Raw genomic sequence first — 55,200 nt, forward strand, 5'->3', positions numbered from 1 at the left:
GGACCCGGCCGGTGCTCGGCACGACGAAGCCCGCGAGGGCCTTCAGGGCCGTCGACTTGCCGGAGCCGGACGGCCCGAGCATCGCCAGCGTCTCCCCTCTCGCCACGGTGAGGTCCAGTGGCGAGAGGGCGGTCGTCCGGCCGAAACGGACGGACACGCCGCGGAATTCGACCGCCGGGGTCATCGGCCCACGGCCTTCTTGTACGCGGCGAGGTCGGCGTCGAGCTTCGCGAGGACGGCGTCCCAATCCGGCTGCCAGATCTCGACTCCGGCGAGGGCGGCCTTCACCTTGTCCGCGCGCGGGCCGGACGGTGTGACGTCGGTCCGCGACGGGGCACCGAAGGCGTCGACGGCCTTGCCCTGCACCTCGGGCGAGAGCAGGAAGTCCAGGAACTTCTTGGCGTTCTCGGCGTGCGGCGCGTTGTTCACCAGACCGGCGTAGTACGGGAGGGCGAAGGTGGAGCGCTTGCCCTGCGCGTCGGCCGGGAAGAAGACCTCGAAACCGCCGCTCTTCTCGATCTCGGCGAGGTTCATCTGGACGTCGCCGTTGGCCACCAGGATCTCGGCCTTGGCCACCTTCGGCTGGAGCTTGCCGGTGGAGGACGACGGGCCGACGTTGTTGGCTTCGAGCTTGGCGAGGTAGTCGAGCGCGCCCTGATCACCGAGGACGTGCTGCAGCTGCAGCAGGACAGCGGTGCCGTCACCCGCTTCGCCGGGGGTCGAGTACTGGAGCTTGCCCTTGAGTGACGGGGCCAGGAGGTCGTCCCAGGTCTTGGGCGAGGCCTGCGGGTTGCGGATGAAGCTGAGGTAGTTGTTCATGAGGGCGAAGTAGCGGCCCTGGCCGTCCTTCTGCCCGGCGGGGACCTGGTCGATCCCGGCGGGCGCCGTGGCGGCGAGCAGGCCCTGCGACGCGGCCCGCTGGATGAACGGCGGCAGCGTGACCAGGATGTCGGCCTGGGTGTTGACCTTCTCCTTCTCCACCCGCGAGGCGACCTCGCCGGATCCGGCGGTGACCGCCTGGACGGTGATCCCGGTCTTGGCCTTGAACTCCTCGATGCGCTGGGCGTACCAGTCCTCCAGACCGTCCACTGTGTACAGCGTGACGGTCTGGTCGCCGGACGCGCCACCGGCGGTCCCGCCGCAGGCACCCAGGGTGAGGGCGAGCAGCCCGGCGAGGGCGGTGGCCGCGAGTTTCTTCATGTCGTCAAAGCTCCTTTTAGGACAGCAGGGTGGGGAGGTCGCGGACGGATTCGAGGACGTGGGTGGCGCCGGCGGCTTCGAGTTCCGGCTTCTTCGCCGATCCGGTGAGCACACCGGCGACGAGCGAGGCGCCGGACCGCAGCCCGGTCTGGACGTCCGACGGGGTGTCACCGGCGACGGCGATCCGGCGGACATCGGTGACTTCGAGCCGCAGCGCGGCGGCGAGAACGAGATCGGGGAACGGGCGGCCGCGTACTCCGTCGCCCGGCGCCAGCACGGCGTCGGCGAGGCCGTGCCAGCCCAGCGCGTCGAGGATCGCGTTCTGCGTGTCCGGCGCGAAGCCGGTGGTGAGCGCGACCTTCACGCCGTGGGCACGCAGTTCCTGGATCGTCTGCTCGGCGCCGGGGATCGGCTCGCAGTGGCCGTCGGCGACGAGTTTCCCGTAGGCGTCCTGGAAGGCGGTGTTCGCGCGCTGGGCGAGTTCTTCGTCCCCGTCGAGCAGGGCGCGGAAGACGACGATCTTGGACTGTCCCATCGTTTCGACGACGTAGTCGAGCATGCCGGGGAAGAGGCTGTCCTCTTCGGACACTCCGGCGGCGGCGATCGCGGCGGTGAAGGCGCGGATCACCAGGCCGTCGTCGGCGACGGTGGTGCCCGCCATGTCCAGGACGACGAGTTCGGTGTTCACCAGGACAGCTCCTCTGCGGTGTCTTCGGCGATGGCGGGGGAACAGGTCATGCCGCGGCCGCCCGGCCCGGTGACGAGCCACGCGTTGTCCGCGACGCGGGCGCGGTGCACGATCCGGGCGGTGTCGGTGGTCTGGGCGTAGACCCCGGCCCAGCGGCGGGTGATCCGCGGCAGCGGCCGGCCGAGCAGCGCCCCGGCGACCTCGGCGAGATGGTCGTACGGCGCTTCAGTGGTGTCGAAGGAGAACGGTTCGTCGTACTCGTGGGTGTCGCCGATGGTCAGCGAGCCGTCGAGGCGCTGGACCATGAGCAGCTGCATCTTGGCGGCCGCGGCGATCTCGCCCTGCGGCTGGCCCGCGTTGAGGCCGTCGAGCGCCTCGCCGCGGTACGCCGGGTAGTAGCGGAAGCTGTCCGCGTCGGCGACCGTGGTGGTGAGGGTTTCCCCGAGCGGCTCGGTCTGGGCCATCTGCAGCCGCACGCGGCGGACCGGCGTCGTCCCGGCGAGCTCCTTGACCAGGCCGCCGGTCCAGGCGCCGGTGCACAGCACCACGACGTCGCCCTCGTGGGTCTCGCCCGTGTCGTCGACGACGCCGCGATCGGTCAGGTCGCGGATCTCGCGGCCGGGCACCCAGGTGTAGCGGCCGCTCTTCGCGAGCTCGGCGCGGAGGGCGGGCTGGGCGACGCGCGGTTCGACGGCGGCGTCGCGGTCGCACCAGAGCGCGCCGAGGAATTCGCCGCGCAGGGCCGGGTTCAGTTCGCGGGTCTCGGCGGCGTCGAGCAGTTTGAAGCCGCGGTCTTCGACTGTGTCGGCGGCCGCCCGCGCGACGGCGAGTTCGGCCTCGGTGCGGACGACGGTGAGCGAGCCGTTCGGCCGGAAGCCGATCCCTTCGACGCGTTCCCCGATGCGCTCCCACAGCACCCGCGCCCTGGCGGCCGTCTCCAGTTCGGGACCGCCGGCGCGGCCGCCGACCCAGACCAGGCCGAAGTTGCGCACGGACGCGCCCCTGGCCTCGGGTTCCCGTTCGATCTGGACGACGTCGTGGCCGCGTTCGACGGCCTGCCAGGCGTGCTGGGTGCCGAGCACTCCGCCGCCGATGATGAGGATTCGCACACCGCAGACGCTCGCCTGCGCGCACCAACGCTCCGTGACCCCCGTCCTAACCCCAGGTGAAGTACCTCCGAAATGTGGACCAGACCTGTTATATTTGCGTTACTTTACCCCGCGTTTCGTCCTCTGGATGCGGTCGTTGAATCCGCAAATATCGCGTTCAGAGGACTGAATGCGGCGGGTGGCTACTCCACGCGGCCCAGTCGGGTCTCGAAGGAGAGCCGGTCGCCGCGGAACAGCGAACGGACACGTTCGAACGGGATCCCGTCGGTGCCCCACGAGGTCCGGTGCATCAACAGCATCGGCAGCGCCGGGTTCGTCCCGATCAGCAGCGCCTCCCGCGGCGTGGCGAGCACGGTCTCGACCCGCTCCTCCGCGCCGTCGAAGACCACCCCCAGCCGTTCCCGCAAACAGGCGTAGAGCGACTGTGTGGGATCGAACACATCCATCAGCGTCGGGAATCGCGCGGCGGTGAGATAGGTCGATTCCAGCCCGACCCGCTCGTCGTCGGCGAGCAGTACCCGTTCGATGTGGATGACGTCGTCTTCGGGATCGATTTCCAGTTCCGAAGCCAGCGACGGACCCGCCTCGCGGCGTTCCAAAGAGATCAAATTCCGGCCCGGCTGAATGCCCTGCCTCCTGAGTCCTTCCGTGTAACTCACCAAGGCGAGCGGCTGGACGAGCTTGGGGCCCGCGACGTACGTGCCGCTCCCCTGACGCCTGCTCAGCCGCCCTTCCAGGACGAGTTCGCCGACGGCCTGGCGGACCGTCGCACGGGAAACCTCGAACCTTTCGGACAGTTCCCTTTCGGTGGGAAGTACCGCTCCTTGGCCTAATTCGGAGATCACGTCGAGCAGATCGACTTTGACCGCGTAATAGCGGGGAATGCGGCCGTGCTCGGGAATTCCGTCCCGGACCGGGCCGTCGGCGGGGGGATGCAGTCTAGGCGAACGCGCTTTCACGATCCAGATCCTAGGCCCGATTCCCCATGCCTGTACTGACCCGAACGAAGTGTTCATGCCACGCTCACACTCGTGGCCGAAAGGGCACCTCTCCGAGGTCGTTCAGCCTTCCGGCGGTTCCGGCGATCGCCGGCCTGGGAGTAGAGGCGTTGGGCGCTCCGGCCTACGCCATTCGTCGGCGACCAGGACCGGACGTCCGTTAATCACCACCATCGGCCGAAAGATCCGAAGAAAGTTGGTTGTCCCCGTGTGTGCCCACCTGCTGTAGTCAGTTGGCCGCAGTCAGTCTCCCTGCCTCCACTGTGGACAGCCGGAAGGAATGAACCCTTGAACATCAAGCGTCGGTTCAGCCTGCTCAAAAAGACCCTGATCGCCGTCGCGGCGGCCGGAACCCTGGCGGGCCTCGCCACGGCTCCGCAAGCCGCCGCCGCGCAGCCGCCGTCCACCGACGTGGTCGGTGGGACCCGGGCCGCTCAGGGCGAATTCCCTTGGATGGTCAGGCTTTCCATGGGTTGCGGCGGTGCGCTCTACACCCCGCAGATCGTGCTGACGGCCGCACACTGTGTGTCGCGGACCGGGGCCAACACGGGTATCACCGCCACCCTCGGCGTGGTGGACCTGCAGAGCACGGCGGCCAAGAAGGTCAAGTCGACCTACGTGTACCGGTCGCCGACCTACCCCACCTCCACCGGTGGTGACTGGGCGCTGATCAAGCTCGCCAGCCCGGTCAGCGGCATCCCGACGCTGCCGATCACCACCACGACCGCCTACAACAGCGGCACCTTCACCGTCGCCGGCTGGGGTGCCGCGACCGAGGGTGGCGCGCAGCAGCGGTACCTGCTCAAGGCCACCGTCCCGTTCGTCTCCGACTCGACCTGCAAGGCGCAGGGCGGCAGCTACGCCGACCTGATCGACAGCGCCGAGATCTGCGCGGGCAACATCAACTCGGGCGGCGTCGACACCTGCCAGGGTGACTCGGGCGGCCCGATGTTCCGTCGCGACAGCGCCGGGGCCTGGATCCAGGTCGGCATCGTCAGCTGGGGCGAAGGCTGCGCGCGGGCGCACGCTCCCGGCGTCTACACCGAGGTGAGCACCTTCGCGACCGCGATCAAGAACGCGGCCGCCGGGTTGTAGTTCCACCGCACGGCATGCCATGAACGGTCCGTTACTTGCGAATTCCGCAAGTAACGGACCTTTCATCGCGTTCTGAGGGGATCTCAGCGGGTCTTGTCCAAACGCGACAGTGTTTCTTCGTACCCCGAAACGAGTTCCGCGATCACGTCGGCGACCGGGCGCACCCGGTCCATCCGCCCGACGATCTGCCCCACCGGCATCGAGACCACACTCGGATCCGCCGCGTGGTGGATCCGGTTGTGCGCGTGGGAGACCAACAGGTTCTGCAACGGCATCGGCAACGGCTCGGGCGCGTCGGGCGCGGCCCACGCCTCGGTCCACCGGGTCTTGAGCAGCCGCGCCGGTTTGCCGGTGTAGATCCGCGTGCGGACGGTGTCGGACGACCCCGCCGCGACCAGTGCCCGCTGCATCGCCTCGGACTCCCCCATGGTCTGGAGGTATTCCTCGGTGGCGAGCCAGAAGGAGCCCATCCAGACCCCGGACGCGCCCAGCGCGAGCGCGGCCGCGACCTGCCTGCCCGAGCCGATCCCGCCCGCGGCGAGCACCGGGACCCGGTCGCCGACGGCGTCGACCACCTCGGGCAGCAGGACCATCGACGCGATCTCGCCGGTATGCCCGCCCGCCTCATAGCCTTGTGCCACAACGATGTCGACGCCGTTGTCGACGTGCCGGACAGCGTGCTCGGCCTTGCCCGCCAACGCCGCGACCGGCACGCCCTTCGCGTGACACTGCTCGATGACGTCCACCGGCGGTGAGCCCAAGGCGTTGGCGATCAACCGGATCGGGTGTTTCAGCGCGACCTCGACATGGGACCGGGCGACCGAATGCAGCCAGCCCAGCACACCGGCGCGTTCGTCGGTGTCGTCCGGAAGCGGCGGCACCGCGAGGTCGCGCAGCGTCCGCTCCACGAAGTCGCGGTGCTCCTGCGGGATGTGCTTCGCGAGATCGATCGACGTCCCTTCGGCCGGGATCTTCGCCGGCATCACGATGTCGACGCCGTACGGCTTCCCGCCGGTGTTCTCGTCCATCCAGGACAGGACGGCGTCGAGTTCGGCCGCGTCGTTGAACCGCACGCAGCCCAGCACGCCGAGCCCGCCCGCCCGGCTGATCGCCGCGGCCACATGCTCGGACGGGGTGAACCCGACGATCGGCAGGTCGATCCCGAGCCGGTCGCACAGAGACGTCCGCATGAAACTCCTTACGCCGGTTGGATGGTGACGGGCTCGTGCTCGGAGGCGTAGCGCTGGGCCCAGGGATAGTCCGGCTTCCCGCTGGGCGAACGCCCGATCTCCTCCGCGAGCCAGAGACTGCGCGGCACCTTGTACCCGGCGATCTCGGTCCGTACGTGCGCTTCGAGCGCGGCGACGTCGAGTTCCTTGCCGGAGCGCGGCTGGACCACCGCGGCCACCCGCTGGCCGAGCCGGTCGTCGGGGATACCGATGACGAGTGCGTCGAAAACGTCCGGATGCGATTTGAGCGCACCCTCGACCTCTTCCGGGTACACCTTCTCGCCGCCGGTGTTCACGCATTGCGACCCCCGGCCGAGCAGGGTCACCGTCAGGTCTTCCTCGTAGCGCGCGTAGTCACCCGGGACGACGTACCGCTTGCCGTCGATCTCGACGAAGATCTTCTCGGTCTTCGCGGGATCCTTGTAGTACCCGAGCGGGACGTGCCCGCGCCGGGCGATCAGGCCGATCGCGCCCGGTTTCGGCTCGACCAGCGCGCCGTCGTCGTCCACGAGGATCGCGTCCTTGCCGAAGTTGACCCGGGGCCCGGCGGAATGATCGCTGTCCTTGCTGACCATGCCGATACCGGTGAACCCGCTTTCGGACGAGCCGATCGCGTCGGTGATCACCACATGCGGGAGCAGCGACAGGAATTCCTGCTTCACCGACTGGGAGAACAGGGCGGCGTGACTCGACACCGCCACGATCGACGACGCGTCGTAGTCACCCTCGCGATAGGCGTCGATCAACGGCCGCGCCATCGCGTCGCCGACGATGGTGAGCACCTGGACCTTGTTGTCCTGCACGGCTTTCCAGACGTCGTGCGCGTCGAACCGCGGGACGAACACGACCGGGCTGCCGGTGAACAGCGCGCCGAACGCGGCCCATTGCGCGGCGCCGTGGATCAGCGGCGCGGCCGGGAGCCGGACCAGGCTGCCCGACTTGCCCTGTTCGGCGAGCGTCCACTCGTCCGGGACGTACTCGCCGGTGACGAAGTTGATGCCGCCGCCCAGCGCCCGCCAGATGTCCTCGTGACGCCACAGGACGCCCTTGGGATAGCCGGTGGTGCCGCCGGTGTAGAGGATGTAGATGTCGTCGGCGCTGCGTTCGGCGAAGTCCCGCTCGGGCGAACCTTCGGCGAGAGCGGCTTCGTAGTCCACGCCGCCGTAGGACGAGTAGTCGCCGTCGCTTCCGTCGTCGACGACGACAACGTGTTTCAGTTTCGGCGTTTCCGGCAGGACGGCGGCCACCTTGTCCGAATACCCGCGTTCGTGGACCAGCGCCACGAGGTCGGCGTTGTCGAACAGGTACCGCAGTTCGCCGTGGACGTAACGGTAGTTGACGTTGACCGCGATCGCGCGCAGCTTGTACGCGGCGATCATCGATTCCAGGGCCTCGATCGAGTTCCGGGAATAGACACCGATGTGGGATCCGGGTCCCACGCCGTGTGCGGCGAGGTGGTGCGCCAGCCGGTTGGCGCGCTCTTCCAATTCGGCGAAGGTGACCCGCCGATCGCCGCAGACGACCGCGATGCGCTCCGGCACGGCGTCGACGGCGTGCTCGAGTAGATCCGCGATGTTGAGTGCCACTTCTTCAAAGTAGAACATGTTATCGTTCTGGGCAATGGCCGCTCTTCGGGAGGCTGAAACTTTGAAAAATGTGGTGAACGAACCTCACGCGCTGGTGGAAAAGATCGGACACACCCTCGTGGTCACGATGAACCGACCGGAGGCCCGCAACGCGCTCAGCGGCGAGATGCTCGGGATCATGGTCGAGGCGTGGAACCGGGTCGACGAAGACGACGACGTCCGGTGTTGCGTGCTCACCGGAGCGGGTGGCGCGTTCTGCGCGGGCGCGGATCTGAAGTCGATGTCGAAGAACTCGCCGTCCGATTCGTTCGAGAAGGGCACTTTCGACCCCAGCAAGATCGAGGGACTGCTGAAGGGGCGGCGGCTGACGAAGCCGTTGATCGCGGCCGTCGAAGGACCGGCGATCGCGGGCGGGACCGAGATCCTTCAAGGCACCGACATCCGCGTCGCGGGCGAGAGCGCGAAGTTCGGCGTGTCCGAGGCGCGGTGGAGCCTGTTCCCGATGGGCGGTTCGGCCGTGCGGCTCCCCCGCCAGATCCCGTACACCGTCGCCGCCGACCTGCTGCTGACCGGACGCCACATCACCGCGGCCGAGGCGCTGGAGATCGGCCTGATCGGCCACGTCGTTCCGGACGGCAGGGCATTGGACAAGGCGCTCGAACTCGCCGGCCTCATCTCCGCGAACGGCCCCTTGGCGGTCCGCGCGATCCTCAAGACCATGCGCGACACCGAGGGCATGCACGAAGAAGAGGCCTTCAAACTCGACGCCCAGTACGGCATCGAGGTCTTCGCGAGCGAAGACGCGAAGGAAGGCCCCCGCGCCTTCGCCGAGAAGCGCAAGCCCGTCTTCCGGGGCCGCTGACCCCCGCGTTTCGTCCTCTGGATGCGGTAGTTCGCCGGTGAACTACCGCATCCAGAGGACTAAATGCGTCAGGGGGCGCGGTGGCCCTCCCAGTACGGGTCGCGGAGCTTGCGCTTGTAGAGCTTCCCGTTCGGGTCGCGCGGGAGTTCGGGCAAGTAGTCGACGGAACGCGGGAGCTTGAACTTCGCCAGCCGCGACGCCGCGTACTCGAGGATCTCCGCGGTCAGCTCCTCGGACGGTTCGACCCCGTCCGCGGGCTCGACGACGGCCTTGATCGCCTCGCCCCAGTCCTCGTGCGGGACGCCGAACACCGCGACGTCGGCGATCTTCGGATGCATCACCAGCTCGCCCTCGACCTCCGCCGGGTAGATGTTGACCCCGCCCGAGATGATCAGATCCGCCTTGCGGTCGTGCAGGAAGAGGTAGCCGTCCTCGTCGAGATGCCCGACGTCGCCGAGGGTGAACAGGTCCCCGACCCGCGCCTTGTCCGTCTTGGCCCGATCCTTGTGGTACTCGAACTTCGAGTCGCCCATCTTCATGTACACCGTGCCGGTCTCGCCGGCGGGCAGTTCCGCGCCCTCGTCGTCGAGGATCTTGATCGTCGAACCCGGCCACGGCAGCCCGACCGACCCCGGTTTCTTCAGCCATTCCTCACCGGAGATCGCCGTTCCGCCACCTTCGGTGGCCGCGTAGTACTCGGTGACGACCGGGCCCCACCAGTCGAGCATCCGGCGTTTGACCTCCAGCGGACACGGCGCCGCGCCGTGGATCATCACGCGCAGCGAACTCAGGTCGTAGGCCGCGCGGACGTCGTCCGGCAGGGCGAGCAGGCGGCGGAACTGCGTCGGGACCATGTGGCTGTGCGTGACGCGGTGCCGCTCGATCAGCCGCAGCATGTCCTCGGCGTCCCAGCGGTCCATCAGCACCGCGGTATGGCCCAGCTGCAGGGAAATCGCGACGAAGTTGAGCACGGCCGTGTGATAGAGCGGCGATCCGCACAGATGCACGTGGTCGTCGTGCGGCGCCAGCCCGAAGATCCCGAAGAACCACGTCGACGCGGCAGGCACGGAGTCGGGGTCGGCGCCGGTCAGCGGCCGCCGGACACCCTTGGGCCGCCCCGTGGTCCCCGACGTGTAGAGCATCGGCGAGCCCGCCGTGCGCCGCTCCGGACGGCCGTCGCCCTCGCCGGAACCGAGTTCCTCGATCCGGCGGAAGCCGTCGACGTCGCCGACGGCGAACCGGCCGCGTTCCGGGATCCCGGCCTCGTCGGCGGCGGCGATCGCGACGTCGGCGAACCGTTCGTGCGCGAGGAAGGCCTTGGCACCGCTGTCGGACAGGATGTAGGCGACCTCCGGCGCGACGAGATGCCAGTTGACCACCACGATGTACAGACCGGATTGGATGGCGGCGAAGTACGCCGCCACGAGTTCGTCGCCGTTGGGCTGCAGGACGACGACCACGTCCCCGGCCTCCAGCCCGAGGGCCTGCAGGCCCCGGGCGTACGCGTTCGCTTTCGCGGCGAGGTCCCCGTAGCCGATGGAGCGGCCGTCCGGATCGACGAGCGCGACCCGTTCCGGCTCCTGTGCGGCGATGTTCCAGACCCCAAGTGTCCCGGTGGCAGTCGACATACCCGCGAATCTAGAACGCGTTCCACTCAAGGGCAACCGTCAGCCGAGCCCAGATGGCCGATCTTGCCGAGAAATCGAGAACATGTTTCACTCAGGATGTGAGCGCACCTGAACTCCCGCTGTCGGCCCCGCTCAACGTGGGCTTCGACTACACGCGTTCGGTCGGCCCGGTACTCGGCCGGTTCGTCGACGCCCTGCGCGAACGCCGCGTCGAAGGCGTCCGGGGCAGCGACGGCCGCGTCCACGTACCCCCCTTGGAGTACGACCCCGTGACCGCCGAAGCCCTGTCCGAGTTCGTCCCGGTGGCCTCCGAGGGAGAGATCGTCTCCTGGTCCTGGATCGCCGAACCCGTCGACGGCCAGCCGTTGTCGCGGCCGTTCGCGTGGGCGCTGATCCGGCTCGACGGCGCCGACACCTCGATCCTGCACGCCGTCGACGCGGGCACGCCTTCGAATGTCCACACCGGACAGCGCGTGCGGATCCGCTGGGCCGAGGAGACCGTCGGCCACATCCGGGACATCGCCTACTTCGTCCCCGCCGACGGGCCCGACACCGAACCCACCGAGGCGCCTCCCCCGGTCGCGAAACGCGAAGAGGGCGCGCCGGTCAGCGTGGTGATCACGCCGATCCACCTGCGCTACGAGCATTCCGCGTCGCCCGAGGAAAGCCGGTACCTGCGCGGGCTCGCGGAGGGGAAGCTGATCGGCCAGCGCTGCCCGTCGTGCGAGAAGGTCTACATCCCGCCGCGCGGCGCGTGCCCGACCGACGGCGTGCCGACCACCGACGAGGTCGAACTGCCCGACACCGGCATCGTCACCACGTTCTGCATCGTGAACGTGCCGTTCCTCGGCCAGAAGATCAAACCGCCGTACGTGGCCGCGTACATCCTGCTCGACGGCGCGGACATCGCGTTCCTGCACCTCGTCCTCGGCTGCGACGCCGCCGACGTCCGGATGGGCATGCGGGTGCGCGCCTCCTGGAAACCGCGGGACGAATGGTGGACGTCGCTGGAGAACATCGGCCATTTCGAACCGACCGGCGAACCCGACGCGCCGTACGAATCCTTCGCCCACCATCTGTGAGGACCACCGTGCCAGATGTAGCAGTCGTGGGCTTCGCGCAGGCCCCCAACGTCCGCAGCACCCCGGGCACCACCAACGGCGTGGAAATGCTGGTGCCGATCTTCGCCGAGGTCTTCGAGCGCACCGGTCTGTCCAAAGAGGACATCGGGTTCTGGTGCTCGGGTTCCTCGGACTACCTCGCCGGCCGCGCGTTCTCGTTCATCGCCGCGGTCGACGCCATCGGTGCCTTCCCGCCGATCCACGAGTCGCATGTCGAGATGGACGCCGCGTGGGCGTTGTACGAGGCGTGGCTGAAGATCCGGATGGGCAAGGTCGACACCGCTCTGGTCTACGGCTTCGGCAAGTCGTCCGCCGGACAGTTGCGGCGGGTGCTCGCCCTGCAGATGGATCCCTACGTCGTCGCGCCGTTGTGGCCGGATTCAGTGAGCATCGCCGGGATCCAGGCGCGGCTGGGACTGGAATCCGGGCTGTGGTCGGAAAAGGATCTCGCCGAGGTCGCCGCGCGCAGCCGCGCCGACGCCGCCGGCAATCCCGCCGCGCAGCTCTCCGGAACGGTCGAAGTCGCGGAGCTGCTCGACGCCCCGTACTTCGCGGATCCGTTGCGGGCCCACGACATCGCGCCCATCACCGACGGTGCCGCCGTGCTCGTGCTCGCGTCGGCCGAGCGGGCGGCGGACCTCGTCGACAGCCCGGCGGTGATCACCGGGATCGAGCACCGGGTCGACTCCCCCGCGCTCGGCGTCCGGGACCTCACCAAGTCGCCGTCGACGGCGGCCGCCGGGCGGGCCCTCGACCTCGACGGCGTCGAAGTGGCCGAACTGCACGCGCCGTTCACCCATCAGGAGTTGATCCTGCGTGAGGCACTCGGCCTCGGCGACCAGGTGCGGATCAATCCCTCCGGCGGTGTCCTGACCGGTAATCCGATGTTCTCGGCGGGGCTGGCGCGGATCGGCGAGGCGGCGAACCGCGTCCTCGACGGCAGCGCGCGCAAGACCCTCGCCCACGCGACCAGCGGCCCCGTCCTCCAGCAGAACCTGGTCGCGACCTTGGAGGTCCTCTCGTGAAGCACCTCGCGGCCGTACTGGGAACCGGCCAGACCCACCACAAGGCCAAACGCACCGACGTGTCCATGCCGGGCCTGCTCCGGGAGGCCATCGACCGCGCGATGCTCGACGCGGGGACCGGCTGGGACGACATCGACGCCGTCGTCCTCGGCAAGGCGCCGGATCTGTTCGAGGGCGTGATGATGCCCGAACTGTTCCTCGCCGACTCGCTCGGCGCGACGGGGAAACCGTTGCTGCGCGTGCACACCGCGGGTTCGGTCGGCGGGTCGACCGCGCTCGTGGCGGCGTCGCTGGTGCAGGCGGGCGTGCACCAGCGGGTACTGACCGTGGCGTTCGAGAAGCAGTCCGAATCGAACGCCATGTGGGGTCTGTCGATCCTGCCGCCGTTCCAGATGCCGGTGGGCGCCGGGGCGGGCGGGTACTTCGCGCCGCACGTGCGGTCCTACATCCGGCGATCCGGCGCGCCCGACCATGTCGGGGCGATCGTCGCGGCCAAGGACCGCCGCAACGGCGCGCTGAATCCGTACGCGCATCTGCGGCAGGCCGACATCACCGTGGAGTCGGTGCAGGCGTCGCAGATGCTGTGGGATCCGATCCGCTACGACGAGACGTGCCCGTCCTCGGACGGCGCGTGCGCAATGGTGATCGGCGACGAGGCGTCGGGCGACGCAGTCCCCGGTGGCGCGGCCTGGATCCATGCGACCGCGATGCGCACCGAGCCGACCACGTTCGCCGGACGCGACCAGGTCAATCCCCAGGCGGGCCGGGACGCCGCGGCCGCGTTGTGGCGCGACGCCGGGATCACCGACCCACTGTCCGAAGTGGACGCCGCCGAGATCTACGTGCCGTTCTCGTGGTTCGAGCCGATGTGGCTGGAGAACCTGGGCTTCACCGACGAGGGCCAAGGCTGGAAGCTCACCGAGGCGGGCGAGACCGCGCTCGGCGGGCGGCTGCCGATCAACCCGTCGGGCGGGGTGCTCTCGTCGAACCCGATCGGCGCGTCCGGGATGCTCCGGTTCTCCGAGGCGGCCAAGCAGGTGATGGGCCGGGCCGGGGACTACCAGGTCGACGGCGCGCGGATCGCGCTCGGGCACGCGTACGGCGGCGGTTCGCAGTTCTTCTCGATGTGGGTGGTGGGGTCGGCGAAGCCGAGCTAAGAGCGACGCCGGGGCCGGAGGCGTTGCGCGGCCAGGGTCGCGACCACCCCGGTCACCGCGCCGACCAGTGCCGGCTTGAGCCCATGCCGGTCGGGGGCCGCGACCACCGGCCGGACCACCACGGGAGGCGGCGGCTTCACCGGATCCGGCGGGGCGTCGCGCGCGGTCGCCGTCCAGGCCGTCACGAACACCAGCATCCGCGCCACCAGCGAGATGAAGAAAATGAGACCGATGATGGAACCGAACGCGACCCCGGTCGGCGAGTTCCCGATCAGGCGCAGGTAGATCCCACCGGCCTGCTTCAGCAGTTCGAAGCCCAGCGCCAGCGCGACCGCGCCGCGCATCGCGCTGCGGACCCCGACCGGTTTCCGCGGCAGCCGGGTGAGCACCCAAAGGAACACGAGCCAGTTCGCCAGCAGCGCCAACGGGATCGAGATCGCCGACAGCACGTTGTGGCCCCAGGCGGTGTCGTCGACCCCGGCCAGCCCCAGCAGGTACCGGCCGAGCGCGGAGCCGGAGATGGTGATGGCGAACGAGAGCAGCAGCGCGCTCGCGAGGCCGAGCAGCGCGAGCAGGTCCGCGGCGATCGTACGCAGCAGCGGGAGATCCGACCGGTTCTGGCCCCACAGCGCGGTGAGCGCGTCCCGCAGCGAGTTCATCCAGTTCCAGCCGGAGTACAAGCCGATGATCAGACCGATGATCCCGACGCTGGTGCGCTGCTCGACGAATCCGGTGAGCAGCTCCCCCGCCTTGTCGCCGAGGCCGCCGGGCAGGGTGCCGGTGATCGCGTTCAGCATCGACTCGATCAGCTGCGGCTGGCTCGCCAGCACGAAACCCGCCACCGAAACCGCGACCATGAGGATGGGCACCAGCGAGAACAGGCTGAAATAGGTGATCGACGCGACGTAGTGGTAACCGCCGTACTCGATGTAGCGGTTCACCGCCCGCGCCACGTGGTCCAGCCAGCGGTAGCGGGCGCGCAGCCGCTTCCATTTCGTCGGTGCCTTCTTCTCCCTCACACGCCAATGTCTACCTCAGCGAGGTCACGGCTCGTGCGCAACACGCGATCAAGCGAGCGCGATCAGCCCCGAGCCGTCGTCTTCCGGCAGCGACGGACCCGCGGTCGCCAGCACGGTGTTGCCGAGAAAGTCCAGCTCACAGCCGAGGGTGGAGAGGAACGCGGTGTCGGCGGCGTCCCGTCCGGTGGCGATCCGGCAGAGGCTCTGCCTCGGCGCGAGGCCGGTGGCGTCGAACACGTACCAGCGGCCGTCGATCGCGGCTTCGAACACGGCGTGGAAGTCCATTGGGGACAGTCCGGGCGCGTAGACGGCGGCGAACCGGGCGGGGATGTCGAGCACGCGGCACAGCGAGATGCAGACGTGCGCGTAGTCGCGGCAGACCCCTTCCCCGGCGAGGTAGGTGTCGACGGCGTCATCGGTCGGGGAACCGGAACCGACCACATAGGACAGGTGTTCGCCCACGTGCCGGACGATCGCCTCCACCTGGGCGCGCGCGTCGGGCAGGCCGCCGAAGCGGGACAGCGCGAGCCCGCCCATCCGGTCCGACGGGCAGTACCGGCTGGGCCTGGTGTAGCGGATGACGTCGTCCAGGCCGACGGGCTCGGCGTCGGCCGGGTCGAGCGTGCGTTCGGCCCGGTACCGCACGACGTGGTCACCGGGCGGCAGATCGACGACCTGGGCCCGGGTCCCGTGTTCGAACGCCACCTGGCGCGGCGGCGCGGGATAGGCGAACTCCTCTTGCCCGGCCCCACCGGCGAGCGCGATCACGAACGCGGCGGGGCCGGGTTTCGTGACCCGGAAGGACATTTCGACGTCGACCTGTACGTGGGGACCCATGACCCCATGGTGCCCCACGAGCGCGGGCGCGGCCGGTCAGGCGTAGCGGACCTGGTAGTGCTTGATCCCGTTGAGCCAGCTCGACCGGAGGCGGTCGGGCGGGGCGAGCTCGGCGATGTCCGGCATGACGTCGGCGATGGCGTTGAAGATCAGGTCGATCTCCAGCCGCGCGAGGTTGGCGCCGATGCAGTAGTGCGAACCCGTGCCGCCGAAGCCGACGTGCGGGTTGTCCTCGCGGAGGATGTCGAATTTCTCGGGCTGGTCGAAGTGGTCCGGGTCGAAGTTCGCTGAGCTGTAGAACATCCCGACCCGGTCGCCCTTGCGGATGTGCTGCCCGCCGAGTTCGGTGTCCCGGGTCGCGGTGCGCTGGAAGGCGACCACCGGGGTGGCCCAGCGGACGATCTCGTCCGGCGCGGTCTTCGGGCGCTCCTTCTTGTACAGCTCCCACTGATCGGGGTGATCGAGGAACGCCTTCATCCCGTGGGTGATCGCGTTGCGCGTGGTCTCGTTGCCGGCGACGGCGAGGAGGATGACGAAGAAGCCGAACTCGTCCGACGCCAGCGATTCGCCGTCGACGTCGGCCTGCACCAGCTTCGTGACGATGTCGTCCATGGGGCATTTGCGGCGTTCTTCGGCCATGTTCCAGGCGTAGCCGACGATCTCCGCCGACGCGGCGAGCGGTTCGACCTCGTACTCGGGGTCGTCGTAGGAGACCATCTGGTTCGACCAGTCGAAGATCTTCAGGCGGTCTTCCTGCGGGATGCCGATCAGTTCGGCGATGGCCTGCAAGGGAAGTTCGCACGCGACGTCGACGACGAAATCGCCGGAGCCCTTCTTCTTGGCCTCGCTGACGATCCGCTCCGCGCGATCGCGCAGGGTGTCCTCGAGCTTCGCGATCGACCTCGGCGTGAAGCCCTTCGACACGATCCGGCGCAGTTTCGTGTGCTGCGGGGCGTCCATGTTGAGCAGGACCAGACGGTTGGCTTCGAGGCTGTCGTCGGTCATGTTCTCGTCGAACCGGATGATCGCGGTCTTCTCCCGCGAGGAGAACAGCTCGCTGTCCCTCGACACCGCCTTGACGTCATCGAGCCGGCTGACCACCCAGTAGCCGTCATCGCGGAAGCCCGCGGTGTTGTGCGGCTGAGGGTTCCACCAGACCGGCGCCGTGCGGCGGAGTTCGGCGAACTCCTCCAGAGGCAGTCTGGTGGCGTACAGATCCGGATCGGTGAAATCGAAACCGGCGGGGATCAGGGGAGCGGCCACGGGCTACCTCCTACGCGGTTCGCCAATGAAACACGTTCTAGACCCGATTGAAGCATACGGCGTTTACCAAGTGAAGAGTTTCAGTGAAACCCGTTTACTCGGCTCGCGCGGATCTTGCGTTCCCTGCAAAAAGCGGGAACGGCGACCAGTGATCAAAATCCGGCCGACTCTGGGGCGGCTTGCCCAAATCGAGAACGTGTTCTACTTTCTGTGTAGTGAACAGTGTTTCCCAGGAGGCGAACGTGGGTAGTCCGGTGATCGTCGAGGCGGTCCGCACCCCTATCGGCAAGCGCAGGGGGCACCTGGCGGGGCTGCACGCCGCCGAGATCCTCGGCGCCGCGCAGCGCGCCCTGCTCGAACGCGCGGGACTGGATCCCGCGCTGGTCGAGCAGGCGATCGGCGGGGCCGTGACCCAGGCGGGCGAGCAGGCGGGCAACGTCACGCGCACCGCGTGGCTGCACGCCGGCCTCCCGGAGACCACGGGCGCGACGACCATCGACGCCCAGTGCGGCTCGGCGCAGCAGGCGACGCATCTGATCGCCGGGCTCATCGCGACGGGCGCTATCGACGCCGGAGTCTCATGCGGCGTCGAGGCGATGAGCCGGGTCCCGCTGGGCGCGAACCGCGGCGAGGGCATCGGCACGCCGAGGCCCCAGTCGTGGTCGATCGACATGCCGAACCAGTACGGCGCGGCCGAGCGGATCGCGGAACGCCGCGGGATCACCCGCCTCGACGTCGACCGGTTCGGGACCGAGTCGCAGGCCAAGGCCGCCGCCGCGTGGGCCGCGGGCCACTTCGACCGCGAGGTCGTCGCGGTGAAGGCACCGGTGCTCGGCGAGGACGGCACGCCGACCGGCGAGACCCGGCTGGTGGCGCGCGACCAAGGACTTCGCGACACGACCGTCGAAGGCCTCGCCAAGCTCAAGCCCGTCCTCGAAGGCGGCGTGCACACGGCCGGAACGTCGTCGCAGATCTCCGACGGCGCGGCCGCGCTCCTCCTGATGGACTCGGACCGGGCCAAGGCGCTGGGCCTCGAACCGCGGGCGCGGATCGTCTCGCAGGCGTTGGTCGGCGCGGAGCCGTACTACCACCTCGACGGCCCCGTGCAGGCGACCGAACGCGTCCTCGCCAAGGCGGGGATGACGATCGGCGACCTCGACCTCTTCGAAGTCAACGAGGCGTTCGCTTCGGTCGTGTTGTCGTGGCAACGGGTGCACCGGCCCGACGAGGCCAAGGTCAACGTGAACGGTGGCGCGATCGCGCTCGGGCATCCCGTCGGCAGCACCGGCGCCCGCCTGCTGACCACGGCGTTGCACGAACTGGAACGCCGCGACGCGAGCACCGCGCTGGTGACGATGTGCGCCGGCGGCGCGCTTTCCACCGGCACGATCATCGAACGGATCTAGCGACTAGGGCGTGTCGACCTCGACCACCGGACCGTTGTCCGGCCTCGCGAGCCTTTTGAGCCCCTGACCCTCCTTCCAGAAGTCGAAATAGATGGTGTTGCCCTCGACCCAGGTCAGCACCGCCTCGGTGAGGTCGAGCCGGAAGACGTGCGCCTCCCCGTCGTCGCCCTGCAGGCGGGCGACCTCGGCCGGATCGGTGATCTCGACGGCCTTTCCCGACACCTTCGCGTCCGCGCCGCCCTCGTCGATCGCCGAGGCGGCGTGGATCGCGAACCTGCCGTCGTGCTGGAGATCCTTCGCCTTCATCGCGCCGATCATCGAACCGATCAGCAGATCCTGCTCACGGAAATCGACCTCACTGCCACTGACCCGGGGCGAACCGTCCCGCCGGACCGTCGCCAGCACATGCGACTTCGCCGCGGTGAACCGTTCCTTGATCTTCTCCGCCAGCGCGGGTGCCTCTTCACTGAACTGCTGCCACGTCGCCATGCGCACCAGCGTCCCATCGGGGTCCGACAGTTTTCGAGCGGTCAGGGCCGCGGCGCCCCCATCGGGTTCGGCAGCGGGATCGCGCCGGCGTCGAAGATGCGGCGGCTCAGCGGGACGGCGATCCGCACGACCTCGGCCGCCCCGTCCTCCCCCAAGGCGTCGAGCGGGCCGGCGGCGAGGCGATCGGTCTCGTCCTCGATCCGTTGGCGCAGCTCGATTCCCGGGCCGGTGAGCCTGAGATCGCCGTCGAGGATTCCTCGTTCCGACAGCCGCGCGACGCTCGCGTCCCACTCGTCGTCGGACCAGCCGCGGTTGATCTGGATGACCTCGCGGGTCACCGCCCCGCTGCCGATGTGGGTCAGTGTCGTGTCGAGCCCGCGCAGCCCGGCGGTGACGGCGGAAAGCACGTGGCCGTCCCCGCGATGCTCGCGCAGCACCGTCGCCGCGAGCCAGACCCGGCCCGCCGTCGTCGCGGGCCTGGCGACGGAGGACCAGGCGGCGGCGAGCGGCCTGGCCGCGTAATCGCAGCCGGCGATGGCCTGTTCGAGCAGATCGGCGAGTTCCCCGAGAAGCGCGTCGGCGGGAAGGATCCGGTTCAAGGCCTCCTCGACGGCCTCCATCCGGCTCTGGAGGACGACCGCCGGTTCGGCGTATTTCCACGCGTCGGGCAGGGATCGCGCGACCATCCTCGGCGCGAACCCGAAGAGCATCGCGGTCGCGGGTGGTTCCGGCAGCGGCCCGAGCGGCGCGACCCGGCCGGCGAAGTAGCCCATCCACCAGCCTGGCAGTCCCGCCGCCTTCGCCGCGGCCGCGGTCTCCGGGGCGAAGTAGACGACGGCGTGCAGCGGCTCGACCGCTTCCCAGAGACGGCGCTGAAGTGACTTCACTCCCTCATCTTGCCTGGCCGAAAACCGGATGCGGCCGCTCTCGGCATGGTGTGTGATCACGAGATGGTGATCAGCTTGGAGAAGCCGGGACCCGACGGACTGACCGAGGCCGTCGAAGCGCTGCGGGAGTGGCAATCCGAAGGCGTGGCTTGGCAATTGCATCCCGGTGACCTCGGCTGGTACTGGCGTAAAGGCACGGCCGCGACGGCCGAGGCGGTCCGGATCTGGCGCCGGGACGGCCGGATCCTCGCCGTCGGATTCCTGGACGGGGCCGACCTCCTGCGGCTCACGACCGCGCCGGACGTCCGCCGGGACGAGGAACTGGCACGGCGGGTGGCCGAGGACGTGGCCGCGCCCGAGCGTGGTGTCCTGCCCGCCGGGCAGGTTTCCGTCGAGGCGCCGATGGACGCGTTGCTCCAGGACGTGCTGCCCGGACACGGCTGGCACGCCGACGAGGAAGAGCCATGGACGCCGTTGAGCCTCGACCTCACCGAGCCGGTGAAGGCCCCGGACCTGCGGATCGAGACGGTCGGACCCGACCTGGCTGCCGCGTGGGCCGACGTGATCGGGGCGGCGTTCGGCGGATCGACGTTCACCGCCGAAACGTGGCGGACGATGGCGGCCGCGGCGCCGTACGCCGATGCCCGGTGTCTGCTCGGCTTCGACGACCGAGGTGACGCCGTCGCGGCGGTGGCCGTGTGGTCGGCCGGTCCCGGCAAGCCCGGCTTGCTCGAACCGATGGGCGTGCACCGGGACCGGCGCGGTCACGGATACGGCCGGGCGATCACCGTCGCCGCGGCGGCCGCGCTCCAGGAGCTCGGCTCGTCGAGCGCGGCCGTGAACACGCCCAGTTCCAACGTCGGCGCCGTGACGACCTACAAATCGGGCGGGTTCCGGCCGTGGCCCGAGACGCGGGACCTGACGCGGGACGCCTCGTGAGTGGCGTTTCGGGTTAGAACCCGAAACGCCACTCACGACCAACGGCACCGAAGACCTAAGCGCCGTAAACGGGTTCAGGGACCGGTGCCTCCGCCAGCAGGTCCGCCACCACAGGACCAAGCTCACCCGGCGACCACCGGGAACCCTTGTCCCGCACCGCGCCGTGCCGCCAGCCCTGCGCGATCGAGACGCGTCCGCCGTCGACCTCGAACACCCGGCCGGTCACCCCGGACGACTCCTCGCTGCCGAGCCACACCACCAGCGGCGACACGTTCTCCGGTGCCATGGCGTCGAAACCGTCGTCCGGCGCGGCCATGTCGTCGGCGAAGGCGACTTCGGTCATCCGGGTACGGGCGGCCGGGGCGATCGCGTTCACGGTGACGCCGTAGCGCGCGAATTCGGTCGCCGCGACCAGTGTGAGGCCCAGGATGCCGGACTTCGCGGCCGCGTAGTTCCCCTGTCCGACGCTGCCGAGCAGACCGGCCCCGGAGCTGGTGTTGATCACCCGCGCCGCCCGCGTCCGGCCCGCTTTCGCCTCGGCCCGCCAATATTCGGCGGCGTGCCGCGTCGGCGCGAAATGCCCCTTCAGGTGGACGCGGATGACGGCGTCCCATTCGTCCTCGCCGAGGTTGACCAGCATCCGGTCGCGCAGGAAACCCGCGTTGTTGACCAGGACGTCCAGCCCGCCGAAGGTTTCGACGGCCGTCCGCACCAGGGCCGCGGCGCCGTCCCAGGAGGCGATGTCGTCGGTGTTCGCCACCGCTTTGCCGCCGAGCGCCTCGATCTCGTCGACGACGTCCTGCGCGGGCCCGGCCGATCCGCCGCTGCCGTCGATCCCGGCGCCGAGATCGTTCACCACCACCCGCGCGCCCTCGGCGGCGAACGCGAGCGCGTGCGCCCGTCCGATACCGCGACCGGCTCCGGTCACCACCACGATCCGGCCGTCGGCGATCCCGCTCACACCGGCTCCTTTCGTTCTTTCACCAGGGAATTGGACGCGGTGAGGAAGGCAGGCACCTCTCCCCCGCCGTGGACGGTCAGGCAGGCGCCGCTGACATAGGAGGCCAGCGGGGACGCCAGGAACACCGCACAGGAACCGATCTCGTCCGGATCCGCCAACCGTCCTAACGGGACGGTCGCGCCCACGGCCTCGATCCCCGCCTCGTCGCCGTAGTGCAGATGCGAGTGCTCCGTCCGCACCATGCCGACGTCGAGCCCGTTGACCCGCACCTTCGGCGCCCACTCGACGGCGAGCGACGCGGTCAGGTTGTCCAGGCCCGCTTTCGCCGCGCCGTAGGACGCCGTCCCCGGCGACGGTCTCGTCGCGCTGACGCTGCTGATGTTCACGATGACGCCGCCGCTGTCCTGTTCCTGCATGACGGCGTTCGCCGCACGCGCGACGGCCAGCGGCGCCAGGAGGTTCAGCGCGACGATCTTCTCGTGGAACCGCGGCGAGGCGTGCGCCGCCTCGGCATACGGCGCGCCGCCCGCGTTGTTGACCACCACGTCGATCCTGCCGTGGCGCCGGACGATCTCCTCGACGAGCGCGTCGACCTCGCCCGCGTCCCGGACGTCGCAGGAGATGAAGGTCGACGCCTTCTCCCCGGCGCACACCGGCCGCTCGGGTTCGGTGCGGGCGCAGGTGACGACTTCGGCGCCGGCACGCAGGAAAGTCCTGGTGACACCGGCGCCGACGCCGCGGACCCCACCGGTCACCAGCACCACGGTGCCATCGAGCCGGAGTTCGAGTGCCATGCCGGGCCTCCTTCACGGTCGCTGTACCCGGGCCGGACGTCCTGCTAACGTACCAAGCAAGTGCTAGGTTTGGTAGCGGAGAAGGGTGCCCGATGACCGTTTCCACCCACTCACCTGAGCCCGGCATCGCCGTGGTCACGGTCGACGCGCCCCCGGTGAACGCGCTGAGCGTGAAGGGATGGTTCGCCCTCGCCTCCGCCGTCACCGACGCCGGGCGCGACCCTGCGACCCACGTGGTGGTGCTGCGCGCGGAGGGCCGCGGGTTCAACGCCGGGGTCGACATCAAGGAGATCCAGCGCGATCCGGGCTACGGCGCGCTGATCGGCGCGAACGAGGGCTGCGCGGCGGCGTTCTCCGCGGTGTACGACTGCGCGGTCCCGGTGATCGCCGCGGTACAGGGTTTCTGCCTCGGCGGCGGGGTCGGTCTGGTCGGCAACGCGGACGTCGTGGTCGCCAGTGACGACGCCACTTTCGGGCTGCCCGAGGTCGATCGCGGCGCGCTGGGCGCGGCGACCCATCTCGCGCGCCTGGTCCCCCAGCATCTGATGCGGGCCTTGTACTACACGGCTTCCACGATCACCGCGGCCCAGTTGCACCACCACGGTTCGGTGTACGCCGTCGTCCCGCGGGAGGAACTCGACGAAACCGCGCTCGGCGTCGCCCGGCAGATCGCGGCGAAGGACACCCGCGTGATCCGTGCCGCGAAACAGGCCATCAACGGCATCGACGTCCAGCCCGTGCACCGCAGCTACCGCTTCGAGCAGGGATTCACCTTCGAACTCAACTTGGCGGGCGTCTCGGACGGCGCGCGCCAGGAATTCTTGGACGGTAAGGGGAAGTGATGGCCGACAAGCGGATGACGCCGGACGAGATCGTCGCCGAGCTGAAGGACGGCATGACGATCGGGATCGGCGGCTGGGGCTCGCGGCGCAAGCCGATGGCGCTGGTGCGCGCGATCCTGCGCTCGCCGGTCAAGGATCTCACCGTGGTCTCCTACGGCGGCCCCGACGTCGGACTGCTGGCGTCGGCGGGCAAGCTCAAGCATCTCGTCTTCGGCTTCGTCACCCTCGACACCATCCCCTACGACCCGTGGTTCTCGCGGGCGCGGGAATCCGGGTCGATCACCGTCACCGAATACGACGAAGGCGTGTTCGGCACCGGTCTTTCCGCTGCCGCGCAACGACTTCCGTTCCTGCCGACGCGGGCGGGCCTCGGCTCCGGCGTCATGGACCTGAACCCGTCGCTGCGCACCGTCCGCTCGCCGTACGACGACGCCGAAGAACTGCTGGCCGTGCCCGCGCTCAAGCTCGACGCGGCGTTCGTCCACCTCAACCGCGCCGACGCCCGGGGCAACGCGCAGTACCTCGGACCGGATCCGTACTTCGACGAACTGTTCGCCCTCGCCGCCGACAAGTGTTACGTGTCCACGGAAAAGATCGTCGAGACGGCCGAGCTCACCGAAGCGGGCCCGGTACAGAGCCTGCTGCTGAGCCGGATGCTGGTCACCGGGGTGGCCGAAACGCCGAACGGCGCGCATTTCACCACCGCCGTCCCGGACTACGGCCGCGACGAACGTTTCCAGCGCCACTACGCCGCATCGGCCAAGGACCTCGACGCGTGGCCGGAATTCGTCGACAGGTTCCTGTCCGGGGACGAAGCGCACTATCAGAAGGCCGTCGCCGAGTTCGGGGAGTCCGCGTGAGTGACATCAGCCGTGCCGAAGTGGCCGTCGTGGCCTGTGCCGAATTGTTCCGCGGTGACGGCGAAATCGTGGTGAGCCCCATGGGGTTCATCCCGTCGCTGGGCGCGCGGCTGGCCAGGCTGACGTTCGAGCCGGACATCCTGCTGTCCGACGGCGAGGCGTATCTGATGACGCCGGACGCCGTCGTCGAAGGCTGGCAGCCGTTCCGCAAGGTCCTCGACACCGTGGTGCCACGCGGGAAGCGGCACGTGGTGATGGGCGCCAACCAGATCGACGGCGAGGGCAACCAGAACATCTCGGCGATCGGCGCGCATTCCCAGCCCAAGAAACAACTTCTCGGCGTACGCGGCGGGCCGGGCAACACGGCCAACCACCGCACGAGCTACTGGGTTCCCAGGCACGGCAAGCGGGTTTTCGTCGATCAGGTCGACGTCGTGTCCGGCGTCGGTTACGCCCGGGCGCGTGCGGCCGGCTTGCGGCACCACGACGTCCATCGGATCGTCACCAATCTCGGAGTCCTGGACTTCGGCGGCGAAAACCACGCGCCGCGGCTGCTTTCCGTACACCCAGGGGTTTCCGTGGACGAGGTCCTCGAGGCGACGTCGTTCCCGCTGAGCACCGACGGTGTCACCGAGACCCGGCTGCCGACCGAGACCGAGCTGCTCCTGATCCGCACCAGTCTGGATCCGAAGTCCTTGCGGGACAAGGAAGTTCCGTCATGAAAACGGCGTTGACCGAGCTGGCGGGCATCCGGCACCCGATCGTGCAGACCGGGATGGGCTGGGTCGCCGGGCCGCGGCTGGTGTCCGCGACGGCGGAAGCGGGCGGCCTCGGCATCCTCGCGTCCGCGACGATGACCTACGACGAGCTGGCGGCGGCGATCAAGGAGGTCAAGAGCCGCACGTCGGAGCCGTTCGGGGTCAACCTCCGCGCCGACGCCGACGACGCCGCGCGCCGGGTCGAGCTGCTCATCACCGAGGAAGTCCGCGTCGCGTCCTTCGCGCTCGCACCGAAGAAGGACATGATCGCGCGGCTCAAGGACAACGGCGTCCTCGTCGTCCCTTCGGTCGGCGCGGCCAGGCATGCGGAGAAGGTCGCGGGCTGGGGCGCCGACGCCGTCATCGTGCAGGGCGGCGAGGGCGGCGGGCACACCGGCGGGGTCGCGACGACACTCCTGCTGCCCTCGGTACTGGACGCGGTCGACATCCCGGTGGTCGCGGCGGGCGGCTTCTTCGACGGGCGGGGGCTGGCCGCCGCGCTCGCCTACGGGGCGGCCGGGGTCGCCATGGGCACCCGGTTCCTCCTGACGAGGGAAAGCACCGTCCCCGACGAGATCAAACAGGCGTACCTCGCCCGTGACCTCAACGGCACCGTCGTCACCCGCAAGGTGGACGGCATGCCGCATCGCGTGCTCCGGACGGAACTGGTCGACGCGCTCGAATCCGCCGGTCCGGTGAGCGGGCTCGCCCGTGCCGCCCGCAACGCCGCGAAGTTCCGGAAGCTGACCGGGCTGTCGTGGCGTTCGCTGGCCACCGAAGGGCTGCGGATGAAACGCGGCGGCGACCGGACGTGGTCGCAGATCCTGATGGCCGCCAACACGCCGATGTTGCTGCGCGCCGGCCTGGTCGAGGGCGACCGGAGCGCCGGGGTGCTGGCGTCCGGGCAGGTCGTCGGCCTGCTCGGCGACTTGCCCGCGGTCGGCGACCTCATCGAGACGATCGTCGCCGACGCGACCGGCATCCTGCGGCGGCTGGCCTCGGAGTGAGCGGCCGGACGCGCTGTGCTTGACTTCGGCCATGATCTCGGAGAGTCGTTGTCCGGTCGAGGACGGTGAGCTGTACGTCCGCAGCACCGGCGAAGGGCCGCTTCTGCTCCTGATCGCGGGCGGTCTGGGCTCGGCGGACACCTTCCGGGCGATGACGAAACTGCTCGCGGACGACTACACCGTCGTCACCTACGACCGGCGCGGCCATTTCCGCAGCACGGACACCAGCACCGGCCCGGTCAGCGTGCCGAAGCAGGCCGACGACGCCCACTCGGTGCTCCAGCACGTCGGCGGCGGCCCCGCGAGCGTGTTCGGGACCAGCGCGGGCGCCATGATCGGCCTCGACCTCGTCGCCCGCTATCCCGACGCCGCGACGATGCTGATCGCGCACGAACCGCCCGCCATCCAGCTGCTGCCCGACGCGCTCGGCTGGCTCGACGAGGCCAACGCGCAGGTCCGGCTCGCCCAGGCGGGCGACCTGATGGGGGCGTTCAAGCGGTTCACCGACGGGATCGCCGGTGCCGCGCTGCCCGAACTGCGCGCGATCCGGCTGCCGAACGAAGAGGACTGGAAGCGGCTGTTCGGCCGCGAACTGGCCGAGATCCTCGACTACCTTCCCGATCTGCGGGCCCTGCGCAGGAGCAGGACCGAGATCGTCCCCGTCGCGGGCGTCGGCAGCCGCGGGCATTACCACTACCAGCCCGCGAAGGTTCTCGCGCTGGAGCTGGGGTTGCCGTTCACGGAGGTACCCGGCGCGCATCTGGCGCCGCAGCGGAACCCCGCCCAGTTCACCGAGGCGCTGCGGGGTTTGCTCGAAGGCTGAGTCACGGCATCAGCGGCAGCTTCCCGACCAGTTTGTCGACCCGGTTGCGCGGGCCGACGATACCGATCGCGCAGTAGTCCATCTCCTCGGTCGGGATCTCCTTCATCGTCGCGAGGAAGTCGGTGTAGACCCGGATTTGCTGGGCGACGGCGGGCATGTCGGCGACGTGGCAGCCCGGCGAGGCCGCGGCCTTGGCACGAATGGCCCGCAGCTTCCCGGCGTCGGCCGACAGGATCGAGCAGCCGATCCAGGGCAACCCCGTGTGGTGCTCGCCGCCGGCGTCGACCGCTTCGTCGCCGAGGAGTCCGGTGACGCCCCGCGCGGTGGCGGCGGCGGTGCAGACCGCCGCGTTGACCGCGCGGCCCGGCGGCAGCTCGCTGTTGACCACGATCACCCACTTCAGCCGGGCGGACCGGGTGGACGCGGTGAAGTCGATCTCCTCGGGGGCGAATCCGATGGCCGTATCGTACTCGGACATTCAGCTGGTCTCCTGCTCACTTCGACGGATGAACAAGGCCAAGCTAGGAGGACGTACGAGTACAGTCCACCGTGTTCGTACTTAATACGGCGAGAGGGCCACGATGGCGCAGTTGGACGAACTTGATAAGGCGATCCTGGCGCAACTGCAGTCGGACGCACGGAAGACCAACCGTGAAGTCGCCGCCGCGGTGGGCGTTTCACCGACGACGGCGCTGGACCGCACGCGCGGGCTGCGGGAACGCGGCGTGATCCGCGGCGCGCTGCTGGACGTGGACCTGCCCTCGATCGGCCGCGGGGTGCAGGCGCTCATCGCGGTGCGGGTGCGCCCGCCCTCGCGGCGGAACATCGAGGGCTTCCGGAACTGGGTCAACGCGCTGCCCGACCTCGTCGGGCTCTACGTGACCACCGGGACCGAGGACTTCATCCTGCATGTCGCGGTGCCCGACAACGACGCCCTCTACGCCTTCGTGATCGACAAGCTGACCGAACGTCCCGAGGTGGCCGACGTGCGCACCTCGATGGTGTTCGAGCACAGCCGTCGCACCAAGATCACGCCGGTCGACCGTTAGAGCTCCCGGATGACGCGGGCCGGGTTGCCCGCGGCGAACACCTTCGACGGCAGGTCACGCGTGACGACACTGCCCGCGCCCACCACCACGTCGTCCCCGATGGTGACCCCGGCGCAGACGATGACCCCGCCGCCGAACCAGACGTTGTTCCCGATGGTGATCGGCGCGGCCGATTCCCAGCGCTGCCGCCGCAGTTCGTGGTCTTCCATGGGGTGCAGCGCGGTCAGCAGCTGGCAGCGCGGCCCGATCGAGCAGTCCGAGCCGATCTTGATCGGCGCGCAGTCGAGCAGGATGGCGTCGTAGTTGAGGAAACTGTTGGCGCCGATCTCGATCAGGTAGCCGTAGTCGCACTGGAACCGCGGCATGATCCAGGAACCCTCGCCGAGCTTTCCCAGCAGCTCACGCAGAATCGTGTCCCGCTCACCGGTCTCCTCGGCGCCGGTGCCGTTGAACCGGTCGACGAGTGCCTGCGCGCGCCTGCGATCCGCGACCAGTTCGGGGTCGTTGTCCCGGTACAGCTCGCCGCGCAGCATGCGGTCCTTCTGTTCACCCATGCGGCCAACCTACCGAAAAAGCCCTGCCGGCGAGCTTCCCTCGGGAAGCCGCCGGCAGAGCGGGGTGCATGCTTGCGGAGCGTTCTTCAGTTGTGTCGATCGGTTTCCGGGTAGGGCCGGCCCGGCGGGTGGGTGAGGTGTAGGGGGGACCCGCCGGGCCGGAGTTTCTTCCTTTCTCTTCGCAGGATCCTGCTTCCGCTTCAGGGCGTCATTCGCGGCACTTGCGGCCTTCGTTGACGCAGTCGACGAGGCGGTCCATGACCCGGCCCGGCATCACGTTCGCGAAATCGTCGTGGTCGGAGAACGGGTTGTGATCCTCCTCGGGGAACGAGTCCACTTTGTACTGTCCGTTGACCTGGATCTGCCGCGGGATCTCGTAGGTCAGCGAGATGGTGAGTTCCGGGACGGCGGTCAGGCCGTCGGCGCATTCGCCGTTCTCGTCCGGGTACTTGATGTGGTCGCGGTGGTTCTCGCTGTCGATGTTGTTCCCGTCCAGACAGCTCGGGAACGTGTGCACCCGTTTGACGTCGCTGCCCTCGGGACAGATCGGGTACTGCTTGACGAGCCTGTTCTCGAAGCCGGTGCACGTCCAGCTCTCCCGCGCGTTGGCGGGGCCGTTCGTGGTGACTTTCGCGTCGCCGTAAAGGATCCGGAGGAACTTCGGCATCTCCTTCACCTTCTCGCGGGCGTTGCCCTTGAAGGTGATGTCGACGACCGCGGGACGCTGGATCTCACCGTCGTTGCCGGCGAGTTCGTTGTCCGCGTTCGGTTCTTCGAGCCGAACCTGCTCCTGCTCGTCGTTCCGGTTCCGCTGTTTTCCGGCTTCTTCCCCGGTGTCGATCCGCACCACCGGCCAGAAATACGCCGATTCGTCGCCGTTCGCGCAGGTGGTTCCGGCGCCCAGCAGACTGTCGTTGTCCGAATCCGCGTTCGTGGACAGGTTTCCGACGTAATCGTGCAGATGCTGGGCGCCGTTGCGGATACCCGGCTGCGCGATGAAGTTGTCGGGATTGAAATGCCCGTTCTCGTTCCTGCCGCAGTCGACGGTGAACGAACCCGTGGACGCGTTCCGGCCCGGCCGCGGCTCGTCGACGTTCGGCCGCACCTTCGTGATGTCCACGAACTGCGACTTGTCCACCTCGTCCGCGGAGGCGCGCTCGGGGTCACCGGCCGTGGTGGACACCACCAGCCCGCCGACCGCGATCGACAGGCCCAGCAACGCGGTCGCGATCTTGGTCCTGCGGGCGATACGATGGCGCCCTTGATTTCGTGCCATTGGCTGCTCACCTCATTCGTTTCCGGACACGCCGGTCACCCGCGCCCGGGCATGAGCCACGCATTCGTCGAATACGGGGAATAGCCGCATTCGCGGCGAACCCTTCTGTTCGCCCGCCGATTCAGATCCGGCTATCTGGAGATACGGCTCCCGCGTGGATCCGGTTCAAAACGCGATCCGTCCGTTATCTTTCCGTTATATGACTTACCGGCGCACGACGGCCAGCACCGTGCCGTCCCGCTTGTGCACCTCGAACCGTTCGATGTCGGCCTTCTGCAACGCCGTCGCACCGGTGATGACGAGGGGATCCGGGGAACCCGGCACGCCGTACCCCTTGGACGGCACGCTCCAGTTGTTGACGACGTACGCCTCTCCGCCGTGGGAGTAGGCGAAAAGCTGGCACGTCATCGGCCCGATGAGGCCGCGCAGTTCGAGCTCGACCGCGCTGCCCCACTCCTTCTCCTGCACCGTGACCTCGGCCGCGACGGCGTTGCCCGCCTCGGACCAGCCGAACGGGGCGGCGCCGCCGTCCGGGCCCGTCTCGCGTTCCCGTGACGACAACGGGGACGGCACCACCGACGTCACGACGGAAGGCGCGGCCTGCGTGACGACCGGCTCACGATCGGTGAGCGAAAGAACCGTGAGCGGCCCGCCGACGACGAGCACGAGCACGGCGGCCGCCGTCGCCAGCCGGATGACCTTGCGCCGTCGGCCCGCCTTGGCGGCGTCCGCGAGCAGCATCCGCAGCACCCGGGGGCCCGGGCCCTTCACGGGCGGATCCGGCCAGCTCTTCTTGACCATGTCCAGGATGTCGGGCAGGTGGTACATCTCCACCAGCTCGACCTGACATTCGGGGCACTCCAGCAGATGCGCCTCGAACCTGGCGTGATCCTCCTCGCCGAGGACGCCCAGCACGTAGGCGGCGATATCCGTGTGGACGGCTCCGGACACCTCGCTCACCCCCGCTCCTGCAGCGCCCTGCGCAGCGCGCGCACAGCGTGGTGGATCCGCGATTTCACCGTACCCGGCGGAACCCCGAGCGTCGCCGCGACCTCGTTCACGGTGCGGTCACGCAGGTAGGTCTGCTGGACGGCTTCACGTTGTTCCGGGGAAAGATTGCGCAGGGCCTCGTAAACGATCATGGCCGCGAGCGTCTTCTCCGATTCGTCCGGCACTCCGATCGAATCCGACTCCAGTTCCTCCACCTCTTGAGGGCGGGCGCTCCGGCTCCGCCAGCCGTCGATGACGATGCGCCTGGCCACGGTGAACAGCCACGCGCGCAGCATTTCCGGCTGCCGGTCGAGTTTGCCGGCGTTGCGCCACGCCTTGATGAGCGTCTCCTGGACCACGTCCTCGGCCCACTGGCGATCGTGGCCGGTCAGCTTCAGCACGAACGCCATCAGGCTCGATCCGAACTCCTGGTACAACGCCCTGATGAGGTCGTCATGCCCGTTCGACGCGGGTTCATGATCGACAATTGGCTGCAGTATCCGAGAGTGGCGTCCCACGCGGCACATCTTTGTGGGATCAGGGGCGATAAGTCCAGTACCAAAACCGTTCCGGCCGGTTCATCGCACGGGGGAAAGTTTTTTGAACCGTTCCCTCCCCGTGACCGTATCCCCTACCGAAGACCCCCGACCCGGCGCTGTCCCCCGCATCGCCGAATCCACTGTGGATCATGGATGTCCCTCTTGAATGTCCACAGTGGAATTGAACCTGCCTGCACACCATCTCCCCGCGGTGATGGCGTTCTCCTCTGCCCCGACAGGAGGATTTCCGTGAACCCCGTGTCACGCTCGGTCATACCTCTGCCCCTCGTCCTGGCCGCGGTCGCGCTGACCGCCGCCTGCACCACCGGTACCGCGGGACCGAACGGCTCTCCCGGCGCGGCCTCGACCGCGGGAACAGCGCAGATCCCGGGAATGCCCGACCCCGCGGCCGAACCCGCCCCCGGTGTCACGGCGGCGATCCTGTTCGACCTCGGGCCGATCGTCACCGACACCAACGGCTACACGCTCTACCGTTACGACAAGGACACGGTGAATCCGCCCAAATCGAATTGCGCCGAAACCTGTGCGCGAACCTGGATTCCCGCCAAGGCAGGCCCCGACCTCGTGGTGACCGGGATCGATCGCGCCCTGGTCGGCACCGTGACCAGGGACGACGGCACCGAGCAGGTCACGCTCGCGGGCTGGCCGCTCTACCGCAACGCCAAGGACGCGATGCCCGGCAACACCGGCGGGCAGGGCGTCGACGACGCGTGGTTCCCCGCCAAGCCGGACGGGACGAAAGTGCTGCTCACCGCCGAGACCTGGCAGGCCGATGACCTCGGCATCTGATCTCCCCAGACCCGTCCGCCCGCTGCTCGTCCTGCTGATCGCGGCCGCGGTGAGCCTTTTCGGCCCAGTCGGCGACGCGCACGCCCAAGAACTCTCCGCGGCGGACAAGAACCTGATCGTCAACGTCAAACTGGCCGGGCTGTGGGAAATGCCCGCCGGGATGTGGGCGCAGGAACGCGGGAAGAGCAAGCGCACCCGCGAAGTCGGCCGGACGTTGATGATCGACCACGGCAGGCTGGACACCGCGACGCACGCCATCGCCGACCGGTTCGGCATCGCGCTGCCGGCCGAGCCGTCGGATCAGCAGTCCGCCTGGCTCGGCGAGATGAAGGCCGCCCGCGACGACACCGAGTTCGACCGGATCTTCGCCAACCGGCTCCGGTACGCGCACGGCGTGCTGTTCCCCATCATCGCGCAGGTCAGGGCCGGTACCCGCAACGACGTCGTCCGCGATTACGCCACCACGGCCAACCAGGCGGTGCTGCGGCATATGACGCTGCTGGAGAGCACCGGTGTCGTCGACCAGTCGCTGATGCCGGAAGCGCCGGTGCCGCAGTCGAATTCGGCCAACGCCGCGATGGACGTCGGTTTCGGCGACTTCGCGCTCGGCCTCCTGCTCGCGGTGGCGCTCGGCGGCGGGCTCTTCCTCGCCTTGCGGGCCCTGCGCGCCAAGAACACCCGGACCCGCAACCGCGCGGCCGTCCCCGAACCGGATCCGGTTCCCAGCGCCCCAGGAGAGATCAATGTATGACCAGTGGTCCGAGGTGGTGATCGTGCTGACCCAGAAATCGGACACCGACCCCGGCATCAAGGGCATGGCGCAGACCTCCGCCCGGATCTCGTACGGCTTCATGTGCCTCACCCTGTGCTGGGGCGTGTTCACCGCGACCGGCTGGATCAAGTCGCTGACCGGGCGGAAGGCACTGCGCAACTCGCATATGGTGCTCGGCATCCTGACGCTGTCGTTCGGGGTCGTGCACGCGATGTCGTTCCTGTTCCTGCCCGACGGTTTCACCCTGGCGCAGATCTCGATTCCGCTCCTGCCCGGCACCTTGGCGCGGCACGAACTCGGCGTCGTCGGGCTCGAGGTCATGATCGCCGTCGCGCTGACCGGCGGGATCAGCCGGTTCAGTTCCTATCGGCGCTTCCTGTGGATCCACCGCCTCGCCTATCCGGCGGTCGGGATCACCGCGCTGCATTCGTTCTTCGGCGCCATGGCCAACGGACATCTCGGCCTGCTGTGGTTCGGCGGGATCACCCTGCTGGTCCCCGTGGTGCTGCTGACCGCGCTGCGGTTCACGCCGACCCGGTACCTGGAACGCCTGGGCCTGGTCGAAGAGCTGGTCTGAAGACTTGGAGAGACGAAAGATGATCTTCGGAAGCATACGGCGTGGCACCCGCGTCAGCGTCGACAACGAGCGGTGCGAGATCTTCGGCTTCTGCGAGATGGAGGCGCCGTCCACCTTCAAGATCGGGCCGGACGGCAAGCTCCGCATCCGCCGGATGGTCGACCGGGACGGGCTGGACCAGGCCATCTCCGCCGCGCGGCTCTGCCCGAAACAAGCCATCAGAGTCAAGGGAGAAGGAGCGTACGACGATGAGTGACGGAGATCGGATCGTCATCGTCGGCGCGGGCGTCGCCGGGCTCCGCTCCGCGGAACGGTTGCGGGAGCTCGGTTTCGACGGCGAGATCGTGCTGGTCGGCGACGAGCCGCGGAAGCCCTACCACCGGCCGATGGTGTCGAAGGAGCTCATCACCGGCGGGGTGAAGCCGGTGGCCGCGAGCCTGGAGCCCTATGTCGACCTCGACGTCCACTGGCGGCTCGGCACCCGCGCGACCTGGCTGGACAGCAAGGAGCGCACGGTGCACCTGCCGGGCGGGGAATCCCTGTGGTACGACGGGTTGATCATCGCGACCGGCGTCCATCCCCGCCATCTCCCCGGCTCGCCGCGTCACGACCCCCGGGTCCGGGTGCTGCGCACCGTGGAGGATTCACTGGCCGTCCGGCGGGCTTTGGGCAACAGCAACAAATCCGTCGTGGTGATCGGCAGCGGACTGATCGGGAACGAGTTCGCCGCGTCGATGCGGTACATGGGCCGGGACGTCACGCTCATCGGCCACGCGAAGGCGCCCTTGCACCGCTTCGGGGAGCGGATCGCGTCGGCGCTCACCAAGGAACATCAGCACCATCGCGCGAAGCTTGCGATGAACACCGAGGTGCGGAACTGGATCAGCACCAAGGAGACGGTCGGCCTGCACCTGACCAACAACCAGTTCCTGGTGGCCAGCTGCGTGGTGCTTTCGATCGGCAGCGTACCGGCCGTGGACTGGCTGCGCGGCTCGGAGCTGACCATCGACGACGGCGTGCTGTGCGAAGCGACCCTGTTCGCCACCGGGGCGGAGGACGTCGTGGTCGCCGGTGACGTCGCGAAATGGCCGAACCTGCGGATCGACGAGACCCCGCGGCGGGTCGAGCATTGGATGAACGGTGTCGAATCCGGGCGCGCGGCGGCGGAAAGCCTGATGCTGGGCCGCGGCAACGCGCGGCCGTACACACCGCTCCCCCGCGCCTGGTCGTCCCTCTACGACGCGCGGCTGCAGACCGTCGGGATGCCGTCGCTGGGCAAGGACACGATCGAACTTTCCGACGGGGTCACCGGTTTCGTCCGCGACGGCAGGTTGATCGGCGCGGCGGGCTGGGACCGGCCGAAGGCGATGATCCACTGGACCGCCGAACTCGACCGGCGGCTGCCGGTGCCCGAGCCGGTGTTCCCCGCGCCCGCTCCTTCGACGGCGGACACGCCGATCGGGGAGGACATCCTCGCCCCGTTCGAGCGGGACTTCCTGTCCGAGACCCCGACCGAGGCCGTTCCGGCGCCGGAAAGGATGCCCTGGGCTCGCGTTCCCGCCGGGTGACCCGGGAGCGCGAACGGACCGGGGCCGCGCGCGGCGGCCGCGGTCCCCTCAGGTGGCGGTGGGCAGCTGGGCCTCCGCACCCACCGCCACCCCCTGGGGACGCCGGGAGGTATCCGGCCCGACGGTGATTCGGGCTCCGTCGGGTACCGCCCTCCGGGCTCCCCGTATCCGGTCGGGGCCCTTCCAGGCTTGACTCACCTGGGAGGGCCCCGATCTACGAACTCGTCACTCACGTGATCAGAGACGGAACTCATGTGCTTGGAGGCGGAACTCGCGTGATGGGGTGCCGCACTCGGTCTGCGGCATCTGATCACGCAAGTTCCGCCTCAAAACACGCGAGTTCCGTCTCTGATCACGCGAGTTCCGTCTCTGATCACGCGGCGGCCCGGGAGGAACGATGCTTTCGCCGCGAACAGCAGCAGGAAACCATGTCGCGAAAGCCACTTTCGGGACATCAGACGTCGCGAAAGTGGCTTTCGCGACACTTGGCGTGACCGCTCACGAGGCCTGGGCTTCACGAGGACGGCTTCACGACCACGGTGTCGTCCGGGCCGACCACACGCCCGTCCGCGGCCCGGATCTCCAGGCCCCGCAACGGAAGCCCGCCCTCGCGGTCCACCAGTTCCGACCGCGCCTCCCCGTCGGCGAAGAAATGCGCCTCGCCCCATTGCCGCAGCGCGACGATCACCGGGAACAGGTCCCGCCCCTTCGGCGTCAGGACGTACTCGCTGTACGTGCTCCCGTCCGAAGCCGGGACCACTTCGAGCACCCCGTGCCCGACGAGCGCCCGTAGCCGCGCGGACAGGATGTTCTTCGCGACGCCCAGGCTGCGCTGGAACTCCCCGAAGCGGCGCACGCCGTCGAAGGCGTCGCGCACGATCAGGAGCGACCACCAGTCGCCGATCGTGTCGACCGAGCGCGCCACCGGGCAGGAGGCTTCGTCGAACGTCGTCCGCTTGACCATGGTTGCATCTTACAACCGCAGTGCCCTACCGTCAGGTGGTAGCAAGTTGAAACCATCTGGAGGATCTGTGCATCGCGGTGTCGTCCTGTTGTTCGCCGTGGCCGCCGGGACGGCCGTCGCCACGATCTACTTCGCCCAGCCGTTGCTCGTCACCATGGGCGCCGAGCTCGGCATCGCCTCCTCGACCGTCGGCGGCATCGTCACGCTCACCCAGCTCGGGTACGGCCTCGGCCTGTTCCTACTGGTCCCGCTCGGCGACCTGCTCGACCGGCGGCGGCTCGTCGCCGGTCTGCTGACGCTGCTGGCGATCGCCGAACTGGTCGCCGCGACCGCCGTGAACGGTTTGACGCTGTTCGCCGGGATGGCGGCGATCGGCGTGCTGGCGGTGGTCACGCAGCTCCTGGTCGCGTTCGCGGCGTCGCTGGCCGCGCCCGCCGAACGCGGACGCGTGGTCGGTCTCGTGACGACCGGCGTCGTCCTCGGGATCCTGCTCGCGCGCACGGTGTCCGGCACGCTGGCCGACCTCGCCGGCTGGCGCGCGGTGTACGTCGTGTCCGCCGCGGTGACGGTGGTGATCGCGATCGTGCTGTATCGCATCCTTCCCGCCACGGCGCCGGGCGAGACCATGAACTACGGGCGGCTGCTGCGGTCCACGTTGTCCCTCTTCGCCGAGGAACCCGTCTTCCGGACACGTGGAACGCTGGCGTTGCTGATCTTCGCCGCGTTCGGCACGTTGTGGAGCTCGGTCGCCTTGCCGCTCAGCGAAGACGGCCTGTCGCACACCGCCATCGGCGCGTTCGGGCTGGCCGGGGCCGCGGGCGCGCTGGCGGCGGCCCCCGCGGGACGGCTCGCCGATCGCGGCCGGGCGCGGTGGACGACCGGGCTCGCGCTCGGCCTGCTTCTGCTTTCCTGGCTACCGCTGGGTTTCACCCGCACGTCACTGTGGGCGCTGGTGGTCGGCGCGATCCTGCTCGATCTCGCCGTCCAGGCCGTGCACGTCACGAGCCAGACCCTGATCTACCCGCTCCGGCCGGACGCCGGAAGCAGGTTGATCGGCGGCTACATGATCTTCTACTCCGTCGGCAGCGGCCTGGGCGCCATCGGCTCGACTGCCGTCTACGCCGTCGCGGGTTGGACGGGTGTCTGCCTGCTCGGCGCGGCCTTCAGCGCTCTCGCGCTCGTAGTGTGGGGTGTCAGAGACGTTCGATGATGGTGACGTTCGCCGTGCCGCCGCCCTCGCACATCGTCTGCAGCCCGTAGCGGCCGCCCCGCCGTTCGAGTTCGTGCAGCAGGGTCGCGAACAGTTTCGTCCCGGTCGCCCCGATGGGATGGCCGAGCGCGATCCCGCCGCCGTTGACGTTGACGCGGTCCGGATCGGCGCCGGTTTCCTCGATCCACGCCAGGACGACACTCGCGAACGCCTCGTTGACCTCGAACAGGTCGATGTCGTCGATGCCCAGCCCGGTCTTCCGCAGCGCGTGCGCGGTCGCCGGGATGGGTCCGGTCAGCATCCAGACCGGATCGGCCGCCCGCACGGAAAGGTGGTGGATCCTGGCGCGCGGGGTGAGTCCGTGTTCCTCGACGAACTTCTCCGACGCGATGAGGGTCGCGCTGGCGCCGTCCGAGATCTGGCTGGCCACGGCCGCGGTGATCCGCGAACCCTCGCTCAGCGGTTTGAGCCCGGCCATCCGTTCCAAGCTGGTGTCGCGCCTGGGCCCCTCGTCCAGGGCGGCACCGGCGAACGGGGCGATCTCGGCGGCGAAGCGGCCTTCGTCGATGGCGGCGATCGCGCGCCGATGGCTGCGGAAGGCGAACTCCTCCATCGCCTCACGGGTGAGATCCCAGTGCTCGGCGATCATGTCGGCACTGCGGAACTGCGAGACCTCGACGCTGCCGTAACGCTCCTGCCAGCCCTTCGAGCCGGAGAACGGGTCTTCGAAGCCGTACTCGCGCCCGGCCAGCATCGCCGCGCTGATCGGGATGGCGCTCATGTTCTGCACGCCACCGGCGAGGACGAGGTCCATCGTCCCGGACAGCACCGCCTGTGCGGCGAAATGCACGGCCTGCTGGCTCGAACCGCACTGCCGGTCGATCGTCACACCCGGCACGTGGTGCCCGAAACCCGCGGCGAGCCAGGCCGTGCGCGCGATGTTCCCGGACTGCGGCCCCAGCGTGTCGCAACAGCCGAGGATGACGTCGTCGACCAGGTCGGCCTCGACCCCCGTTCGCTCGACGACGGCCTGGATGACGTGGGCGCCGAGGTCGGCGGGATGGACACCGCTGAGCGCTCCCCCGCGTTTGCCGACCGGGGTCCGGACCGCGTCCAGGACATACGCTTCAGCCACGCCGCCTCCTCTTCGTCGCGATGCCGTCCAGCAGGATCCCGAGGTACTGCTGCGCGACGTCGTCCGCGCTCAGCGTGCCGCCGGGGTTGTACCAGCGCACCGCCACCCAGACGGTGTCGCGGATGAACCGGTAGGTCAGTTCGACGTCGAGGTCCTCGCGGAACACGCCGGCCGCGATGCCGTCGGTGAGGATCCCGTTCCACAGTTTGCGGAATTCGGTGTTGCGGTCGTTGAGGTAGCCGAACCGCGGCAACTGCATGAGATGCTTGGCCTCGGATTGGTAGATCGCCACCTCGGCCGGCCGCCGGTGAATGGATTCGAACGACGCCACGACGACGGCTTCGAGGGTTTCCTGCGGGCCTTTCCCTTCCGCGACGATCTCGGCGTAGGCGCCGAAGAGTTCGTCGAGGAATCCGGTGAGGATCTCGTCGGCCATCGACTCCTTCGAGTCGAAATGGTGGTAGAGGCTGCCGGAAAGGATGCCCGCCGCGTCCGCGATGTCCCGCACGGTGGTGGAGACGTACCCGCGCTCGGCGAACAGCTTCGCCGCCAGGGCGAGCAGTTCGGCGCGGCGGGACCCTGGGCTGGCTTTCATCGCTACCTCACGCATGCTGGGAACTCACGGACACGACCTCGCCGGTGAGGTACGAGGAGTACTCACTGGCGAGGAACACCATCACATTCGCCACTTCCCAGGGTTCCGCCGCCCTCCCCGAGACCTCGCGCGCGGTGAGTTCGGTGAGCAGTTCGTCGCTGGTCACCTTGGCCAGGAACGGATGCATCGCCAGGCTCGGCGCGACCGCGTTGACCCGGATGCCGTGTTCGGCGACGTCGACGGCCGAACTCCGGGTGAGCGCCATGACACCCGCCTTCGCGGCCGCGTAATGGGCCTGCCCGGCCTGCGCGCGCCAGCCGATCACCGACGCGTTGTTGACGATCACCCCGCCGTCGCCTTGGGCGATGAACCGCTTCACCGCGGCCCTGGTCGCGCGGAACGTGCCGTTGAGGGTCACGTCGATGACTCGCGCCCATTCGTCGTCCGTCATGTCCACAATGGACTTGGTGCCGCCGAGACCGGCGTTGTTGATGAGCACGTCGATCCGGCCGTAGTGCGCGGCGGCGCCGTCGATGAGCGCCTGTACCTGATCTTCCTGTGTGACGTCGCAAGGGATCGCGTGGACGTCACCGAGTTCGGCGGCCTTCTCGCCCAGCCGCCGCTCGTGCCAGTCGCTGATCACGACGCAGGCGCCCTCTTCCATCGCGCGTTTCGCCACCGCGGAACCGATCCCGGTGCCGGCCGCCGCCGTCACCACGACCACCTTGTCCCGCAGGAGATTCGCCCCCTCGGGGTACTTCGGCACCGGGATCACGGACGTACCTCCCTTGGCAGGCCGAGCACCCGCTCGGCGATGACGTTGCGCTGGATCTCGTTGGAGCCGCCGTAGATCGTGTCGGCGCGGGTGAAGAGGAAGAGCCGTTGCCAGGCGTCGAGCCCGTCTTCCGCGACCATTCCCCGCGCACCGCGGACGAGCATCGCGAGTTCCCCGAGGTCGCGATGCCAGTTCGCCCAGACCAGTTTGGACACTTCGGCCACGCCCGGCGACGAGTCGCCCAGAGTGCGGATCGCCTGTGCTCGCATGACCTCCAGGCCGACCCACGCGCGGTCGATCCGTTCGGCGATCACCGGATCGTCCGGCGCCATCCTGGTGAGTTCTTCGAGTTCCCGGCGGAAGCCGACCTGCTGTCCGAGCGTCGCGACCCCACGCTCGAAGGCGAGGGTGCCCATCGCCACACGCCAGCCGTCGCCGGGTTCGCCGACCACGAGGTCTTTCGCCGTGCGGGCGCCGTCGAAGAAGACCTCGTTGAACTCGGAGGTCCCGGTGAGCTGCTGGATCGGCCGGACCTCGACGCCGGGCTGGTTCATCGGGACGAGCAAATAGGACAGTCCTTTGTGGCGTTTCGAGCCGGGCTCGGTGCGGGCGAGCACGAAACACCAGTCGGCGACGTGCGCTAGCGACGTCCACACCTTCTGGCCGTTCAGCACCCACTCGTCGCCTTCGAGGGTCGCCGTGGTGGCCACGGCGGCGAGATCGGAACCCGCGCCGGGTTCGGAATAGCCTTGGCACCACAGTTCTTCGACGGCCACGATCGGCGGAAGGAACCGCTTCTGCTGTTCCGGGGTGCCGAACGCGATCAAGGTGGGACCGAGGAGCTCTTGGGCGAGATGACTGACCCTCGCCGGGGCGTTCGCTCGCGCATATTCCTCGTGGAAAACGACCTGCTGGTCGAGCGTCGCGCCCTGTCCACCGTGCTCGACCGGCCAGCCGACGCAGGTCCAGCCCGCCGCCGCGAGCCGCCGCTCCCACGCCACGCGTTCGTCGAAGGCCTCGTGCTCCCGCCCTGGACCGCCCAAACCGCGCAGTTCCGGCGGCAGGTTCTCCGCCAGCCAGGTGCGCACACGGTCACGGAAACCGTCCTGAGCCACGCCTGCCTCCTCTAGCCAAACCAGAGCCTGCTGCGTAGGCTACCCTACCAAGCACTTGCTAGGGAGACTTCGATGACTGAAGGAACCATCCCGGCGGCGCTCGACAGGGCCGCGGAGCGCTTCGCCGGCCGGGAAGCGCTGGTCGACGGCGAAGTCCGGCTCATCTATGCCGAACTCGCGCGCCGGGTGCGGCAGGCCGCGCGGTTCTTCGAGGGCCACGAACGGGTCGCGATCTGCTCCCCCAACACCTGGCATTGGGTCGTCGCCGGGCTCGGCGCGCTGTACGCCGGCGCCACACTGATCCCGGTCAACACCCGCTTCACCGCGCGCGAAACCGTCGACATCCTCGAACGCGCGAAAGTCTCCGCGCTGGCCATCACCGGCACGTTCCTCGGCACGGACCGGCTGGCGGACCTCGGTTCCGCTCGTCCGGGCACCGTGGTGCGCATCCCCGTCGAAGGCCCCGAGGAGCCCGTCGACGGCGTCACGGAATGGGACGCGCTCTCCGGTCTCGACAGCGATTTCGTCAGTCCCGCACAACCCGGCGACGTCAGCGACATCCTGTTCACGTCCGGGACCACCGGCCGCAGCAAAGGCGCGATGAGCAGCCATCGGCAGGCACTGAGCGTGGCCGAAGCCTGGGCCGAGTGCGGCGGGTTGACCGAAGAAGACCGGTACCTCGTGATCAACCCGTTCTTCCACAGCTTCGGGTACAAGGCGGGGATCCTCGCCGCCGTGCTGCGGGGCGCGACCCTGGTGCCGCAGCGCACCTTCGACGTCCGCGAGACCTTGCGGCTCATCGAAGCCGAGCGAATCACCGTGCTGCCCGGCGCGCCCACGATCTACCAGGTGCTCCTGGAGGCGCCCGAGCGCGGGAACCACGACCTCTCCAGCCTCCGGCTCGCGGTCACCGGTGCCGCGACCGTGCCGGTCACGCTCGTCGAGCGGATGCGGACGGACCTGGACATCGACACGGTGCTCACCGCGTACGGCCTCACCGAAGCGGTGGTGGCCACGATGTCCCGCCCCGAGGACGACGTCGAACTGGTGGCGAACTTCTCCGGCCGCGCGACGGCCGGCTTCGAGGTGAAACTCGGCGAGCACGACGAAGTCCTGCTGCGCGGGCCGAACGTGATGCTGGGCTATCTCGACGATCCTGACGCCACCGCGAAGGCCGTCGACGCCGACGGCTGGCTGCACACCGGCGACGTCGGCGTGCTGAACGAACGCGGGTACCTGAAGATCGTCGACCGGATCAAGGACATGTACGTCTGCGGCGGCTTCAACGTCTACCCGGCCGAGGTCGAGCAGGTGCTGAGCCGCCTGGCCGGGGTCGCCGAAGCCGCCGTCGTCGGTGTGCCGGACGAACGGCTCGGCGAGGTCGGCAAGGCGTTCATCCGGCTCGCCCCTGAGTCTTCACTGTCCACAGAGGACGTACTTACCCATTGCGAAGGCCAATTGGCCAACTACAAGACTCCTCGATTTGTCGACTTCGTGGCGGAGCTTCCGCGAAACCTGTCGGGGAAGGTCCTGAAACGCGTGTTGCGGGAGGAGAACGGATGACCGTCGAGTACGAGCGGCGCGGGCCGGTGGCCGTCGTCACGATGAACCGGCCGGAGTACCGGAACGCGCAGAACTCGGCGATGACCTACGCGCTCGACGCCGCGTTCACCCGCGCCGTCGACGATCCCGAGGTCAAGGTGATCGTGCTGGCCGGGGCGGGCAAGCATTTCTCCGCCGGGCACGACATCGGGACACCGGAACGCGACGTGGACGTCTCGTTCGAGCGCAAGGCGGTGCTGTGGTGGGACCACGTCGGCGCCGAGGGCGGTGATCAGCGGTTCGCCCGCGAGTCCGAGGTCTACCTCGGCATGTGCCGCCGGTGGCGTGAGATCCCGAAACCGACCATCGCGAGCGTGCAGGGCGCGTGCATCGCGGGGGCGCTGATGCTGGCGTGGGTGTGCGACATGATCGTCGCCTCCGAAGACGCGTTCTTCGCCGATCCCGTGGTACGGATGGGAATTCCCGGCGTCGAGTACTTCGCGCATCCCTGGGTCCTCGGTCCGCGCGCGGCCAAGGAGGTGCTGTTCACCGGTGAGCGCTTCACGGCGCAGCAGGCCAAGGAATGGGGCATGCTGAACCGCGTCGTCCCCCGCGCCGACCTCGAAACCGAGACGATGGCGCTGGCGGAGAAGATCGCGGTGATGCCGCGGATGGGGCTCGCGCTCGCCAAGAAGGCCGTCAACCAGGCCGAGGATCTGATGGGTCTCCGGTCCGGAATGGACTCCGTGTTCGGGCTGCATCACTTCGCGCACGCGCACAACGCCGAGGTCTCCGGCGGCGACTCGCTGGGCGGGCAGGACGCGCGCTCGATGCGGGACGCGAGTTCGTGATGAACCTCGATCTGGACGAGCGGACACTCGCCTTCCGCGACGAAGCACGTGCCTGGCTCGCCGCGAACGTTCCCGCCGAGCCGCTGAAGTCGTTCGACACCGCCGAAGGATTCGCTCAGCACCGCGAGTGGGAAGCCCGACTGGCGGACGCCCGCTGGTCGGTCGTCTCGTGGCCGCGTGAGTTCGGTGGCCGGGACGCGAGCCTCCTGGAGTGGGTGCTGTTCGAGGAGGAGTACTACGCGGCCGGAGCGCCGTTGCGGGTCAACCAGAACGGCATCTTCATGCTCGCGCCCACGCTGTTCTCCCATGGCACGGAAGAACAGCAGGCCAGGATCCTGCCGAAGATGGCGCGTTCGGCGGAGGTCTGGGCGCAGGCGTGGTCGGAACCCGAGGCGGGCAGCGACATCGCCGCCCTCCGGAGCACCGCGACCCGCTGCGACGGCGGCTGGCGGGTCAGCGGGCAGAAGACGTGGAGCTCGCGGGCGACGTTCGCCGATCGCGCGTTCGGCCTGTTCCGCAGCGACCCGGAGTCGGTGCGGCACAAGGGACTCACTTATCTGATGGTGGATCTGCGGACCGAAGGGGTCACCGTACGGCCGATCCCCCAGCTGGACGGTGAACCGGGGTTCGCCGAGATCTTCTTCGACGACGTCTTCGTCCCCGACGAGGACGTGATCGGCGCGCCGGGCGAGGGCTGGCGGGTCGCGATGACCACGGCGAACAACGAACGCGGCCTGTCCTTGCGCAGCCCCGGCCGGTTCCTCGCCGCGGCCGACCGGCTGGTCTCGCTCTGGCAGGAGGCGGGGCGTCTCGCGCACACCGCGGACCGGGTCGCCGACGCGTGGATCGGCGCGCGGGCCTACCAGCTGTACACCCTGGGCACGGTCACCCGGCTCGCCGACGGCGCCGAGCTCGGGCCGGAATCGAGTGTCAACAAGCTGTTCTGGTCGCATCTCGACGTCGCGCTCCACGAGACCGCGCTCGACATCCTCGGCCCGGACGCCGAACTGCGGGGCGCCTGGAGCGATGGCTGGCTGTTCTCCCTGGCGGGACCGATCTACGGCGGAACCGACCAGATCCAGCGGTCCATCGTCGCCGAACGGTTGCTCGGCCTGCCGAAGGGGGCTCGATGAGGTTCGCACTCTCCGGTGAACAGGAGCAGTTCTCCCGCAGCCTGAACGATCTTCTGTCCGGTGTGGACACCGACTCGGCCAACCGCGCCTGGGCGGCGGGTGATCCGGGGCCCGGGCTCAAGATCTGGCGGCGTCTGGCGGAACTCGGCGTGACCGCGCTGGCGGTCCCCGAGAAGTACGACGGGCTCGGCGCCACACCGGTGGATCTGGCCGTCGGCTTCGAACGACTCGGTTACCACTGCGCTCCCGGGCCGTGGACCGACACGGTGGCCGTGCTTCCGTCCTTGTTGGACGACGAGCTGCTGACGTCGGTCGCGTCCGGCGAGACGCTGGCTTCGGTCGCGTACGCGCCACACGTGCCGTACGCCTTGGATGCCGACGTCGCGGACGCTCGCCTGGCGGTCGAGAACGGCAGACTGCGCGCGTTCACCCCCGGAACGCTTTTGTCCTCTGTGGACAGTTCACGGCGACTGTTCCCACCGGTGAACGGCGACGATCTCGGCACGGCTCTCGACGCGGATCGCGCGTTCGAGTTGGGCTGTCTCGCCACCGCCGCGCAACTCCTCGGCGCGGGACGGTGGCTGCTCGACACGTCAGTCGCCTATGCCTCGCAACGCAAGCAGTACGGCCGCGAGATCGGCGGGTACCAGGCGGTCAAACATCTGCTCGCCGATGTGGCGACCGCACTCACGCTGGCCGAGCCGCTGCTGTTCGGCGCGGCCGTCACGCTGGACCGGCGCGACGTCTCCGCGGCCAAGGTGGCGTGTGGCGATGCCGCGCATCTCGCCGCCCGCACGGGGCTGCAGGTGCACGGCGCGATCGGCTACACCGCGGAGCACGCGCTCGGCCTGCGCCTGACCAGGGTCCGCGCGCTGGTCGGTGCCTGGGGTACGCCGCGATTCCACCGGGAGCGGGTGCTGTCATGACGTTCACCGCCGAACAGGACGCGCTGCGGGACAGCGTCCGGAAACTGCTGGACCGGGAAGCGGATCCCTGGCCGGAGCTGTGCGAACAGATCGGCGTGGCGGCGCTGGCCGTACCCGAGCGTTTCGGCGGGCTCGGCGCGGGGACGGCGGAACTGCAGGTGGTCGCCGAAGAACTGGGCCGGGTGCTCGCCGACGTCCCGTTCCTCGGCTCGGCCGTGCTCGCCGTGCACGCCGTCCTGGCCACGGGCAACGACAAGGCTTGCGAGCGTCTGCTCCCCCGCCTCGCCGAAGGCACTGTCGGCGCGGTGGCGTGGACCGACGCCGATGGCCGTTGGGACACGCCTGCCTGCCGTGTCGTCGACTCCGCCGTGGAGGGTGAGGCGCACTATGTCCTCAACGGTGACGAGGCCGAGATCCTCCTGGTCGTGGCGGACGGCTCGCTGTACGAGGTCTCCGATGCCCGCCGTGTGCGGACTCCGGCGATGGACGAAACCCGGCGGCTGGCTCGCGTGGTCTTCGAGAACGCTCCTGCCCGGCTGCTCGGCCCCGTCGACCTCGGCGCCTTGCGTGACGTGGCTTGTGCCGTCCTGGCCGCCGAACAGGCCGGAGCCGCTGCACGGGCGTTCGAGCTGACGGTGGAATACAGCAAGCAGCGGCGCCAGTTCGGCAGGCCGATCGGCGGGTTCCAGGCGTTGAAGCACCGGATGGCGGACCTTCACGTGCTGGTGGAGACCGCGCGTTCGGCGGCTTACGCGGCTCCGGAGTCGAGCAGGCTGGCGGCGGTGGCGAAGGTGCATTGTTCGGAGGCGCTGGCGACGGTGGCGGGCGAGATGATCCAGCTGCACGGCGGGATCGCGATCACCTGGGAGCATCCGGCGCATCGGTATTTCAAACGGGCGCATGGCGCGGCGCGGCTGTTCGGCTCGCCTGGGGAGCATCTCGGGCGGGTGCGGCCTGCGTCTGATCCAGGAACCGGGTGATCGCGCTGATCCGATCCCCGTCGAGCGTGAGGACCATCAGCCCGGCCGGTGTCTCGCTGTGGCGGCAGCGGAAGGCGGGCTGGTTGTTCGCCCGCGCCGGCGTCATGGTGAAACCTTCCACGGGAACGGCCATGGTGACGCGGAGGAAACCCGCGATCGCTTCGAGGCCGTGGTACTCGTGCGGCGCCGGCGGCATGGCGAGCCACGCGTCGTCGGTGAGCAGGCCGAGGACGCCGTCGAGGTCGCCCGCGGTGAAGGCGTCGGCGAAGCGCCTGGTCAGCTCGCGTTCCTGAGATGACGGCCGGTGCCCGGCGCTTTCGCGATGTTTGTCGAGCGAGGCGCGGGCGCGCTGAAGGATGCCTTTCACCGCCGTCTCGGTGGTGCCGAGCATGCTCGCGACCTCACCCGCGGGGAAGCACAGGACGTCGCGCAGGACGAGCGTGGCGGCTTGTCTCGGCGGGAGGAGCTGGAGACCGGTGATGAAGGCGAGCTCGATCGCCTCCCTGGTGCCGTAGCGCGCTTCGGGGCCGGGGTCACTGTCGGCGACGCGCTCGAGGAGCTCGTCCGGGTACGGCTGCAACCAGGTCATCTCGCCACGTCGGCTCGGTTCCGGCGGGTCGAACGGCGGTACCGGCTCCGGTGGGCGACGGCGGCCGGCGTCCCGCAGCGCGTTGAGGCAGCGGTTGGTGGCGATGCGGTACAGCCAGGTGCGGAGCGACGAGCGCCCCTCGAAGCCGCCGAGGCCCCGCCATGCTGCCAAGAGCGTCTCCTGGACGGCGTCCTCTGCGTCGGTGAAGGAGCCGAGGATCCGGTAACAGTGCAGGTGGAGCTCGTGCCGATACGTCTCGGCGAGCTCGCGAAACGACTGCTCGTCCGTTGCCCTGGTGCTCACAGACCGTTCCTTTCGCGGCGTGGGTGGTGTCTGACCGGGTGAAGACCGACGAAAGGAACCATCATGACCAGTCCCGCCTTGGCTGTCGCGCTCTCCTACCACCGCGCGTGGACCGGCGAGGACTTCGAGAAGGCGATGACGTACGTCGCCGACGACATCGTCTGCCACACACCCGGCGGGCCGCTCTCCGGCGCGGAGGCGTTCCGCGCGTTCATGGGCCCGTTCACCGAGATCCTGACCGGGTCGACCCTGCTTTCGGCGTTCGGGGACGAGACGACGGCGTTGCTGATGTACGACACCGCGACCCTGCCGGTGGTGAGCGCCCCGGGGGCCGAGCTGCTGACGGTGCGGGAGGGACGGATCGTGGAGTTGCGGATCGTGTTCGACCGGGCTCCTTTCGATGCGGCTCGGGCGGCCACTGCCGGGGCTTAGCGGCTAAGCGGCCAGGACATGCGGACGAGGGCGGGCCTGCGCGGTGCGGCACGCAGCCCGCAGCTCGGCGACCACCTTGTCGGGTTCGGTGCGCAGCCGGGACGGCAGCGTTTGAAGCACGACGATTCCCGCGGCGACGTAGCGGGCGTTGCGGGCGACGGTGGCACGGTGGTCGTCGAGGCTCGTGTGGTGCAGGAAAGAGTCGATCTCCCAGGCCAAGGCGATTTCGTCGCACCAGAAATCCGGGGTGGCGATGTAGCCGCCCTGGGCGTCGTGGATCGGGACGTTCCACCGGCCCGGCGGGAGACCGGATCTTCGCCAGAGACGCCACGCGTCGGCTTCCGCGACCGATTTCGCTCCCGCCAACAGTGGGGCAAGCGCTCGTCTCGGCATCGCGGTTCCCGCGGTACGACCTCGGTCGAGCTCGTCGGCGAGCATCTCCGGGGTGCAGAAGCGGCGCTGGACGGCTTCGGCCATCACCGCCTGGGCCTCATCCACGTTGGTGAGCCGTCGCACGGTGTCGGCGACGGCACGGGGAACGGGGGCCATCGGCAGACCTGCTTTCAGATGAGGTCGTGGCAGGCGATTGGTGCGCTCCACACGGACGAAGCCGACGTCGGCCACGTCACGGCTCGCGGGAATGAGGACATGCACGACGTCCTTCCCGGGAAGCCGGTCCAAACCATGGCAACGAAGCGCGTACGTTCCGGTGAGCACCGCGCCCGCACGGCCGTGGAGCAGGGCAGCGCGACCACGATGCTCGTCGGAGGGCTCTCCATTGTTGGTCAGCACGATTCCGGGCAGCAGCGACTGCCATGGCCCGCCCGCGGCGCATCGCCGGGAGATGGTCTGTCGCGGAACACCGATCTCTTCGAGGTCGGCAGCGCGGACCACCTCCGGGTGGCCCGGAGCGGTGAGCAGGGGGTGAGACGCCCAAGTTCCTCTTCGCACCCGGCCACCATCCGCCAAACCACCGACAAGATCAGCCTCCAAGCTGCACGAGAGGTCCGGTCACGCCCAAAAGATCTCGTTCATGAAGGATTTGGGACATTGAGTGTCCCAGATCCTTCATGAACGGGCCGCTCACCAAGAAGGTAGGGCCAACCCCCGCACCAACCCACCGGCGCACCGCATTCACCCGACCCCCGCCCCGAACCAGACTCACAACGGTGACCGCAAACCTCCGCACAGGCAGCGATTTCGCCCGCCTGTCCCGCCGCATCAGCGAAGCGGGCCTCCTCGACCGCCGTCCCGGCTACTACGTCTTCCGCATCGGCCTGGTCGCCACCCTCTTCGCCGGCGGCTGGATCGCCTTCTTCGCGATCGGGGATTCCTGGTGGCAGCTGGGGATCGCCGTGTTCCAGGCGGTGATGTTCGGCCAGATCGCCTTGCTGTCGCACGATCTCGCGCACCGCCAGGTGTTCCGGACCCGCCGCCCGAGCGAGATCGCCGGCCGGATCGCGGGCAATCTCGGTGTCGGCATGAGTTACGGCTGGTGGATGGACAAGCACACCCGTCACCACGCGAACCCGAACCACGAGGACCTCGATCCCGACGTCGACCCGGACATCCTCGTCTGGTCGAAGGAGCAGGCGCGGGCCAGCAGGGGACTTCCCCGGTTCATCGGCCGCTACCAGGCGTTCCTGTTCTTCCCGTTGCTCACCCTCGAAGGCCTGAACCTGCACTTCTCCGGGATCCGAGCGGTCTGGAAGCCGGGTCTGCGGCGACGGGGGCTCGAAGCGGCCTTGCTGCTGACGCATTTCGCGCTCTACTTCAGCGCGCTGCTGGTAGTCCTCTCGCCCGGCAAGGCCCTCGTCTTCTTCATCGTCCACAAAGCACTGTGGGGTGTCTACATGGGATCGATCTTCGCCCCGAACCACAAGGGGATGCCGATCCTGTCCGGCGACACCGAACTCGACTTCCTGCGCAAGCAGGTGCTCACCTCACGCAACGTCCGCGGCGGCCGCGTCGTCGATGTCGCGCTCGGCGGGCTCAACTACCAGATCGAGCACCACTTGTTCCCGAGTATGCCGTCGCCGCATCTTCGCCGCGCCCGGCCCATCGTCCAAGAATACTGCGCGGAAATCGGCGTCCCGTATCACGAGACGGGACTTCTCGAGTCGTACTCGCTCGCGTTGCGGAGCCTGCACGAAGCAGGTGAGCCGATCCGACTTTCGTCGGGTTCACCGGCTGAGACGCCCGCCGGACGCCGTTGACACTCCAGATACGGCTTCTTACGTTCAGTGCATGTCGCCCCCGAAGATCTTCCCCGGCGCCACCCTGCATCCAGAACCGTTCCCGCGGGCCCTGCGCGCGGCGATCACGGCCAGCGGGCTCCCGCTCGACCGGATCCGCCATCGCCTCGAACTCCGCGGCGTCTCCATCAGTGTGCCGACACTGAGCCATTGGCAGTCCGGCAGACGGAGACCGGAACGCCCGGAATCGCTCCGGGCGCTCGCCGAACTCGAACAACTGTTGTCCTTGCCGCCGTTGGCCTTGCGCTCCTTGCTCGGCCCGCCCCGGCCCCGCGGACGAAAGAGCTCGGTCCCGGCACAGCGCCGGGACCGAGCCACCCCCGAGGAAACCTATCCGACGTAGAGCGTGCGGTTCGGGCTGCCGCTACCGGGGTTGGTGACCTTCCCCGGAGTCGAAGCGCTGATCAGCGCCTGAGCGACCTGCGCCGCGGTGGCGCCGGTGTGCGTCGAGAGGTACAGCGCCGCGGCACCCGCCACGTGCGGCGCGGCGAACGAGGTGCCGTTACCGGTGTAGGTCGCGGTGTCGTTGTCCTTCCAGGCCGAGGTGATCGAGACGCCCGGCGCGAACAGGTCGACCACGGAACCGTAGTTGGAGAAGGAAGCGCGGCGGTCGGTGCGGTCCGCCGCGGCGACCGTGAGCGCCTCGGTGACCCGCGCGGGCGAGGTGTTCGCGGCGTTCACGTTGGAATTGCCGGCGGCGATCGTCCAGGTGACCCCCGACTTGATGGAGTTCCGCACCGCGGTGTCCAGCGCGGTCGACGCGCCACCGCCGAGGCTGGCGTTGGCCACGGCGGGCTTCTTGGCGTTCTTGGTGATCCAGTCGACGCCCGAGATCACCCCGGCGGTCGTGCCGCTTCCGTCGGAGCCGAGAACGCGCACCGGGTACAGCGAAGCACCCTTGGCGACACCGTATTTCGCCCCGGCGATCGTGGCCGCGACATGGGTGCCGTGACCGTAACCGTCGTCCGCGTTCGTGTCATTGTCGACGAAGTCGTAACCCTGCTTCACCCGCCCGCCGAAATCGGTGTGCGTGGCACGGATTCCGGTGTCGAGAACGTAGACGTTCACATTCGAAGCGGTCGTCGAGTAGTTGTACTTGCCGTCGAGCGGAAGATCGCGCTGATCGATGCGGTCGAGCCCCCACGACGGCGGATTCGTCTGCGTCGCCTCGGCGCGCAGCACCTTGTTCTGTTCCACGAAGGCGACCGCCGGGTCGGCCGCGAGCCGCTTGGCCTGCCGCTCCTTCAGCGCCACCGAGAAACCGCTGATCCCCTGCGTGTACTGCCGCCCGATGGCACCACCGAACTTGCTTGCCAGCGAAGGCTTGTCGGCGGTCGAGCCGTCCTTGAGCACGACGATGTAGCTGTCGGCGACGGCGCCTTCCGCACCGGCGCCGACGATCGCGCCCTCGGCCGCCTGCGCCGGCGTCACGCCTGCCAAAACCGTGACGACGGCGGCGGCCAACCCGATTCCGGTCAGTCTGCGAGAATTCACGTTGCTGTCCCCATTCCTTGGTGAGCTTCCGCCGAAAACGCTAAGCGGAAGCCACCGGAAAGGACAGCTTTACATTTTTTCGTTTATACGGATTAAAGCCAATCGTCCGGACGCGGCCACGGCATGAGCGCGGCGAGCGCGTCCGTCACCGGTTCGGTCACCGTGTACCGCCCGCGGTGGAACAGCAGCGGCCGATCGTCCGACGGTTCCCCCAGCGCGGTGACCCGGCCGACGACGACGTAATGGTCCCCCGCCTCGTGCACCGCTTCGAGCGTGCAGTCGATCCACGTCAAAGCCCCGGTCAGCAAAGGAGATCCGGACGGCGCCGGGGTCCAGTCGACCGACGCGAACTTGTCCGCGCCCCGCGCGCCGAACACCGCGCTGACGTCTTGCTGATCTTCGGCCAGCACGTTGACGGCGAACCGGCCGGACTCGGCGAGTACCGCCCACGTCCGGGAAGTCTTGGCAGGACAGAAAAGCACCAGCGGCGGGTCCAGCGAAAGTGCCGCGAACGACTGGCACGCGAAGCCCACCGGAGCCTCGCCGTCGTGTCCGGTCACGACCGCCACGCCCGTGCAGAAATGCCCGAGCACCGTGCGGAACCGTGCCGGATCGATGTCCGCGCCGAGGTCCGTCACCGGGGTCACGACTGCCCCGGCGGCCTGGCGCCGACTGAAAAGTCGTGTCCCCACAAGGAAACCGCCGTACTCTCTCGGGCGATCCAGCTTTCGTCGTCCACTTGACGTCCCTCGCAGCCGTATTCGACATCGAAGCCGCCGGGGGTCTTCATGTAGAACGAGAGCATCAGATCGTTGACGTGCCGCCCGAGGGTCGCCGACATCGGCACCTTCCGGCGGATGGCCCGGTCGAGACAGAGACCGACGTCGTCGGTGTTCTCCACTTCGACCATGAGGTGCACGATGCCGCTCGGTGTCGGCATCGGCAGGAACGCGAGGCTGTGGTGACGCGGGTTGCAGCCGAAGAACCGCAGCCACGCCGGCGCGCCGTCGGCGGGCCTGCCGACCATCTGCGGTGGCAGTTTCATCGAGTCCCGCAGCCGGAATCCGAGTACATCACGGTAGAAGCGCAAGGACGCCTCATCGTCGTGTGTGGACAGGACGACGTGCCCGAGCCCTTGCTCACCGGTCACGAACTTGTGCCCGTACGGGCTCACCACGCGCCGATGTTGCAGAGCGACCCCGTGGAACACTTCGAGCGTGTTGCCGGAAGGGTCCTCAAAGGACACAAGGCCGTCGACCCGGCGATCGGCCAGCTGATCCGGTGTGCCTTCCTTGTACGGCACCGAGTGCGCGTCGAGCGATGCCCGGATCTCGTCGAGTTCGCCGGCGTTGGCGACCTCCCAGCCCGCGACGGCGAGCCTGTCGCGCTCACCGGGGAACACCACCAGCCGCGCCGGGAAGTCGTCCATGCGCAGGTAAAGCGCCTCGGGATTCGTGCCGGAACCCTCGACCATGCCGAGGACCTTCAGCCCGTATTCGCGCCACGCGGCCATGTCGGTGGCTTCGATACGCAGGTAGGCGAGCGAACGGATACCCATCAGGAGGCTCCCAGGAAGTCGAGTGCCAGCCGGTTGAACTCGTCGAACTTCTCCAGCTGCGCCCAGTGCCCGCAGCCGCCGAACACGTGCAGCTGCGCACGCGGGATCGTCTTGAGCGCGAGCAGCGCGCCGTCGAGCGGGTTCACCCGGTCTTCGCGCCCCCAGATGAGGAGCACGCGCTGGCGCAGGCGATGCGCCTCACGCCACAGCATGCCCTCTTCGTAGGTGTCTGGCTGGGCGAACGACTTCCCCATCGCCTTCATCGCGGCCAGCGACTCGGGCGCGCTCGCGGCGGCGAACCGCTCGTCGATCAGTTCGTCGGTGATCAGCGACTGGTCGTGCACCATGATCCGCAGGAAGGCTTCGAGCTTCTCGCGGCTCGGCCCCGGCGGGGCACTGAACCGGCCGAGGTTCTTGATGCCTTCGGTGGGATCGGGCGCGAACAGGTTCACGCTCAGGCCGCCCGGCCCCATCAGGACCAGCCGTCCGGCGCGTTTCGGATGGTTGAGCGCGAGCCGCACGGAAGCCCCGCCGCCGAGCGAGTTCCCGACGAAATGCGCCCGTTCGATCCCGAGTTCGTCCATCAGCCCGACCACGGCGTCCGCGCTGTGCCGGAAGTACTGCGGATGCTCGGTCGGTTTGTCCGACCGGCCGAACCCGGGCTGGTCGATGGCCAGCGTCCGGTAGTTCTTGCCGAACACCGGGAGGTTGCGACCGAAGTTGCTCCACGCCGACGCACCGGGCCCGCCGCCGTGCAGCAGGATCACCGTCTCGGGATGTTCCGCGCCCGCCTCGTGGTAATGCAGCTTGAGTCCACCTTGGACGATGACGTACTTGCCTTCGGTCATCAGACCATCGCATTCTCGACGGGCAGCCCGAAGGCGCCGGTTCCGAACATGACGTAGGCGCGCTCGGCGTCGTTCGCCGCGTGCACCCGGCCGGCGTGGGCGTCGCGCCAGAACCGCTGGATCGGGGTTCCGGCCTGCAGCGCACGGCCGCCGGAGTTCTCGAAAAGCCGGTCGATGGCGAAGATCGCGCGTTCCGTGCCGCGGACCTGGTCACGGCGGACCCGCAGCCGCGTGGGGAACGGGAGCTTCTCCCCCCGGCACGCCAGCTGGTACAGCTCGTCGATGTTGTGCGTCAGCTGGAGCCAGGCCGCGTCGATCTCGCTGGCCGCCTCGGCGATGCGCACCTTCGCGAACGGGTCCTCTTTGGACTGTTCGCCCGCGTACGCCGCGCGGACCCGCTTGCCCTGGTACTCGACGTGCGCGTCGTACGCGCCCTGCGCCATCCCGATGATCGGCGCGGTGATCGTGCTCGGATGCACCGAACCGTACGGCAGTTTGTAGAGCGGCCCGGGGTTGATCTCCTGCCCCGGCGTCTTGCACTTCGACGTCGCGATGAAGCTCAGCGCGCGGTGCTTCGGGACGAACACGTCGTTCACGATGATGTCGTTGGACCCGGTGCCGCGCAGGCCCACGGTGTCCCAGACGTCTTCGATCGTGTAGTCGGAGATCGGCACCAGATAGGTGCAGAAGTCGACGGGTTTCCCGTCCTTGAACGTCGGCCCGCCCAGCAGCACCCAGGTCGCGTGGTCGCAGCCCGAGGAGAAACTCCAGCGCCCGCTGAGCCGGTAGCCGCCCTCGACGACGTCCGCCTTGCCCATCGGCGCGTACGACGACGAGATCCGGACGTCGGTGTCGTCACCCCAGACGTCCTGCTGCGCCTGCGCCTCGAACAGCCCGAGGTGCCACGGGTGGACGCCGAGGATGGAGGCGACCCAGCCGGTGGACCCGCACGCGCTCGCGACGAGTTTGACCGCGGTGTAGAAGCTCACCGGGTCGGCTTCGATGCCACCGAAGGTCTTCGGCTGCAGCATTTTGAAGAACCCGGTCTCCTGCAGGGATTTGACGGACTCCTCGGGAACGCGCCTGGCGTCCTCCGCCTCCTGCGCCCGTTCCCGCAGGACCGGCAGCAGCTCCCGGATCCCCGCGATCACGTCCTGCGCGGCGTGCTCGCTCATATGCGTTCCCTCTCTCGCCATACTCCGTGAACCGGATCCAAGACTAGAACACGTTCTCGTTTTTGTCGACCGATCCCCGGTCGAGCGCACTGTGCAGTCCGGCACGCCGACCGGAAAACACGCAGTCGGCCAGCGACAGACCGCTCACATAGGACCTAGAACAGATTCCCACCGCGGTCCGGCCCGCCGCGTACAGACCGCGGATGGGGACACCGGCCCCGGAACGCACGGCACCGGTCTCCTCGTCGACCACGAGGCCGCCCAGGGTCAGCATCGGGCACGGATAGCCGAGGTTCGGCTTGATCGAGACGTCGATCAGCGAATACGGCGCCCGATCCAGCGGCCGCGCGAATTCCGCCGGCTTGCCCGTCGGATCCGCGCCGGAACGCGCGGCCTCGACCGTGGCGGCCAGCCCGCCCGGGTCGACGCCCGCCTTGCGCGCGACCTCGTCCAGCGACCCGGCGACGACCCGCTGCCGCAGCAGATACCGCACCTGAAGCCCTTGGAACCATTGGCTTTGCCCGCGCGCGTCCCGTTTGACCTCCCCGACGATGGCATCGTCGACCAGCAGCCAGCCGCGTCCGCCGTGCCCGGTGATCATG

Annotated in this window: 60 protein-coding genes (2 of these 60 running past the window's edge); 27 read left to right on the plus strand and 33 right to left on the minus strand. The window is 68.9% G+C overall.

Features of this window, described 5'->3' with window-relative positions; all coding sequences use genetic code 11:
- The 5 genes from AB8M46_RS29695 to AB8M46_RS29715 all read right to left on the minus strand — a co-directional run.
- On the minus strand, positions 1-184 hold the 5' end (the start) of the coding sequence (locus tag AB8M46_RS29695; protein WP_394362350.1) for an ABC transporter ATP-binding protein. 878 nt of this gene lie to the left of the window's left edge; the window shows 184 of its 1,062 coding nt (coding positions 1-184); its start codon is at positions 182-184; its stop codon lies beyond the left edge, outside the window.
- Positions 181-1,200, minus strand: coding sequence for a 2-aminoethylphosphonate ABC transporter substrate-binding protein (locus AB8M46_RS29700; RefSeq protein WP_394362351.1), 1,020 nt, complete (start codon positions 1,198-1,200; stop codon positions 181-183). The genes AB8M46_RS29695 and AB8M46_RS29700 overlap by 4 nt, the downstream gene beginning before the upstream one ends.
- Before the next feature lie 16 nt (positions 1,201-1,216).
- Entirely contained in the window at positions 1,217-1,891 is a 675-nt protein-coding gene (locus AB8M46_RS29705; RefSeq protein ID WP_394362433.1) for a phosphonatase-like hydrolase, read from the minus strand.
- Positions 1,885-2,997, minus strand: a complete 1,113-nt coding sequence (locus AB8M46_RS29710) for a TIGR03364 family FAD-dependent oxidoreductase (RefSeq protein WP_394362352.1) — start codon at positions 2,995-2,997, stop codon at positions 1,885-1,887. Before AB8M46_RS29710 ends, AB8M46_RS29705 begins: the two co-directional genes overlap by 7 nt.
- A 182-nt stretch (positions 2,998-3,179) precedes the next feature.
- The gene (locus AB8M46_RS29715) at positions 3,180-3,956 is read right to left on the minus strand and encodes a GntR family transcriptional regulator (protein ID WP_394362353.1); all 777 of its coding nucleotides are present in this window, start codon (positions 3,954-3,956) and stop codon (positions 3,180-3,182) included.
- Positions 3,957-4,283: 327 nt separating this feature from the next.
- On the opposite strand from AB8M46_RS29715, the gene AB8M46_RS29720 reads away from it, so the two are divergent.
- Entirely contained in the window at positions 4,284-5,090 is an 807-nt protein-coding gene (locus tag AB8M46_RS29720; RefSeq protein WP_081975939.1) for a trypsin-like serine protease, read from the plus strand.
- Between the two features lie 83 nt (positions 5,091-5,173).
- Here AB8M46_RS29720 and AB8M46_RS29725 read toward each other — a convergent pair whose 3' ends face one another.
- Both AB8M46_RS29725 and AB8M46_RS29730 read right to left on the minus strand, forming a co-directional pair.
- The gene (locus AB8M46_RS29725; protein ID WP_037343648.1) at positions 5,174-6,280 is read right to left on the minus strand and encodes a nitronate monooxygenase family protein; all 1,107 of its coding nucleotides are present in this window, start codon (positions 6,278-6,280) and stop codon (positions 5,174-5,176) included.
- Between the two features lie 8 nt (positions 6,281-6,288).
- Complete coding sequence (locus tag AB8M46_RS29730; protein WP_199755162.1) at positions 6,289-7,905, minus strand: acyl-CoA synthetase; 1,617 nt, start codon at positions 7,903-7,905, stop codon at positions 6,289-6,291.
- A 73-nt stretch (positions 7,906-7,978) separates the two neighbouring features.
- On the opposite strand from AB8M46_RS29730, the gene AB8M46_RS29735 reads away from it, so the two are divergent.
- The gene (locus tag AB8M46_RS29735; RefSeq protein ID WP_394362434.1) at positions 7,979-8,767 is read left to right on the plus strand and encodes a crotonase/enoyl-CoA hydratase family protein; all 789 of its coding nucleotides are present in this window, start codon (positions 7,979-7,981) and stop codon (positions 8,765-8,767) included.
- A 68-nt stretch (positions 8,768-8,835) separates the two neighbouring features.
- Here the strand turns inward: AB8M46_RS29735 and AB8M46_RS29740 are convergent, their stop codons facing one another.
- The gene (locus AB8M46_RS29740) at positions 8,836-10,395 is read right to left on the minus strand and encodes an acyl-CoA synthetase (RefSeq protein WP_394362354.1); all 1,560 of its coding nucleotides are present in this window, start codon (positions 10,393-10,395) and stop codon (positions 8,836-8,838) included.
- Positions 10,396-10,448: 53 nt separating this feature from the next.
- On the opposite strand from AB8M46_RS29740, the gene AB8M46_RS29745 reads away from it, so the two are divergent.
- Genes AB8M46_RS29745 through AB8M46_RS29755 form a run of 3 tightly spaced genes read left to right on the plus strand, consistent with a single transcriptional unit; the run spans position 10,449 to position 13,698 of the window.
- On the plus strand, positions 10,449-11,477 hold the full coding sequence (locus tag AB8M46_RS29745) for a Zn-ribbon domain-containing OB-fold protein (protein ID WP_394362355.1): 1,029 nt from the start codon (positions 10,449-10,451) through the stop codon (positions 11,475-11,477).
- A gap of 8 nt (positions 11,478-11,485) precedes the next feature.
- On the plus strand, positions 11,486-12,541 hold the full coding sequence (locus AB8M46_RS29750) for a thiolase domain-containing protein (protein ID WP_394362356.1): 1,056 nt from the start codon (positions 11,486-11,488) through the stop codon (positions 12,539-12,541).
- Entirely contained in the window at positions 12,538-13,698 is a 1,161-nt protein-coding gene (locus AB8M46_RS29755; RefSeq protein WP_378413943.1) for a thiolase domain-containing protein, read from the plus strand. Before AB8M46_RS29750 ends, AB8M46_RS29755 begins: the two co-directional genes overlap by 4 nt.
- Here AB8M46_RS29755 and AB8M46_RS29760 read toward each other — a convergent pair.
- From AB8M46_RS29760 to AB8M46_RS29770, 3 genes are read right to left on the minus strand one after another with little or no spacing between them, the layout of a single operon-like run.
- Complete coding sequence (locus AB8M46_RS29760; protein ID WP_125736513.1) at positions 13,695-14,717, minus strand: YhjD/YihY/BrkB family envelope integrity protein; 1,023 nt, start codon at positions 14,715-14,717, stop codon at positions 13,695-13,697. The genes AB8M46_RS29755 and AB8M46_RS29760 overlap by 4 nt on opposite strands.
- 48 nt (positions 14,718-14,765) lie before the next feature.
- On the minus strand, positions 14,766-15,554 hold the full coding sequence (locus AB8M46_RS29765) for a transglutaminase family protein (RefSeq protein ID WP_125736514.1): 789 nt from the start codon (positions 15,552-15,554) through the stop codon (positions 14,766-14,768).
- Between the two features lie 36 nt (positions 15,555-15,590).
- On the minus strand, positions 15,591-16,817 hold the full coding sequence (locus AB8M46_RS29770; RefSeq protein ID WP_037343634.1) for a cytochrome P450: 1,227 nt from the start codon (positions 16,815-16,817) through the stop codon (positions 15,591-15,593).
- 242 nt (positions 16,818-17,059) lie between these two features.
- On the opposite strand from AB8M46_RS29770, the gene AB8M46_RS29775 reads away from it, so the two are divergent.
- A complete protein-coding gene (locus tag AB8M46_RS29775; protein ID WP_394362357.1) occupies positions 17,060-18,223 on the plus strand; it encodes a steroid 3-ketoacyl-CoA thiolase in 1,164 nt (387 codons plus the stop codon).
- A 3-nt stretch (positions 18,224-18,226) separates the two neighbouring features.
- Here the strand turns inward: AB8M46_RS29775 and AB8M46_RS29780 are convergent, their stop codons facing one another.
- Together AB8M46_RS29780 and AB8M46_RS29785 are read right to left on the minus strand one after the other, a co-directional pair.
- The gene (locus tag AB8M46_RS29780; RefSeq protein WP_394362358.1) at positions 18,227-18,712 is read right to left on the minus strand and encodes a pyridoxamine 5'-phosphate oxidase family protein; all 486 of its coding nucleotides are present in this window, start codon (positions 18,710-18,712) and stop codon (positions 18,227-18,229) included.
- A 41-nt stretch (positions 18,713-18,753) separates the two neighbouring features.
- A complete protein-coding gene (locus tag AB8M46_RS29785) occupies positions 18,754-19,599 on the minus strand; it encodes a hypothetical protein (RefSeq protein WP_394362359.1) in 846 nt (281 codons plus the stop codon).
- Positions 19,600-19,662: 63 nt separating this feature from the next.
- Between AB8M46_RS29785 and AB8M46_RS29790 the strand changes: the two genes are divergently transcribed.
- A complete protein-coding gene (locus AB8M46_RS29790; protein ID WP_394362360.1) occupies positions 19,663-20,538 on the plus strand; it encodes a GNAT family N-acetyltransferase in 876 nt (291 codons plus the stop codon).
- 55 nt (positions 20,539-20,593) lie between these two features.
- Here AB8M46_RS29790 and AB8M46_RS29795 read toward each other — a convergent pair whose 3' ends face one another.
- Positions 20,594-21,499, minus strand: a complete 906-nt coding sequence (locus tag AB8M46_RS29795) for an SDR family oxidoreductase (RefSeq protein ID WP_394362361.1) — start codon at positions 21,497-21,499, stop codon at positions 20,594-20,596.
- Positions 21,496-22,293 carry an SDR family oxidoreductase gene (locus tag AB8M46_RS29800; protein ID WP_394362362.1) on the minus strand — a complete coding sequence of 266 codons (798 nt, stop codon included), beginning with the start codon at positions 22,291-22,293 and terminating at the stop codon, positions 21,496-21,498. Before AB8M46_RS29800 ends, AB8M46_RS29795 begins: the two co-directional genes overlap by 4 nt.
- A gap of 92 nt (positions 22,294-22,385) precedes the next feature.
- Here AB8M46_RS29800 and AB8M46_RS29805 point away from each other — a divergent pair, with 92 nt between their 5' ends.
- From AB8M46_RS29805 to AB8M46_RS29825, 5 genes are read left to right on the plus strand one after another with little or no spacing between them, the layout of a single operon-like run.
- Positions 22,386-23,135 (plus strand): enoyl-CoA hydratase family protein, encoded by a 750-nt coding sequence (locus AB8M46_RS29805; protein ID WP_073846855.1) that lies wholly within the window; start codon positions 22,386-22,388, stop codon positions 23,133-23,135.
- Positions 23,135-23,995, plus strand: a complete 861-nt coding sequence (locus AB8M46_RS29810) for a CoA transferase subunit A (RefSeq protein ID WP_394362363.1) — start codon at positions 23,135-23,137, stop codon at positions 23,993-23,995. The genes AB8M46_RS29805 and AB8M46_RS29810 overlap by 1 nt, the downstream gene beginning before the upstream one ends.
- Positions 23,992-24,717, plus strand: coding sequence for a CoA-transferase subunit beta (locus tag AB8M46_RS29815; protein WP_394362364.1), 726 nt, complete (start codon positions 23,992-23,994; stop codon positions 24,715-24,717). The genes AB8M46_RS29810 and AB8M46_RS29815 overlap by 4 nt, the downstream gene beginning before the upstream one ends.
- On the plus strand, positions 24,714-25,760 hold the full coding sequence (locus tag AB8M46_RS29820; protein WP_394362365.1) for an NAD(P)H-dependent flavin oxidoreductase: 1,047 nt from the start codon (positions 24,714-24,716) through the stop codon (positions 25,758-25,760). Before AB8M46_RS29815 ends, AB8M46_RS29820 begins: the two co-directional genes overlap by 4 nt.
- Before the next feature lie 31 nt (positions 25,761-25,791).
- Positions 25,792-26,583, plus strand: a complete 792-nt coding sequence (locus AB8M46_RS29825; RefSeq protein ID WP_394362366.1) for an alpha/beta fold hydrolase — start codon at positions 25,792-25,794, stop codon at positions 26,581-26,583.
- Between the two features lies 1 nt (position 26,584).
- Here AB8M46_RS29825 and AB8M46_RS29830 read toward each other — a convergent pair whose 3' ends face one another.
- On the minus strand, positions 26,585-27,061 hold the full coding sequence (locus AB8M46_RS29830) for a DUF2000 domain-containing protein (RefSeq protein WP_394362367.1): 477 nt from the start codon (positions 27,059-27,061) through the stop codon (positions 26,585-26,587).
- A gap of 103 nt (positions 27,062-27,164) precedes the next feature.
- Between AB8M46_RS29830 and AB8M46_RS29835 the strand changes: the two genes are divergently transcribed.
- On the plus strand, positions 27,165-27,632 hold the full coding sequence (locus AB8M46_RS29835; RefSeq protein WP_037343615.1) for an Lrp/AsnC family transcriptional regulator: 468 nt from the start codon (positions 27,165-27,167) through the stop codon (positions 27,630-27,632).
- Here AB8M46_RS29835 and AB8M46_RS29840 read toward each other — a convergent pair.
- The 4 genes from AB8M46_RS29840 to AB8M46_RS29855 form a co-directional block, all read right to left on the minus strand.
- On the minus strand, positions 27,629-28,186 hold the full coding sequence (locus tag AB8M46_RS29840; RefSeq protein ID WP_016332884.1) for a sugar O-acetyltransferase: 558 nt from the start codon (positions 28,184-28,186) through the stop codon (positions 27,629-27,631). The two genes, AB8M46_RS29835 and AB8M46_RS29840, sit on opposite strands and share 4 nt — an antisense overlap.
- A gap of 208 nt (positions 28,187-28,394) precedes the next feature.
- A complete protein-coding gene (locus AB8M46_RS29845) occupies positions 28,395-29,462 on the minus strand; it encodes a DUF1996 domain-containing protein (RefSeq protein WP_394362368.1) in 1,068 nt (355 codons plus the stop codon).
- Between the two features lie 204 nt (positions 29,463-29,666).
- Positions 29,667-30,422, minus strand: coding sequence for a zf-HC2 domain-containing protein (locus AB8M46_RS29850; protein WP_350594384.1), 756 nt, complete (start codon positions 30,420-30,422; stop codon positions 29,667-29,669).
- Positions 30,419-30,970 (minus strand): sigma-70 family RNA polymerase sigma factor, encoded by a 552-nt coding sequence (locus AB8M46_RS29855; RefSeq protein ID WP_034317190.1) that lies wholly within the window; start codon positions 30,968-30,970, stop codon positions 30,419-30,421. Before AB8M46_RS29855 ends, AB8M46_RS29850 begins: the two co-directional genes overlap by 4 nt.
- Positions 30,971-31,240: 270 nt before the next feature.
- Between AB8M46_RS29855 and AB8M46_RS29860 the strand changes: the two genes are divergently transcribed.
- From AB8M46_RS29860 to AB8M46_RS29880, 5 genes are read left to right on the plus strand one after another with little or no spacing between them, the layout of a single operon-like run.
- Positions 31,241-31,801, plus strand: coding sequence for a hypothetical protein (locus AB8M46_RS29860; protein WP_037343610.1), 561 nt, complete (start codon positions 31,241-31,243; stop codon positions 31,799-31,801).
- Positions 31,785-32,552 carry a DUF4142 domain-containing protein gene (locus tag AB8M46_RS29865; protein ID WP_037343608.1) on the plus strand — a complete coding sequence of 256 codons (768 nt, stop codon included), beginning with the start codon at positions 31,785-31,787 and terminating at the stop codon, positions 32,550-32,552. The genes AB8M46_RS29860 and AB8M46_RS29865 overlap by 17 nt, the downstream gene beginning before the upstream one ends.
- Positions 32,545-33,150 carry a ferric reductase-like transmembrane domain-containing protein gene (locus AB8M46_RS29870; RefSeq protein ID WP_037343607.1) on the plus strand — a complete coding sequence of 202 codons (606 nt, stop codon included), beginning with the start codon at positions 32,545-32,547 and terminating at the stop codon, positions 33,148-33,150. Before AB8M46_RS29865 ends, AB8M46_RS29870 begins: the two co-directional genes overlap by 8 nt.
- A 19-nt stretch (positions 33,151-33,169) precedes the next feature.
- Positions 33,170-33,406: a ferredoxin gene (locus tag AB8M46_RS29875; RefSeq protein WP_007033644.1), complete on the plus strand. Its 237-nt coding sequence runs from the start codon at positions 33,170-33,172 to the stop codon at positions 33,404-33,406.
- Positions 33,399-34,718 carry an NAD(P)/FAD-dependent oxidoreductase gene (locus AB8M46_RS29880; protein WP_378423074.1) on the plus strand — a complete coding sequence of 440 codons (1,320 nt, stop codon included), beginning with the start codon at positions 33,399-33,401 and terminating at the stop codon, positions 34,716-34,718. Before AB8M46_RS29875 ends, AB8M46_RS29880 begins: the two co-directional genes overlap by 8 nt.
- A 514-nt stretch (positions 34,719-35,232) precedes the next feature.
- Here the strand turns inward: AB8M46_RS29880 and AB8M46_RS29885 are convergent.
- The gene (locus AB8M46_RS29885; RefSeq protein ID WP_378413913.1) at positions 35,233-35,682 is read right to left on the minus strand and encodes a winged helix-turn-helix transcriptional regulator; all 450 of its coding nucleotides are present in this window, start codon (positions 35,680-35,682) and stop codon (positions 35,233-35,235) included.
- Positions 35,683-35,749: 67 nt separating this feature from the next.
- Here AB8M46_RS29885 and AB8M46_RS29890 point away from each other — a divergent pair, with 67 nt between their 5' ends.
- Positions 35,750-36,892 carry an MFS transporter gene (locus AB8M46_RS29890; RefSeq protein ID WP_394362369.1) on the plus strand — a complete coding sequence of 381 codons (1,143 nt, stop codon included), beginning with the start codon at positions 35,750-35,752 and terminating at the stop codon, positions 36,890-36,892.
- Here AB8M46_RS29890 and AB8M46_RS29895 read toward each other — a convergent pair.
- The 4 genes from AB8M46_RS29895 to AB8M46_RS29910 are packed head-to-tail and all read right to left on the minus strand — an operon-like array spanning position 36,876 to position 40,512.
- The gene (locus AB8M46_RS29895) at positions 36,876-38,027 is read right to left on the minus strand and encodes an acetyl-CoA C-acetyltransferase (RefSeq protein ID WP_394362370.1); all 1,152 of its coding nucleotides are present in this window, start codon (positions 38,025-38,027) and stop codon (positions 36,876-36,878) included. The two genes, AB8M46_RS29890 and AB8M46_RS29895, sit on opposite strands and share 17 nt — an antisense overlap.
- Positions 38,020-38,622 (minus strand): TetR/AcrR family transcriptional regulator, encoded by a 603-nt coding sequence (locus AB8M46_RS29900; RefSeq protein ID WP_394362371.1) that lies wholly within the window; start codon positions 38,620-38,622, stop codon positions 38,020-38,022. The genes AB8M46_RS29895 and AB8M46_RS29900 overlap by 8 nt, the downstream gene beginning before the upstream one ends.
- Before the next feature lie 7 nt (positions 38,623-38,629).
- Positions 38,630-39,397, minus strand: a complete 768-nt coding sequence (locus AB8M46_RS29905) for an SDR family oxidoreductase (RefSeq protein WP_394362372.1) — start codon at positions 39,395-39,397, stop codon at positions 38,630-38,632.
- On the minus strand, positions 39,394-40,512 hold the full coding sequence (locus AB8M46_RS29910) for an acyl-CoA dehydrogenase family protein (RefSeq protein WP_394362373.1): 1,119 nt from the start codon (positions 40,510-40,512) through the stop codon (positions 39,394-39,396). The genes AB8M46_RS29905 and AB8M46_RS29910 overlap by 4 nt, the downstream gene beginning before the upstream one ends.
- A 72-nt stretch (positions 40,513-40,584) precedes the next feature.
- Here AB8M46_RS29910 and AB8M46_RS29915 point away from each other — a divergent pair, with 72 nt between their 5' ends.
- From AB8M46_RS29915 to AB8M46_RS29935, 5 genes are read left to right on the plus strand one after another with little or no spacing between them, the layout of a single operon-like run.
- Positions 40,585-42,075 (plus strand): FadD3 family acyl-CoA ligase, encoded by a 1,491-nt coding sequence (locus AB8M46_RS29915; protein ID WP_394362374.1) that lies wholly within the window; start codon positions 40,585-40,587, stop codon positions 42,073-42,075.
- The gene (locus tag AB8M46_RS29920; RefSeq protein WP_037343597.1) at positions 42,072-42,905 is read left to right on the plus strand and encodes an enoyl-CoA hydratase; all 834 of its coding nucleotides are present in this window, start codon (positions 42,072-42,074) and stop codon (positions 42,903-42,905) included. The genes AB8M46_RS29915 and AB8M46_RS29920 overlap by 4 nt, the downstream gene beginning before the upstream one ends.
- On the plus strand, positions 42,905-44,038 hold the full coding sequence (locus AB8M46_RS29925; protein WP_394362375.1) for an acyl-CoA dehydrogenase family protein: 1,134 nt from the start codon (positions 42,905-42,907) through the stop codon (positions 44,036-44,038). The genes AB8M46_RS29920 and AB8M46_RS29925 overlap by 1 nt, the downstream gene beginning before the upstream one ends.
- Complete coding sequence (locus AB8M46_RS29930) at positions 44,035-44,964, plus strand: acyl-CoA dehydrogenase family protein (protein WP_394362376.1); 930 nt, start codon at positions 44,035-44,037, stop codon at positions 44,962-44,964. Before AB8M46_RS29925 ends, AB8M46_RS29930 begins: the two co-directional genes overlap by 4 nt.
- The gene (locus AB8M46_RS29935) at positions 44,961-45,944 is read left to right on the plus strand and encodes an acyl-CoA dehydrogenase family protein (RefSeq protein ID WP_394362377.1); all 984 of its coding nucleotides are present in this window, start codon (positions 44,961-44,963) and stop codon (positions 45,942-45,944) included. Before AB8M46_RS29930 ends, AB8M46_RS29935 begins: the two co-directional genes overlap by 4 nt.
- Here the strand turns inward: AB8M46_RS29935 and AB8M46_RS29940 are convergent.
- Entirely contained in the window at positions 45,853-46,836 is a 984-nt protein-coding gene (locus AB8M46_RS29940; RefSeq protein WP_394362378.1) for an RNA polymerase subunit sigma-70, read from the minus strand. The genes AB8M46_RS29935 and AB8M46_RS29940 overlap by 92 nt on opposite strands.
- Before the next feature lie 63 nt (positions 46,837-46,899).
- On the opposite strand from AB8M46_RS29940, the gene AB8M46_RS29945 reads away from it, so the two are divergent.
- Positions 46,900-47,268, plus strand: a complete 369-nt coding sequence (locus AB8M46_RS29945; protein ID WP_394362379.1) for a nuclear transport factor 2 family protein — start codon at positions 46,900-46,902, stop codon at positions 47,266-47,268.
- Between the two features lie 3 nt (positions 47,269-47,271).
- Here AB8M46_RS29945 and AB8M46_RS29950 read toward each other — a convergent pair whose 3' ends face one another.
- Positions 47,272-48,219 carry a hypothetical protein gene (locus tag AB8M46_RS29950; protein WP_394362380.1) on the minus strand — a complete coding sequence of 316 codons (948 nt, stop codon included), beginning with the start codon at positions 48,217-48,219 and terminating at the stop codon, positions 47,272-47,274.
- 218 nt (positions 48,220-48,437) lie between these two features.
- Between AB8M46_RS29950 and AB8M46_RS29955 the strand changes: the two genes are divergently transcribed.
- A complete protein-coding gene (locus AB8M46_RS29955; RefSeq protein WP_394362381.1) occupies positions 48,438-49,484 on the plus strand; it encodes a fatty acid desaturase family protein in 1,047 nt (348 codons plus the stop codon).
- Between the two features lie 31 nt (positions 49,485-49,515).
- Entirely contained in the window at positions 49,516-49,866 is a 351-nt protein-coding gene (locus AB8M46_RS29960) for a hypothetical protein (RefSeq protein WP_037343583.1), read from the plus strand.
- Here AB8M46_RS29960 and AB8M46_RS29965 read toward each other — a convergent pair.
- From AB8M46_RS29965 to AB8M46_RS29990, 6 genes are all read right to left on the minus strand, one after another.
- A complete protein-coding gene (locus AB8M46_RS29965; protein WP_378423101.1) occupies positions 49,854-51,017 on the minus strand; it encodes a S8 family peptidase in 1,164 nt (387 codons plus the stop codon). The two genes, AB8M46_RS29960 and AB8M46_RS29965, sit on opposite strands and share 13 nt — an antisense overlap.
- 92 nt (positions 51,018-51,109) lie before the next feature.
- On the minus strand, positions 51,110-51,664 hold the full coding sequence (hsaB, locus tag AB8M46_RS29970) for a 3-hydroxy-9,10-secoandrosta-1,3,5(10)-triene-9,17-dione monooxygenase reductase subunit (protein ID WP_038516026.1): 555 nt from the start codon (positions 51,662-51,664) through the stop codon (positions 51,110-51,112).
- Complete coding sequence (gene hsaC / locus AB8M46_RS29975; RefSeq protein WP_038516029.1) at positions 51,661-52,575, minus strand: iron-dependent extradiol dioxygenase HsaC; 915 nt, start codon at positions 52,573-52,575, stop codon at positions 51,661-51,663. The genes hsaB and hsaC overlap by 4 nt, the downstream gene beginning before the upstream one ends.
- Complete coding sequence (gene hsaD, locus AB8M46_RS29980) at positions 52,575-53,423, minus strand: 4,5:9,10-diseco-3-hydroxy-5,9,17-trioxoandrosta-1(10),2-diene-4-oate hydrolase (protein WP_394362382.1); 849 nt, start codon at positions 53,421-53,423, stop codon at positions 52,575-52,577. Before hsaD ends, hsaC begins: the two co-directional genes overlap by 1 nt.
- Positions 53,423-54,598: a 3-hydroxy-9,10-secoandrosta-1,3,5(10)-triene-9,17-dione monooxygenase oxygenase subunit gene (gene hsaA, locus AB8M46_RS29985; RefSeq protein WP_394362383.1), complete on the minus strand. Its 1,176-nt coding sequence runs from the start codon at positions 54,596-54,598 to the stop codon at positions 53,423-53,425. The genes hsaD and hsaA overlap by 1 nt, the downstream gene beginning before the upstream one ends.
- Before the next feature lie 43 nt (positions 54,599-54,641).
- Positions 54,642-55,200: the 3' portion of an FAD-binding protein gene (locus tag AB8M46_RS29990; protein ID WP_394362384.1), read on the minus strand. It continues 1,040 nt past the right edge of the window; only the last 559 of its 1,599 coding nucleotides appear in the window; its start codon lies off the right edge, out of view; the stop codon is at positions 54,642-54,644.

Origin of the sequence: Amycolatopsis sp. SB7-3, assembly GCF_041021335.1 — a bacterium.
Lineage (GTDB): Bacteria > Actinomycetota > Actinomycetes > Mycobacteriales > Pseudonocardiaceae > Amycolatopsis > Amycolatopsis japonica.

Bases quoted from the DNA above. Each gene is read 5' to 3' on its own strand.
- AB8M46_RS29900 (WP_394362371.1), bottom strand. From the start codon at position 38,622: ATGAAAGCCAGCCCAGGGTCCCGCCGCGCCGAACTGCTCGCCCTGGCG.
- AB8M46_RS29740 (WP_394362354.1), bottom strand. From the start codon at position 10,395: ATGTCGACTGCCACCGGGACACTTGGGGTCTGGAACATCGCCGCACAG.
- AB8M46_RS29865 (WP_037343608.1), top strand. From the start codon at position 31,785: ATGACCTCGGCATCTGATCTCCCCAGACCCGTCCGCCCGCTGCTCGTC.
- AB8M46_RS29885 (WP_378413913.1), bottom strand. From the start codon at position 35,682: ATGGTCAAGCGGACGACGTTCGACGAAGCCTCCTGCCCGGTGGCGCGC.
- AB8M46_RS29930 (WP_394362376.1), top strand. From the start codon at position 44,035: ATGAGGTTCGCACTCTCCGGTGAACAGGAGCAGTTCTCCCGCAGCCTG.
- AB8M46_RS29960 (WP_037343583.1), top strand. From the start codon at position 49,516: ATGTCGCCCCCGAAGATCTTCCCCGGCGCCACCCTGCATCCAGAACCG.
- hsaA (WP_394362383.1), bottom strand. From the start codon at position 54,598: ATGAGCGAGCACGCCGCGCAGGACGTGATCGCGGGGATCCGGGAGCTG.
- hsaD (WP_394362382.1), bottom strand. From the start codon at position 53,423: ATGACCGAAGGCAAGTACGTCATCGTCCAAGGTGGACTCAAGCTGCAT.
- AB8M46_RS29845 (WP_394362368.1), bottom strand. From the start codon at position 29,462: ATGGCACGAAATCAAGGGCGCCATCGTATCGCCCGCAGGACCAAGATC.
- AB8M46_RS29825 (WP_394362366.1), top strand. From the start codon at position 25,792: ATGATCTCGGAGAGTCGTTGTCCGGTCGAGGACGGTGAGCTGTACGTC.
- AB8M46_RS29875 (WP_007033644.1), top strand. From the start codon at position 33,170: ATGATCTTCGGAAGCATACGGCGTGGCACCCGCGTCAGCGTCGACAAC.
- AB8M46_RS29945 (WP_394362379.1), top strand. From the start codon at position 46,900: ATGACCAGTCCCGCCTTGGCTGTCGCGCTCTCCTACCACCGCGCGTGG.
- AB8M46_RS29820 (WP_394362365.1), top strand. From the start codon at position 24,714: ATGAAAACGGCGTTGACCGAGCTGGCGGGCATCCGGCACCCGATCGTG.
- AB8M46_RS29780 (WP_394362358.1), bottom strand. From the start codon at position 18,712: ATGGCGACGTGGCAGCAGTTCAGTGAAGAGGCACCCGCGCTGGCGGAG.
- AB8M46_RS29725 (WP_037343648.1), bottom strand. From the start codon at position 6,280: ATGCGGACGTCTCTGTGCGACCGGCTCGGGATCGACCTGCCGATCGTC.
- AB8M46_RS29810 (WP_394362363.1), top strand. From the start codon at position 23,135: ATGGCCGACAAGCGGATGACGCCGGACGAGATCGTCGCCGAGCTGAAG.
- AB8M46_RS29935 (WP_394362377.1), top strand. From the start codon at position 44,961: ATGACGTTCACCGCCGAACAGGACGCGCTGCGGGACAGCGTCCGGAAA.
- AB8M46_RS29745 (WP_394362355.1), top strand. From the start codon at position 10,449: ATGGCCGATCTTGCCGAGAAATCGAGAACATGTTTCACTCAGGATGTG.
- AB8M46_RS29870 (WP_037343607.1), top strand. From the start codon at position 32,545: ATGTATGACCAGTGGTCCGAGGTGGTGATCGTGCTGACCCAGAAATCG.
- AB8M46_RS29915 (WP_394362374.1), top strand. From the start codon at position 40,585: ATGACTGAAGGAACCATCCCGGCGGCGCTCGACAGGGCCGCGGAGCGC.
- AB8M46_RS29830 (WP_394362367.1), bottom strand. From the start codon at position 27,061: ATGTCCGAGTACGATACGGCCATCGGATTCGCCCCCGAGGAGATCGAC.
- AB8M46_RS29920 (WP_037343597.1), top strand. From the start codon at position 42,072: ATGACCGTCGAGTACGAGCGGCGCGGGCCGGTGGCCGTCGTCACGATG.
- AB8M46_RS29790 (WP_394362360.1), top strand. From the start codon at position 19,663: ATGGTGATCAGCTTGGAGAAGCCGGGACCCGACGGACTGACCGAGGCC.
- AB8M46_RS29800 (WP_394362362.1), bottom strand. From the start codon at position 22,293: ATGGCACTCGAACTCCGGCTCGATGGCACCGTGGTGCTGGTGACCGGT.
- AB8M46_RS29805 (WP_073846855.1), top strand. From the start codon at position 22,386: ATGACCGTTTCCACCCACTCACCTGAGCCCGGCATCGCCGTGGTCACG.
- AB8M46_RS29840 (WP_016332884.1), bottom strand. From the start codon at position 28,186: ATGGGTGAACAGAAGGACCGCATGCTGCGCGGCGAGCTGTACCGGGAC.
- AB8M46_RS29835 (WP_037343615.1), top strand. From the start codon at position 27,165: ATGGCGCAGTTGGACGAACTTGATAAGGCGATCCTGGCGCAACTGCAG.
- AB8M46_RS29700 (WP_394362351.1), bottom strand. From the start codon at position 1,200: ATGAAGAAACTCGCGGCCACCGCCCTCGCCGGGCTGCTCGCCCTCACC.
- hsaC (WP_038516029.1), bottom strand. From the start codon at position 52,575: ATGGGTATCCGTTCGCTCGCCTACCTGCGTATCGAAGCCACCGACATG.
- AB8M46_RS29765 (WP_125736514.1), bottom strand. From the start codon at position 15,554: ATGGGTCCCCACGTACAGGTCGACGTCGAAATGTCCTTCCGGGTCACG.
- AB8M46_RS29925 (WP_394362375.1), top strand. From the start codon at position 42,905: ATGAACCTCGATCTGGACGAGCGGACACTCGCCTTCCGCGACGAAGCA.
- AB8M46_RS29880 (WP_378423074.1), top strand. From the start codon at position 33,399: ATGAGTGACGGAGATCGGATCGTCATCGTCGGCGCGGGCGTCGCCGGG.